Source organism: Rathayibacter sp. PhB127 (genome assembly GCF_003751665.1).
Lineage (GTDB): Bacteria > Actinomycetota > Actinomycetes > Actinomycetales > Microbacteriaceae > Rathayibacter > Rathayibacter festucae.
The window spans coordinates 56,010-112,930 of the sequence record NZ_RKHW01000001.1 but is presented as its reverse complement, the minus strand read 5'-3'; the positions used below and the strand labels follow the sequence as shown (position 1 = coordinate 112,930).

Below are 56,921 nucleotides of genomic sequence, written 5' to 3'. Positions count from 1 at the left end.
CCTACGCGGTGCTCGCCGCGCGGCGCGCACTGCGCCCCGGGACACTGGAGGGCGACCCGGCCGGTGCCTCCACCTCGCTGCGGACGGCGATCGGCACCTGCCTCGCCCTGACGCTGCTCAACCCGCACGTGTACCTCGACACGGTGGTGCTGCTCGGCTCCGTCGCGAACACGCACGGCGACGAGCGCTGGTGGTTCGGCGCGGGCGCGGCGCTGGGCAGCGTGCTGTGGTTCACGGCGCTGGGCTTCGGAGCGCGGGCGCTGCGCCCGCTGTTCCGCAGCCGGACGGCCTGGCGGGTGCTCGACGGTGCGGTCGCGGTCGTGATGGTGGTGCTGGCGGTGTCGCTGGCGCTGTCGTCCTGAGCAGGGTCGTTCGGAGCGGAGTCGTCCCGAGCACTGCCGTCCCGAGGGGCGGCGCGCCGGTCAGCCCGCGCGGGCGATCGAGCGGGCCGCCAGCAGCCAGACGATCCCCGTCGCGAGGACCGACAGCGCTCCGGCGAGCGAGGCGGCGAGCGAGAGGCCGAGCAGCAGCTCCTGCGACGGCGTCGCGGTGACCAGGAGCGGGGCCGACACGGCGTACCCGCCGACCGCGTTGACGGCCACCGCGACGGCGGCGGTCACGATCACCCGCCGCGGGACCGTGCGCGAGCGCGCGAGCGCGACGAGCCCCACCACTCCCGCGGCGAAGGCGAGCACGGCGAGGACGAGCACGAGCGTCGCTGCGGTGATCATCTCCGGTGTCGCGGTCGAGCCGGTCGTGCTCGGCGAGGACCAGTTCACGATCGGCCGCAGCACGATCAGCACCGCGAAGACGATCAGCGCCGTCGCTCCGGTCGGGCGGACCAGCCCGCCCTTCGAGTCGGCACCGCGCGCGAGGACCGAGGCGGCGGCCGCGAGCAGGCCCGCACCGAGGAGGACGACGGCGCGCGCCGCGAGCAGGGAGCCGGAGCCGGTCGGGGCGACGAGGAACACGACGTCCAGCAGTCCGGCCGCCGCGACGAAGAGGCCGGCGAGGCGCAGGGTGGCCGCGCGCCGGGCCGCGGACGGCGCACCGGTGACCGGAGTCGTCATCGGGGTCCCCTCTCCCGTGCTGGACCCTCCACGCTAGCGCGCTCGACGGAACGCGCATTGTTCTACTAATATTGCAAACATGCTGCTGCGCGTCGACCACTCCTCGCCGCGCTCGCTGGCCGATCAGCTCGAGGCACAGGTCCGCGCCGCCGTGGCGGCGGGCGAGCTCTCGGCGGGCGACCGCCTGCCGCCGGCGCGCGAGCTGGCCGACTCCCTCGGCATCAACATGCACACCGTGCTGCGCGCCTACGCCGCGCTCCGCGACGACGGGATCCTGCAGATGCGACAGGGCCGCGGAGCCTGGATCGCGGAGTCGGCCGGCCCCGGCCTCGTGCGCGTCACCGCCCTCGTCGAGCAGCTCGCCGCCGAGGCCCGTCGCAGCGGCATCAGCCGCGCCGACGTCATCCGCCTTCTCGAGAGGACCGCACCGTGACCACCACCGGCACCACCACCGACCGCAGCCCGCGCGCGCTCGTCGCCGCCGCGTCGCTGCTGCTCCCCGCCGCGGCGATCCTCGTCTCCCGGGCCGTCCTCGGCGATCGGCTCCCGCCCGTGCTCGCCTCGCACTGGTCGAGCACCGGCGCCGCGGACGAGTCGCAGCCGGTCGCGGTCCTCCTCGGTGTCGCGCTGCTGCTGGCGGGCGTCCCCGCCGTCGCCGGACTCGTCGCCGCGGTGTTCGGCCGCGCCCCGCGCCTCCTGCTCGGCGGACTCGGCCTCGTCGCCGGTCTCGGTGCCGGCGGCTGGGCGACCTCGGTCGGCACGACGCTCGCCGCGGGGTCGGCGGAGGAGGCCGTGCTCGGCGCCTGGCTTCTCGCACTCCTCGGCGGCGGACTGTTCGCCGTGGCGCCGGCGCTGATCGCGCCGCCCACCCGGCACGCGCCGCGGGTCGCCACCGACCGGCTCCCGCTCGGCGCCGAGGAGACCGGCGCCTGGTCGCACACCGTCACCGGCCGGGTGTTCGCCGTCACGGGAGTGGTGCTGCTGCTCATCGCGGCGGCCGCCGTCCCGGGGCTGCTCGCGACGGGCGACACGGGACCGGCGATCGCGATGGCGATCGTGCTCGGGGCGAGCGCGGTCGTGATGCTCGGCTTCACCCGGCTGCGCGTCACGGCCGACCGCCGCGGGCTGCGCGTGGTGTCGAAGGCGCTCGGGATCCCGCTGCGGCGGATCCCGCTGGCGTCGATGGCCTCGGTGAGCACCGCCGCGCTGCGGCCGTCGGAGTGGGGCGGCTGGGGCTACCGGTGGTCGCCCGGCCGCTCGGCCCTCCTCCTCCACGCCGGGCCCGGGCTCGTGGTGACCACCACCCGCGGGGACGAGTTCGCGATCAGCCTGAGCGACCCGGAGACTCCGGCCGCCCTCCTCGAGACGCTGCGCCGACGCGCCGACGACCGACGCGCGTAGGGTGCGAGCGCGGCCGGTGGTCGCCGCCGGAGTCTTCACGAGGGAGTGGGCATGGACGAGCTGCGCAGCAAGACGGTGAACTGGCACGATCCGATGGCCGGGGCGGCCGCGGCGATGCGGATGAGCGGGCTGGACTACCTGCGGGCGATGAAGGACGGGACGATCCCGCCGCCGCCGATCATCACGCTGATGAACATGGAGCTCGGCGCGGTCGACGAGGGCCGGGTGGAGTTCCGCTGCTCGCCGGACGAATCGCACTACAACCCGATCGGGCGGGTGCACGGCGGCTTCGTCTGCACGGTGCTCGACTCGGCGGCGGGCTGCGCGGTGCAGTCGACGCTGCCGGTCGGCGTCGGCTACACCTCGCTCGACCTCACCGTCAGCTACCTCCGCGGGCTGCACCAGGACAGCGGCGAGCTGCTCGCCGTCGGCACGGTCGTGAAGCCGGGCCGCCGGGTGGCGTTCGCCGAGGCGAGGGTGACCGACGCGCAGGGGCGCCTGGTCGCGACGGCCACGTCGACGCTGCTGGTCTTCCCGCTCGGTGAGGGCGCGTGAGCGCGAGCGTGAGGACGCGAAGGCACGCAGCCCTGCTGGTCGAGTAGCCCCGGAGGGGCGTATCGAGACCCACGCCCTCAGCAGAGCAGGTCTGCAGACTCGCCTTCTGACGCTGGTCGATCTCGATACGCCCGCTGCGCGGGCTACTCGATCAGCATGAGCCTGCTCACAGCGGCATCAGGTCCGGCTCGATGTCGCGGCGCACGTGCTCCTTGAGCCCCTGCTCGGGGACGAGGTCGACGGGAGCGCCGAGGATGTCGCCGAGCTCGCGCTCGAGGCCTGCCAGACCGAGGACGCCGAGACCGGCTGGGATCGTCACGAGGAGATCGAGGTCACTGTCCGGGCGGTCGTCTCCGCGGGCAGTGGATCCGAAGATCCGCGCATCGGCGACGCCGCGACGACGCAGCGCCCGGCGGAGCTCGGCACGGTGGCGCAGGACCTGCCGCCCGACAGGCCCCGAGAGCGCCGAGGCCGATGCGGCGCTCCGCTCGAGCGAGAGGTCGAGGGTGAAGCCTGCAGCCGAGAGGAGACGGCGCAGCGTCGGGAGGGTCGGCTCTCGCGCGCCTCTCTCGTAGGCGCTGATCATGCTCTGAGCAACTCCGGCTCGCTCCGCCATCTCGCTCTGATGCAGTCCGGCCCGCGATCGCGCTTCGATCAGCAGGTCTCCGGTCTCCGTGCGCATGCGGCGAGCATATCAACGATCGCATATGTCGGCGTCGTGGTGCACCACCGTCGCTGGCATGAACGCGGGTCTGCCGCAAGTGGCAACGCGGGTTGCCGCGCTGTGGTCGCATGGAGGCCGGATGCCGCCGCTCGGGCGCCTCCCCGATGCGACAGGACCTGCATGCCCACGACCGCGAGCCGGCCGACGATCTTCGCCCTGCACGGGCTCGGCCTCAGCGGCCGCCTCTTCGATCCGCTCGCCCGCGAGCTCGCCGACGCGGCGGACGTCGTGGCGATCGATCTGCCCGGCTACGGCGACGCGCGCGACGCCGAGGACGTCTCGCTCGAGGCGATGACGACCGCCGTGATCCGCGCGATCCGCGAGCACGGCGCCTCGCGCTGGCTGCTCGTCGGGCACAGCATGGGCGGCAAGGTCGCCTCGCTGGTCGCCGCGCGCACGCTGTCCGGCCGATCCGGGCTGTTCGGGCTCGCCGGAGTCGTGCTGCTGGCCGGCTCGCCGCTCTCGCCCGAGCCGATGCCCGAGGAGAAGCGGAGCGAGATGCTCGGCTGGGTCGCCGACGGCCCCCTCGACGAGGAGCACGCGCGCACCTTCCTCGAGCAGAACATCGGCGCCGCCCTGCCCGCCGCCGAGGACCGGCAGGCGCTCGCCGACCTGCTCCGCTCCTCCCCCGCCGCCTGGCGCGACTGGCTGGAGACCGGCAGCCGCGAGGACCGCACGGACGTCGCCGATCTGCTCTCCGGCCTGCCCGCGCTGCTGATCGCGGGCGGCGAGGACGGCGACCTCGGCGCCGACGGCCAGCGCGCGACCAACGCCCGCAGCTACCCGCGCGCCCGCCTCCTCGAGCTGCCCGGCGCCGGACATCTGCTGCCGATCGAGCGGCCGGTCGAGGTCGCCGCGGCGATCCGCGCCTTCTGGACCGACGAGGCCGGCACCGGACCGGCCGTGCCCGCCGACGTCGCGGAGACGATCCGCTCCAGCCGCACCACCTCCCGGATCCGCGCGCTCTTCGCCGAGCGCCTGCTCGCGGACGACCCGGCGTACGCGCCGAAGGCGCTCACTCCCGCCCAGCTGACGACGCTGCGCGCCGTCGCGGACCGGGTGGTCCCTCAGGACAGCGGGGAGAGCGCCGCCCCCGGCCGGATCGACCTCGCCGCCCGCGTCGACGCCCAGCTCGCAGCCGGCCGCGGCGACGGCTGGCGCAACGCCGACCTGCCGAGCGACCCCGAGGCCTACCGCCTCGGCCTCGACGCGCTCGCCGGGTTCGACCGCCTCTCCCCCGAGGAGCAGGACGCGCGGCTCGAGGCGCTCGGCACCGAGCCGCTCGGCGCGTTCAGCGCGGAGCAGGCGAAGGCGTGGTTCGAGGACTGCCGCAACGACCTGGTCCGGCAGTGGCTCGCGCACCCCGCGAGCCTCGCGCGCATCGGCTTCGACGGCTACGCCACGGGCGGCGACGTCCTCCCGCTCCTGGGCTTCACCGCCCTCGGCGCCGACGCGCACGACACCTGGGAGCCCGGCACCCGGGAGCTCAGCGCCGGCGAGCCCGACACCCCGCAGAACAGCACGAGGACCCCCCGATGAACATCACCGGCATGCGCCGCTACTCCCCCGACGAGGTCGTCGACGCCGTCGTGATCGGCACCGGAGCCGGGGGCGCCCCGATCCTGGCGACCCTCGCCGCGCGCGGCCTCCGGGTCGTCGCGCTGGAGGCCGGACCGTTCTTCGATCCGCTGACCTTCACGGCCGACGAGACCGAGGCGACCGAGATCAACTGGATGGAGGAGCGCCTCAGCGGCGGCAGCACGCCCACCGCCTTCGGTCCGAACAACAGCGGCCGCGGCGTGGGCGGCTCGACCCTGCACTGGGGCGCCTTCACCCCGCGCCCCGACCCGCGCGACCTGCTGCTGCGGACCGAGTCCGGCCTCGGCCGCGACTGGCCCGTGACGCACGCCGAGCTCGTGCCCTACCTGGAGCGGGCGGAGGCGACGATCGGCGTCTCCGGGCCGGCCGACTACCCGTGGGACCCCTCGCGCCGCTACCTTCAGGCACCGGTGGACCGAAACGCCTCCGCCGACATGATGCTGCGCGGCTGCGCGGCCCTCGGCATCCGCGCCACTGACGCCCCCGCGGCCGTCCTCAGTGCCGGGCGCGACCAGGAGGCGCACGGCGAGCGCGCCTCCTGCCGCAACTGCGGGCAGTGCCACCAGGGCTGCCGCACCGGCGCCAAGGGGAGCATGGACACCTCCTACCTGCCGCTCGCGGTGCGCGACGGCGCCGAGATCCGCGCGGAGTCCTTCGTGCACGGGATCGAGCTCGACGCGGCCGGGAAGGTCAGCGCCGTCCTCTACACCGCGGACGGGGTCGAGCACCGGCAGCGCTGCTCCGCCCTGTTCCTCTGCGCGGGCGGGGTCGAGACGCCGCGGCTGCTCCTGCACACCGGCGTCGCGAACAGCAGCGGGCTGGTCGGCCGCAACTTCCTCGCGCACGGCGCCACCCAGGTCTGGGGCACCTTCGACGAGGAGATGCGCGGCTACCGCGGCTACCCCTCCTCCGTCATCACCGAGGACACGGTGCGCCCGGCCGATGCGGACTTCGCCGGCGGCTACCTGATCCAGAGCCTCGGCACCATGCCGCTCACCCAGGCGACCTCGTTCGTGCGCGGCGCCGGGCTGTGGGGGCCGTCGCTGATGCAGGCGCTGGACGACTACCGCTTCCTGGCCGGCGTCGGCATCAACGCGGAGTGCCTGCCCTCGGACGACAACCGGCTCGTGCTGACCGACGAGCTCGACGAGCACGGGGTGCCGAAGGCGCGGATCACCTTCTCGCCGGGCTCGAACGAGGAGGCGATCGACACGCACGCGATCCGGACGATGACCGCGATCGTCGAGGCGGCGGGCGCGCGCAGCACCAGGGTGATCGCCCGCACGGCGCACACGCTCGGCACCTGCCGGATGGGCACCGACCCGTGCGACGCGGTCGTCGACGGCGACGGCCGCAGCTTCGACGTGCCGAACCTGTTCGTCTGCGACAACTCGGTCTTCCCGAGCGCGGTCATCGCCAACCCGGCGCTGCTGACGGTCGCGCTCGCGCTCCGCACGGCGGACCGCTTCCTCGCGGCGTAGGCGGGCGTCCCCTCCCGCGAGATGCCACTTGTGCACGCTTTCGTCGGCGTGTCGCGTGCACAAGTGGCATCTCGCGGAGGGGGACAGAGGGACTTAACACGTCGGAAACTTCTCAGAAATCGCACAGCATCTGGGCGCGGTTGAGTGGGGGGACACCCCTCACCGATGGAGCCCGCATGCCCCTGTCCCGGCCGTCCACCCGCACCGCCCGCCGCGCCCTCGCCCTCGGCGCGGCGCTCGCCGCCACCCTCTCGCTCGTCGCCTGCTCCGGAGCGAGCGACGCCGCCTCGGACGGCGGCGGCGACACGGTCACCGTCACCGTCGGCACCCTCCGCGGCCAGCCGCACTTCTACCAGCCGTTCCTCTACGAGAAGTTCGCCGAGGAGGGCGTCGAGTTCGAGGTGATCACCCTCGACACCACGCCCGCGCTCAGCGACGCGCTGGTCGCCGGGACGATCGACTTCGCGATCTCCGGCGTCACCCCGACCATCGCCTCGATCGCCCAGGACCGGGACCTGAAGATCGTCGCGTCCGCCGCGGACGGCGGCTCGGGCTTCCTCGGCGGCGAGGGCATCTCCTCCGTCGAGGACCTGGCCGGCAAGAAGGTCGGCTACATCCAGGGCAGCGCACAGGAGGTCGCGCTGCGCTACTACCTCGACCAGGCGGAGCTCACCGACGACGACCTCGAGCTGATCACGATCCCGGTGCCCGAGATGGCCTCCGCGTTCACCAGCGGCTCGATCGACGCGTTCTTCGGCGTGGAGATCGGCGTCTCGATCGCGGAGGCGGCCGGCGGCACCGAGATCGCCGACCCCTACGCGACGCCGATCGGCCGGGTGAACATCGGCCTGGTCACCACCGGCGCGATGATCGAGGAGCAGCCTGAGGTCGTGCAGAAGGTCGTCGACACCCACGCCGCGACGACCGCCTACATGGCCGACAGCGTCGACGAGTGGCTGCCGGACATGATCGCCGAGTTCGGCGGCGACCAGGAGGTGCTGGAGTCGGCGCTGGAGAACTTCTGGCTCCGCTCCGACCTCAGCGAGGAGTACCAGGGCCAGCTCGGGGCGCTCGCGACGCAGATGCAGGAGCTGGGCTTCATCGACTCCGCGCCCGCGATCGAGGACGTCGTCGACACGACGTTCGCGCCGGCGGCCTGAGCGGTCGGCCGATGACCACCACGACCCGCCCTGCCGAGGCGGCGACCGCCACCGAGCGGCTGTCGACCGTCCGGCGCCGGCGCCGCCCCGGGCGCAGCGGCTGGACGACCTTCCTGCTGGGCCTGCCCGTCCCGATCCTCTTCCTGCTGCTCTGGCAGTTCGGGCGGGCGGGCGAGTGGGAGCTGCCGTTCGGCATCCGGATGGCGTTCCTGCCCTACCCGGGCGACGTGCTGGTCTCGCTGATCGACTACGCCGTCGCGGGCCTGCGGAACGACGCGTTCAGCGGGCTGCTCTGGACCGACCTGGCGGCGAGCGCCGGCCGCGTCTTCGGCGGCTTCGCGCTCGCGACGGTGCTCGCGGTGCCGCTCGGGGTGCTGATGGGCCGCTACTACACCGTGAACTCGCTGTTCGATCCGTTCATCAACCTGTTCCGGCCGGTGCCGGCGACGGCCTGGGTGCCGCTGGTCGCGCTGCTGATCGGCTACGGCGACCAGGCGTCGATCTTCCTGATCACGCTGTCGGCGTTCTTCCCGATCGTGCTCGGCACGATCAGTGGGGCGCGCCAGGTGCCGCCGCGGCTGATCGAGGCGGCGCGGATGCTGGGCACCTCGCGGGCGGGCGTGCTCGTCCGCGTCGTGCTGCCGGCCTCCGCCGCCGCGATCGTGAACGGCATGCGCATCGGCCTCGGCCTCGCCTGGGTCGTGCTGGTGCTCAGCGAGACGACGGGCGTGAGCACGGGCCTCGGCTCGACGATCTTCCTCGCGCGCGACGTGGTGCGCACCGACCTGATCGTGGTCGGGATGATCTGCATCGCGATCGCGGGCTTCGCCTCCGACCGGCTGCTCCTGCTCCTGTTCCGCGTGCTCTTCGGCCGCCGGCCGCTCGTCAAGTGAGGACCCGATGACGCTCTCCGCCCCCGCCCCCGGCCCCGTCGCTCCGGGCACCGCTCCGGCCCGCACCGCAGGCGTCCACGTGCTCGATCTGGCGAAGCGCTACGACACCGCCGGCGGCGGCGTGCTCGCCATGGCCGACGTCTCGCTCGACGTCCGCTCGGGCGAGTTCGTCGCCGTGGTCGGCGCGAGCGGCTGCGGCAAGTCGACGCTGCTGCGCATCCTCGCCGGCTTCGAGGAGGCGACGGAGGGCGTCGTCGAGGTCGGCGGCCGGGCCGTCTCGGCGCCCGGCCCGGACCGCGGCGTCGTGTTCCAGGACTACGGGTTGTTCCCGTGGCTGAGCGTGCGCGAGAACGTCGCGTACGGTCCGCGGCGCAAGAAGCTGCCGAAGGCCGCGGCCGCCGAGGTGACCGACCGCTTCATCGAGGCGGTGGGGCTCACCCGCTTCGCCGATCGCTTCCCGGGCGAGCTGTCCGGCGGCATGCAGCAGCGGGTCGCGATCGCGCGGGTGCTCGCGAACGAGCCGTCGGTGCTGCTGATGGACGAGCCGTTCGGCGCGCTCGACGCGCTCACCCGCTCCGACCTGCAGGTCGAACTCAAGCGGATCCACCGCGAGACGGGCACCACCGTGCTGTTCGTGACGCACTCGATCGAGGAGGCGGTCTACCTCGCCGACCGCGTCGTGGTGATGACCGGCGGCGCCTCGCACGGCGTGCCCGGGCACATCAGCGAGATCGTGACGGTCGACCTGCCCGGCGAGCGCGACGTGACGGCGCCGGAGTTCAACGCGCGCAAGCGCCGCATCTCGGAGCTGGTGCACGCGCCGGCCTGACCCTTCCCTGGCTCCCGCGAGATGCCACTTGTGCACGCTTTCCACGGCGTGTCGCGTACCCAAGTGGCATCTCGCGGAGGGGGACGGGGGAGGCTTCGGGGACCGTCTGAAGGAGGAGTCGTCGTGACCAGCACCGATCGCGCAGGCCGGATCGCCAGGAGCGCCCTCGCCGGGGTGCTGCTCGTCAACGCGGTGCCGCACGGCGTCGCGGCGCTGCAGGGGCGGAGGTTCCCCTCGCCGTTCGCCACGCCGCCGGGGCGCGGGCTGTCGACGCCGCTCGTGAACGCGGGCTGGAGCGCGGCGAATCTCGTCGCCGGGCTGGCCGCCCTGCCGCGCCGCAGGTCGAGGCGCGCCGCGATCGTCGGCGCGGGCGCCATGGGCGTCTTCCTCGCCGCCTACTTCGGGAGCCTCGACCTCGACTGACGTCCTCGCTCCCCTGCGAGATGCCACTTGTGCACGCTTTCCACGGCGTGTCGCGTGCACAAGTGGCATCTCGCGGCACCGCGCAATGGGCTCCTCCGCCCGGAACGGCGAGGGTCGGGCCAGCGCAATCGGACGGGAACGCGGGGGTCATCGCGGTGAAACGGGCGGCCGCTTGACTGACGGCATGAGCGCAGCGCACCCCGACTCCCCGATCGTCGTCACCGGCGTCGTCGTCCCCGGCGACCAGCGCGGCCGCCTGCTCGGCTTCCCGACGGCGAACCTCCCGCTGGACGTCGGCGGCCTCTCCGACGGCGTCTACGCCGGCACCGTGATCGACGAGACGGACGGCTCGACGCACCTCGCCGCCGTCTCGGTCGGCCGCCGCACGAGCTTCTACGGCCGCGACGGCGAGCGCCTGCTCGAGGCGCACCTGCTCGACTACGCCGGCGATCTCTACGGGCACGCGATCCGGGTGGAGCTGCACGCCAAGCTCCGGCCGCAGCGCCGCTACCGCGGGGCCGAGGCGCTGGTCGAGCAGCTGAGGCGCGACGTCGCGGCGACCCGGACCTGGGCGCGGGAGCGCGAGTCGGCTCCCCCGCACCGCGGCCGCCGGCTCCCGGTGCGCGCGCGGCGGGTCCTCGACTCCCGCGATCTCGAGCGCCGGCAGGCGGAGCGCGAGTCGCTCCGGCTCGCCGCCCTGGCGCGCTCGGTCGGCGAGCTGCTCGAGAGCGGCGCCGAGCGGGAGGCGACGCACGAGCTGGTCGCCGAGCGCAGCCGGATCCCGGTGGCCTACCTCCGCTGGGCGTACCCGACCACGCAGGACCTCCTGGCCGCCGCCTCCTCGGTCCCGCGCTTGTAACCCAGGTTTAACCCCCGCGTGACGGCCCGGGCGAAAGCCGACCTACGTTGGGAATTCGGGGCACTCCGGCCCCCTGAGGAGGCACGCCGTGGACGACGACTTCGAGCTCGCAGAGGCCCTGGGACGCGCTCGCGAGGGCAGCCAGCGCCGCATCCGCGAGCTCCTGCAGAGCAGCCCGCGCCGGGCGCACGCGCTGCTGCGCGCGAGCATCCGCCGCGGCCTGATCACCGAGAAGGACCTCGTCGAGGAGCACGACCTCGTGATGTCGATGATGATGAGCCGCAACTCCATCCGCAGCGCCCTGCAGCAGCTCGGCTCCGAGGGCCTGATCCGCCGCCGACAGCGGATCGGCACCAACGTCGTCGGCAGCATCTGGGAGCTGCCGCTGCTCTCGCTGCTGCCCACCGGCGGCTGGGCGATGGGCGCCGACTCGGTGCAGCACCCGGGCGGCCTCGAGATGGTCTGCGAGGTGACCGACGTCAGCGAGGTGATCGCGCACCGGCACATCCGCGAGCGCCTCGAGCTCGACGGCGACCGGGTGGTGATGGCCGAGCAGCTGGTCTCGATCGAGGGCGTTCCGGCGGGCATCATCGTCGGCTACCACCCGATCGCCGACGCGACGGGACCGCGCTCGGACCGGGAGGCGCTGGACGAGGCCGTCCGCGTGTTCATCGACACCGTCCGCTCCTCCCCCGGCAACCAGGTCGAGGCCACCGTGGAGGCGGTCAACGCCGACGAGCGCACCGCCCGCATCCTGGGCCTGAAGGAGGGCGCGGCGATCCTCACCCGCGAGACCCTCGTGCGCGACGCCGCCGGGGTGCCGCAGTTCCTCGCCTACGGCCACTACCGTGGCGACCGCGTGGCGCTCTGGGCCGAGGACCCGGAGGTGGCGGCGATGCGCTTCACCGCCGCGCCGGCACCGGCGAATTGACGACCCTCCTCCGGAGAAGAGCCGGTCAGCCGCCGTTTCCACCATGCTGGACCGACGCGCAATGCAGTGTTGACGGTGACGACGCCGTGCCGAAATACCGGCCCGCTGTACTGAGGTCGACCCCGTGATCACCCCTCCCGGAAAGGAGACCGCATGCTCCGCTTCGTCTCGCGCCGCCTCGTGCAGTGCCTCGTCACGGTCTTCGGAGTCGTGACGGTCGCCTTCTTCCTCGTCCGCCTCTCCGGGAACCCGGCGGCGCTGCTGCTCGGCCCGGAGGCGTCCCAGGCGGACGTCGCGCGGCTCTCGGCCTCGCTCGGCTTCGACCAGCCGCTGCTGTTCCAGTACACCGGCTTCCTCGCCGGCGCCCTCACCGGTGATTTCGGCGACTCGCTGCGCCAGGGCACGCCCTCGCTCGAGCTGGTCCTGCAGCGCCTCCCCGCGACGCTCCAGCTCGCGCTGACCAGCTTCGTGCTGGGGCTCGTGCTGGCCTTCGTCGTGGTGCTGATCCTGCAGCTGTCCGACTCGTCGCGGCTGCGCAACGCGGTGCTCTGGTTCGCCAGCGCCCGCCAGGCGATCCCGTCCTTCTGGTTCGGCATCCTGCTGGTGATGGTGTTCGCGGTGAGCCTCGGGCTGCTGCCGGCGCTCGGCAACAACTCGCCGCTGTCGATCGTCCTGCCCGCGGTGACCATCGCGACCCTCGAGCTCGCGCTCTACATCCGCCTGCTCGACACCGGCTTCGCCGAGCAGTATCGGATGGACTACGTCCGCACCGCCTACGCCAAGGGACAGCGGCGCAGCGTCGTGATCCTCCGGCACATGCTGCCCAACGCGCTGCTGCCCGTGATCACCGTCGCCGGGCTCAACCTCGGCGCGCTGCTGGGAGGCACGGTCGTCGTGGAGCTGGTCTTCAACTGGCCGGGCGTCGGGCAGCTGCTGATGCAGTCGATCTCCAACCGCGACTACACCGTGGTGCAGTCGGCGATCCTCGTCATCGCGCTCTTCTTCGTGGTCGTCAACGTCCTCGTCGATCTCGTCTACGCCGCCCTCGACCCGAGAGTGAGACTCCAGTGAGCCCGGCCCCCGCCAGCAGGCCCGACACGAGGCCCGTCACGACTCCCGCCACCACTGTCACGCCGACCCAGATCCTCGCGATCCAGCGGGTGCGCCGGCTGTTCCGGCGGCCGCAGCCCGGCACCGGCGGTCGCGCACCGCTCAGCGCTTCGTTCTTCGTCGCGACCGGACTGGTCGTGATCGTGGTGCTGACCATCGTGCTGGTGCCGCTGCTGCCGTTCTTCGACCCGGACACGCAGGACCTGCGCGCCCGCTTCCTCCTGCCGCTCGCCGACCCGGCGCACCTGCTGGGCACCGATGCGCTGGGCCGCGACATGCTCTCCCGCCTGGCCGTCGCCGGCCGCGTCTCGCTGTCGATCGCGGTGCCGGCCGTGGCCCTCAACCTGCTGATCGGGGTGACGCTCGGGCTGATCGCGGGCTACTTCGGCGGGAGGCTCGACAACGTCATCTCGGCGCTCTCGGACATCCAGCTCGCCATCCCGATCATGCTGCTGCTGATCGCGATCGTCTCGGCGATCGGCCCGAGCGTGCTGACGCTGATCGTGGTGATCGGCGTCGCCAACTGGGTCGGCTACGCCCGCGTCGCCCGCGCCACGGCCTGGTCGCTGCGCGAGCGCGAGTTCATCTGGGCACCGAAGACTCACGGGGCCACCCACGGCTGGATCCTGCGCAAGCACCTCGTGCCGAACGTGATCCCGGCCCTCGCGGTGCTGGTGCCGTTCGACCTCGGCGTGATCGTGCTGCTGGAGGCGGCGCTGTCGTTCCTGGGCCTGGGCATCCAGGCACCCACCCCGAGCTGGGGCGGGATGATCGAGGAGGGCCAGACCTACCTCCGCGACAGCCCGATGATCACGATCCTCCCCGGCCTGATGCTCTTCATGCTCGTGGCCGGGCTCCAGTTCATGAGCCAGCGCCTCACCGGCGTCCAGTCGCAGAAGGCGGAGTAGACCATGACCAGCACCCTCCCCGGCATCCCCGGCGCCCCCGGCGTCCCCGTCCTCAGCGTCCGCGACCTCGTGATCGAGGCCGGCCCGAAGGAGGCGCCCGTGCGCCTGGTCGACGGCATCGGCTTCGACGTGCTGCCCGGCGAGGTGGTCGCGATCGTCGGCGAGTCCGGCTCGGGCAAGTCGATGACGATGCTCTCGACCATGGGCCTGCTGCCCCGGGGCGTCCGGGTTGCCGGCGGCGAGATCCTGCTCGGCGGCGTCGACCTGCGCACGATCGATCAGGCGGCGCTGCGCTCGATCCGCGGCCGCTCGCTGTCGATGATCTTCCAGGACCCGATGACCTCGCTGAATCCGGTGATGCGGATCGGCACGCAGATCGCCGAGATGATCACTCTGCACGAGAAGGGCCTGACCCGCGCGCAGGTCCGCGACAAGGCGCTCCGCCTGCTCGAGCTGGTCCACCTGCCCGACCCGGAGCGCCGGCTGCGCGCCTACCCGCACGAGCTCTCGGGCGGCCAGCGCCAGCGGGTGATGATCGCGATGGCGATCGCCCACGAGCCGGGGATGCTGATCGCCGACGAGCCGACGACGGCGCTCGACGTGACCGTGCAGGCGCAGGTGATGAGCGTGCTGCAGGAGGTGCGCGAGCGGCTGAGCTCCTCGCTCGTCCTGGTCACCCACGACCTCGGCCTGGTCGCCGAGAACGCCGACCGGGTGCTGGTGATGCACCAGGGCCGGATCGTGGAGAGCGGCACGACTCTCGACGTCTTCCGCGACCCGCAGGACGACTACACCAAGCGGCTGCTCGCGAGCATCCTGCCGGTCACCGGCCGCGAGGCGCGCGCCGTCGAGCCGGTGGTGCACGCCGTGGAGCACCCGCACGCCGAGCCGGTCGTCGAGGTGTCGGACGTCCGCGTGCACTTCCCGCAGCGCGGCGCCTGGGGCCGCTCGGCAGAGCCGTTCCGCGCGGTCGACGGCGTCTCCTTCCGCCTCGAGGCGGGCCGCACGCTCGGGCTGGTCGGCGAGTCCGGCTGCGGCAAGTCGACCCTCGTGCGCACGATCCTGGGCATGCAGAAGCCGACCTCCGGCTCGGTCTCCTACCGCGGCACCGTCGTCTCCGAGCTGAGCGACCGGGCCCGCCGACCGCTGAGGGCCTCGATCCAGGCCGTCTTCCAGGACCCGTACTCATCGCTGGATCCGCGGCTGACCGTGCACGAGATCGTCGCCGAGCCGCTGCGGATCAACCGGGTCTACTCGGCCGCCCGCGTCGCCGAGGTGCTCGAGCAGGTGGGGCTGACCCGCGAATCGGCGTCGCGGCGGCCGGCCGACTTCTCCGGCGGCCAGCGCCAGCGGGTGGGCATCGCCCGCGCCCTGGCGCTCAAGCCCGACGTGCTCGTGCTCGACGAGCCGACCTCGGCGCTGGACGTCTCGATCCAGGCGCAGGTGATGGCGCTGCTCACGGACCTGCAGTCCGAGCTCAGGCTGGCCTACCTCTTCGTCTCGCACGACCTGTCGGTCGTCCGGGCGCTCGCGGACGACGTCGCGGTGATGCACCGCGGCCTGCTCGTCGAGACCGGGCCGACCGCCGCGGTCTTCGACGATCCGCAGCACGCCTACACCCGCTCGCTGCTCGCCTCCGCCCCCGTGCCCGACCCGACCCGCCGGCGGCGCTCCCTGCCCGCCGCCGCCTGACGCACCGGCCGGCACCGCCGCTCGTCCGCAGCGCACCGTCCCACCGGACCGCACCGTCCCATCAGCCAGCACCGCCCGCACCGTCGCTCCGCCCGCACCGCCGCACTGCACGCCTGCGCCTCCGCAGCGCCGCAGCCCTCCGACGAAAGGCCCTCCTCCATGCCCCGAAGCACGCAGCCCCGCCGCACCCGCCGCCGCAGCGCCCGCCGCCGGCTCGTCGCCGCCGCGGCCCCCGCCGCCGCGCTCGCCCTGCTGCTCAGCGCCTGCAGCGGCCCGGCCTCCTCGAGCGACGCCGGCGCGGCGAAGGACTCGATCGTCGTCGCCCAGCCCAGCGACCTCGCGAACGCCGACCCCGTGATCGACAACGGCCTCTACTCGACGAACATCTTCCACGCCGTCTACGACCAGCTCACGAGCGTCGACGGCGAGGGCGCCCTCCAGCCGCGCCTCGCGACGGAGTGGACCGCGAGCGAGGACGCGAAGACCTGGACGTTCACCCTCCGCGACGACGCGACCTTCAGCGACGGCACCCCGGTCACCGCCGAGGACGTGCGCTTCAGCTTCCAGGCGGTCATCGACGCCCCGGATTCGCTGAACAAGATCTACACGAACAACATCGCGAGCATGACGGTGGTCGACGACACCCACCTCACCTTCGAGCTGACCGCCGGCGACGCCGCCTTCACCCGCCGGGTCTACTACATCTCGATCGTGCCGGAGGAGTACTACACCTCGGTCGGCTCGGCCGGCTTCGCCGAGGCGCCGATCGGCTCCGGCCCGTACACCTTCGAGAGCTGGACCCCGGGCGTCTCGACCGTGCTCGCCGCGTACCCGGACTACTGGGGCGGCGAGCCGGCGATCGCGAACGTCACCGTCGAGCCGATCGCCGACGCCGACGCTCGGCTGAACGGCCTGCTCTCCGGCGACATCGACCTCACCGCGATCACCCCCGCGCAGGTCGCCTCGGTCGAGGGCTCGGGCTACACCGTGGCCGAGGGCCAGTCGAACCAGCTCGTCTACCTCGGCTTCAACGAGACCTCCGGCGGGCCGCTCGCGGACGCCGATCTGCGCAGCGCCATCAGCCTCGCGATCGACCGCGAGACGATCATCGAGACGATCCACGACGGCTACGCGACGGTCGCGAACGCGTCCTCCGTCGCTCCGAACGTCAACGGCTTCGACGCCGAGCTGCCCGATCTCGCCTACGACCCGGCGGCGGCGGAGGAGCTCGTCGCGTCCTCCGGCTACGACGGCAGCGCGATCACCTTCCAGTACCCGACCGGCGGCAACGTGCCCAACTCGGCCGAGGTCGCGCAGGCCATCGCCTCGCAGCTCGCGGAGGTGGGCATCACGGTCGAGCTGGAGGGCGTGGAGTACTCCTCCTACGTTCTGCTGACCTCGTCGAAGTCGCACCCGGGGATGTACATCACCCAGTTCTCACCGTCGATGATGGACGCCTCCACCACGCTGAACTACCTCTACGGCCCGACCGGCTACGCGATCTTCTCCGACCCGGACGTCGACGCGCTGATCGTCGAGGCCAACGCGACGGTCGACGTCGACGCCCGCAACGCCGTCATCGCCGAGATCTGGGCGCTGAACGCCGAGCGGACCCACCTCGCGAACATCGACTACACCGTCGGCACCTACGGGGTCGCCCCGGGCCTGGACTGGATTCCGCGCGCCGACGGCCACGTCGACTGGCGCGAGGCGAGCTGGCAGTAGCCGTCGGCCGATCCGAGAGACGAGCAGAGAAGAGGAGCCCGCATGTACCTCGCCGACGACACCGGCAGCAGCCACGACTTCACCTGGATGGTCAAGAACGCGGTGGTGCCGCGGCCGATCGCCTGGATCGGCACCGAGAGCGCGGACGGCGTCGGCAACCTCGCCCCGTTCTCGTACTTCACCCTCGTGACGATGGACCCGCCGACGCTGATGATCTCGTTCACCGGGGAGAAGGACTCGCACGAGAACATCCGCGCCACCGGCGAGTTCGTGGTCAACCTGGTCACCGAGGGCCAGGCGGAGGTGCAGACCGCGACGGCGGCGATCACCCCGCCGTCCGTCGACGAGGCGGCGCTGCTGGGCCTGGAGCTCGTCGACTCGGTGCGGATCGCGCCGAAGCGCCTGGCGATGGCGAAGGTCGCGCTCGAGTGCGTGCTGCTGCGCGAGACCGAGGTCTACGACGCGCACGTGGTCTTCGGTCAGGTGCTCGCCGTGCACGCGGACGACTCGGTCCTCGACGAGCGCGGGCGGATCGACGTGGCGAAGTACCGGCCGGTCGCCCGCCTCGGCGGCTCGCTCTACACGACCGTGACGAGCGACTACAAGCACCCGGTGCCGGTCGCGACCTCGGAGTGGCTCGCCGCCCAGCCCGGCGGCGCCGCGGCCGCGCCCGTCGACCCCGACGAGCTCGCGGCGGCGGCCGCCTGGTCCACCGAGCAGGCCGCCGCCGCCGTCTGAGCGCCCACACTCCCCTGCACCCCTTCCCCCGGATCGATCGGTCAGGAACGGTCGTCCGCCCACTCCCCGGGCAGCCGTTCGTGACGGATCGATCCGGGCGCCGCGAGGGACGGGGCGGCGGATAGGGCTGCGAGGGCCGCGCGAGCGCCTCGGACGGCGAGGCCCGGGCCCGCGTATTGGCGGCAGCCGACAGCGAGAAGCCCTGATCAGAGCCCGATCGCGAGCCCGGAGCCGCGCGCAATCAGATCGGCACCCCGCCGCTCCCGCGGCGAAATCTCCGCCCTGTGGACTGACGGCAGAAGCCCAGAAGCCCAGAAGCCCAGAACCTCAGAAGCCCAGAACCGCGGCACTCCGGCAGCACCGCATCCACCCACGACCTCGAAGGAGACCGCCCGATGGTCACACCGTTCCACCTCGCCTGGTTCACCCCGTTCAAGACGCCCGCGTGGAAGAGCCCGTGGGCGGCCGACACCCCGATGACGTGGCTGAACGGCGACTACTACATCGACATGGCGCGCCAGCTCGAGCGGGCCGGCTTCGACTTCATGATGTTCGAGGACTCGACGCTCGTCTCGGACACCTACGGCGGCTCGACCGAGAACGACCTCAAGCACGGCCTGCACTCGCCCAAGGGCGACCCGGTGCCGCTGCTGCCGGTGCTCGCGCAGCACACCTCGAAGATGGGTTTCATCGCGACGATGTCGACCAGCTTCTACCCGCCCTTCATCCTCGCCCGCACGATGGCGACGATGGACCACCTCACCCGCGGCCGCGTCGGCTGGAACGTGGTCACCTCCTCCGAGGACCTCGCCGGGCAGAACTACGGCCTCGACCACCTGCTGCCGCACGACGAGCGCTACGCGATGGCCGAGGAGTACGTCACGGTTGTCAAGGCGCTCTGGGACTCGTGGGAGCCCGGCGCGATCGTCGCCGACCGCGAGACCGGCGTGCTCGCGGACCACACCAAGGTCCACCCCATCCACCACGAGGGCAAGTACTTCAAGGTCCGCGGCCCGCTCAACCTGCCGGCCGGCCCGCAGGGCCATCCGGTGCTCTGCCAGGCGGGCGGCTCCCCCGCCGGCCGCGACTTCGCCGCCAAGCACTCCAACGTGCTGCTCTCGCAGCCCAGCGGCGTGGACGGGATGAAGGAGTACCGCGACGACATCCGCGCCCGCGCCGCCGGGCACGGCCGGAACCCGGACGACGTGAAGGTGATGTACATCATCCAGCCGGTCCTCGGCGAGACGCAGGCCGACGCCGAGGAGCTCGCCCGCCGCCGCTACGAGCTGAGCCAGGACCAGATCGAGACCCTGCTGGGCATCATGTCGATCACCACCGAGGTCGACTTCAAGCAGTTCGACCTCGACCAGCCGCTGCCCGACGACGTGTCGACCAACGGCCACCAGTCGGGGCTCGCGGCGTTCAAGAAGCGCGCGGCGGGCAAGACGATCCGCGAGGCGCTCACCGGCCAGTCCTCGGAGTCGGTGAAGCTCGTCGGCACGCCCGACTCGGTCGCCGAGCAGATGGAGGAGGTCGTCGACGCGGTCGGCGGCGACGGGTTCCTCGTCCGCGGCGAGCCGGTGCGCACGCACTCGCGCCGCTACATCGACGAGATCGCGAGCGGACTCGCGCCGGCCCTGCGCCGCCGCGGCCTGATCCGCACCTCGTACGACGAGCCCACCTTCAAGGCGAACCTGGCGGCGTTCTGATGGTCGCGCCGTTCCACCTCGGCTGGTTCCTCAACGGCACCTCCGTCCCCGCCTGGGGGCAGGACTTCTCCGGCGCGATCGGCACGCAGTGGCAGCAGGCCGAGATCTTCGTCGACCTCGCGCGGGCGATGGAGCGGGCCCGCTTCGACTACGTGCTGATCGAGGACAACACCTTCGTCGGCGACCGCTACGGCGACTCGATGGAGCTCTACCTCAAGCACGCCTTCCAGACCCCGCGGCAGGATCCGATGGTCACCGCGACCCTGCTGGCGCAGGCCACCGAGAAGCTCGGGATCATCGCGACGGCCGGCACCTTCGCCTACCACCCGTACATGCTGGCCCGGCTGTCGGCCTCGATCGACCAGATCTCCGGCGGGCGGATGGGCGTGAACGTGGTGACCGGCACCTCCGACCGCGCGCTGCAGAACTACGGATTCGACGGCATGGGCGAGCACGACTCGCGCTACGACGTCGCCGAGGACTTCCTGAAGGCCGCGATCGCGCTCTGGGACACCTGGGAGCCGGACGCCGTGGTCGCCGATCCCGCCACCGGCTACTGGGCCGATCACACCAAGGTCCGCCGGGCGGACTACCGCGGCAGCCACTACTCGACCCGCGGACCGCTGAACACCGGCCCGCTGCCGCAGGGCCGTCCGGTGATCTCGCAGGCCGGCGGCTCGCCCCGCGGCATCGCCTTCGCCGCGAAGTACGCCGACACCATCGTCGCGATCCACGCGACGGCCGAGGGCATGAAGGCCTACCGCGACAAGGTGCGCGCCGCGGCGCTCTCCTTCGGGCGGGACCCGGACGACATCAAGGTGCTCTTCGGGGTCGGGCCGATCGTCGGGTCGACCGAGGCGGAGGCGCAGGAGCGGGTGCGCCTGCGCCGCGACGACATCGCCGAGAACATCGAGGTGCACCTGGCCGCGATGGCGAAGTCGACCGACATCGACTTCGCGCAGGTGCCGCTGGACGTGCCGCTCGGCTCGCTCGATCTGCGCACCAACGGCACGCAGCAGCTCACCGATTTCGTCAACCGCAACGCGACGCGGACGCTCCGCGAGGCGGTCGTCTCGCGCGGGGTCGGCAACGGGCCGGTGATCGCGGGCACCCCCGAGTCGGTCGCCGATCAGCTCGAGGAGATGATGCGCGTCGCCGGCGGCGACGGCTTCCTGATCTCGACCAGCGGCGTCACCCGGCGCTTCATCGCCGAGATCTGCGACGGCCTGGTGCCCGAGCTGCAGCGCCGCGGGCTGACCCGGCGCGAGTACTCGTTCGACCAGCTGCGCGACAACCTGCTCGAGTTCTGAAGCCCCCGTCCTTCCTTCCCATCCCTGTTCCGAGGAGAACCACCATGCGCGGATACGTCGACACCGACTGGGGTCAGCTGCACTACCGCAGGAGCGGCTCGGGCGGACCGGCGATCGTGCTGCTGCACGAGTCGCCGCGCACCTCCGCCGTCTACGAGCCGGTGCTGGACGCGCTCGGCGCGCACGCCACGACGATCGCCTTCGACACCCCCGGCTTCGGCCAGAGCGACTCGGCGCCCGCCGACCAGCCGCTCGCCGAGTACGCCCGGATCCTGGTGCAGGGCCTGGATGCGCTGGGGGTCGGCGAGTTCGTCCCCGTCGGGATGAAGACGGGCAGCTCGCTCGCGACGGCGATCGCGATCGCGCTGCTCGGCACCGGCCGGGTCCGGCGGGCGGTGCTCTACGCCCTCGAGGAGCCGGAGCCCGCGGCGATGGAGCACTGGGCGCAGAACTGGGCGCCCGAGCTGCCGGTCACGGCCGACGGCGCCGTGCTGCGCTACCTCTGGGACAAGAACGTCGGCCTCTACGGCACCGACGACCCGCGCGCGCTGGCCGGTTGCGTCGCGGACACCCTCGGCAACCTCGAGCGCTACAACTCGATCTACCCGGCGGTGTTCCGCGGCCGCGCGAAGACGTGGGCGGACAACCTGGCGCTGGTCGAGGCGGGCGTCGAGCTCACCGTGCTGCAGCCGCCGTGGGCGCGGATGACGCTCGACGTGCCGATCGAGTTCAGCCGGATGCCGGGGACCCGGGTCGTCGAGATGCCGGTGAGCGGGCAGTTCCCGGCGCGGGCGCCTCGGGAGTTCACCGCGGCCGTGCTCGCCGCGGCGGGCGCTCCGGTGCCGGCGTGACGGCGTGACCGGCGTGACCGGCGTGAGGTCGTGACGGGCGGTGTCCGCTGGCCGCTGACCGGCCTGATGCTGTCGCAGTTCGTCGCCGGGCTCTCCGCGACCATCGTCGCCACGAGCGTCCCCACCGTGATGCGCTCGCTGGAGGGCGCGGCCGGGCTCTCGACCTGGCTGGTCGCGGCCACGATCCTCGGCAACACCGCGACCACTCCGCTCTGGGGCCGGCTCGCGGATCTCGTCGCGCCGAAGCGGATCCTCCAGGCCGCGATCGGCGTCTTCGTCGCCGGCTCGGTCCTCGCCGCGCTCGCCCCCTCGACGGCGGTGCTGCTCGCCGCGCGGGCGCTGCAGGGCGTCGGCCTCGGCGGGACCGCCGCGGTGTCGATGGCCGCCGTCGCCCTGCTGGTGCCGCTGCGCGAGCGGGGCCGGGTGAACGGCTCGCTCCAGGCCCTGCAGACCTCGGCGACCATCCTCGGCCCGATCGTCGGCGGGGTCGTCGTGCAGGCCCTCGGCTGGCGCTGGTGCTTCGTGGTGGCGCTGCCGTTGGCCGTCGCCTCGTTCGTGGTGCTGACCGCCTCGCTGCACGTGCGGCTGCCGGTCACGCCACGCGGCGGACGCACGGACTACGCCGGGGCGCTGCTGATCGCGACCGGAGTTCCCGCGGCGCTGATCGCGCTGACGCTGCTGGGCGAGGGATCGGGCGGCGGGGGCTCGAGGGCGGTCGCGCTGCTGGGCTTCGGCGGCTTCGGCGCGCTCGCGCTGGTCGCGCTCGTGCTCGTCGAGCTGCGGGTGGCCGCTCCGATCATCCCGCTGCGGCTGCTCGTGGCGCGGGTCCCCCTGGTCTGCGCGGTCGCCGCCTTCCTGCTCGGCTCGACGCTCTTCGGCGGCTCGGTCTTCGTCACCCAGTACCTGCAGCTCGGGCTCGGGATGGATCCCGCGCCCGCCGGTCTGCTGCTCGCTCCGATGGCGGTCGGCGCGGTGATCGCGTCGTTCACCGCCGGCCGCGCCGTCACGCGCCGCGGCCGGGTGAAGGGCGTGCTGCTGCTGGCCGCGGGCGCGATGCTGCTCGGCAACGTCGCCCTCGCCCTCGCGCCGCTCGCCCCGCTGCCGCTCGCGCTCACCGGGGCTCTGCTGCTCTCGGCCGGCCTCGGCACGACGCTGCAGAACCTCGTGCTCGCGGCGCAGACCGTCGCGCCCGCCGGCCGGACCGGCTCGCTGAGCGCCGCGATCGTCTTCTTCTTCACCCTCGGCGGCACCGTCGGGCTGGTGGGCTACGGCGCGGCGCTGTCCGCGCGGCTCACGGCACTCGTCTCGGCCGGCGCGGCCGAGGTGGAGGCATACGCGCTCGCCCTGCCGCTGGTCTTCGCCCTTTCGGCGGCGGCCTGCGCGGCGGCGGTCGGCGCACTGGCCGCGCTGCCCACGGTGCGACTCCGCCCGGCGGGGTGAGCCCGACGTTCCGCGCCGACGCCGAGGAGCCCGCCGCTCCCTGACAGGATCTCTTGCCGGTGGATCTGCCGATTGCTCAAACCCGCTGACGACGCAGACCCTGCAGCGGCTCAGACCGGTCAGCGGCACGGATCCGCTAGCGGCACAGACCCGCTGACGGCACAGACCCGTTAACGGCACAGACCCGTCAACGGCAGAACCCCGTTAACGGCAGAACCCCGGTCGTGTGATCGGCTCTCCGGGGAGAGCTACAGGGACGGCTCCGGGGTGTTCGATAAGAGTGTAGAGGGCGAGGTGATCCCGGTCAACGCGAGCGAGTGGCCCTTCTACGAGCAGCACTTCTCCTCCGCCAGACTCCGGCACTACCTGGCCGAGACCGAGGGGGATCTCAATCGGGCTCGCGCACTGTACGAGTGGAACGTGACCACGTCGGCCGCGTTCTGGGAATCGCTGGGGCACCTCGAGGTCGGGCTGCGCAACGCGATCGATGCACGGATGGCCCTCCTCCACCGCCGAAGAGATCGGACCGGCCACTGGGTCTTCGACGATGCGCGAGAGCTCGGGCGAGACGCACGCGGACCCGGATGCCACCGCCAGCCCTACACCGATGTCAGCATCGCCATCGGTCGCGTTCGACGAAATGGCAAGCCCATCGACCCAGGCCAGGTCATCTCCGAGGTGTCCTTCGGGTTCTGGCACCAGATGGTGTCCAAGGCCCGCATCGCGCTGTGGCCCGACCTCGCTGCTGCCTTCCCCTCCGCGCCGAATCGGAGTCAAGCGACTGTTCGCGAGCCGGTCGCTCGACTGCGCGGCCTCCGCAATCGCATCGGGCACCACCACCGGATCTGGTCGCTGGACCTTCCGGCGCGGTACGACGATCTCATCGACGTGACCGGCTACATCGACCCCGAGCTGCGGAACTGGATCCATGAGCGGAGCAGGGTGCCGTCCGCCCTCTCCGCTCGACCCTGAGATCCGCGGCCGCCGATGGCGAGCCCACCCAGGCGGGTGACCGTCCCGACGGTTCCCGCAGAAGGGGGGTCCGCGGATCGCTGAGAACGGGCGCAGGGGTGTGACCGGTCCTGGCACGCTGGGCACAGGCTCCGTTCACGTCATCCCGAAGGGAAGCGATGCCCGTTCTCCAGCTGGTGCTCTACCTGGTCGACGATCCCGAGCAGAGGGCGCACGCCTGCACGTTCCACGGTGATCGCCACAAGCTCGCCCACGACCTGGAGACGCGGCAGTTCCTGCCGGTCGCGCGCGGGCCCGAGCAGTACAGCGTGGTCGCGGTGAACCGCATCCAGCGCGTCGAGTTCGAGCGTGTCGACGCGGACGCGCAGCCGCTCTCGGACACCGTCGCCTGCTAGCTCCGGCGCAGGAGAGCGCATCGTTACCCGGTCGCCGGCTCCCGCGCGGGAGGATGGGCGGTGGGGGACGATCCGCGACCCCCGTCGTCCGCTTCTCCGGGGGTCCGCCATGCCCGTCCCGTCCCGCTCGCTCCTGCGCACCGCTGTCGCCGGCACCGCCCTCGCCCTCGGCGTCGGGACGGTCCTGAGCGGCTGCGTCTCCTCCGACGAGCCCGTCGCGCAGCCGGCCGCGACGGTGACCGCCACCGCGACGGCGACCGTCACCGCGACGCCGGCCCCCACCGCGACCCCCGCGCCGACCGCGACGCCCGCGGCCGCCGCGAGCCTGCTGATCGGGCCGACCTCGTTCTCCCTGGTGGACGCCACCGGCGCTCAGCTGGGCAGCTGGGCCTACCGCGACGGCACCGGCGCGGTCGCGGCGCTCACCGAGGCGTTCGGCAGCGAGCCGACCGAGTCCGACGACATCCCCTACGAGGGCTACCGCAGCCGCGCCTACACCTGGCCGGGCTTCGTCCTCCGGGACACCGACGTCTACGACGCCGGCGGGCCGGAGCTCACCTACCCCGAGCCGGACATCCTGCTCGAGGCGACCGCGCCCGCCGTCGACGGTGTCGCGATCAGCACGCTGGGCGGAGTCGCGGTCGGCGACGCCGCCGCGGAGGTCGCGGCCGAGCACCCGGAGAGCACGACCGACGGCTCGCTCAGCTTCTTCTCCTTCGACACGACGACCGTCGGCACCACCGAGGACTTCGAGCTGACCAACTGGGTGGCGGCGCTCGCGGAGGATCAGGTCACCGTCTCGAGCCTGCGCGCGCCGTTCATGAACTGGGGCGTCTGACCCCCACCGCTCCCGGCCCCGGTCAGGCGACCGAGCGGAGGTGCCGGAAGGCCGAGCCGTGGAAGACGAGCGGCTCGATCGTCGCGTCGTTGTGCAGGGCGGTGACCTCGAGCAGGACGACGTGGTGGTCGCCGGCGGGGATCTCGCCGTGGATCGAGCACTCGAGCCAGAGCGGTGAGCCGTGCACGAAGACGGCGCCGGCCTCGCTCCGCTCGATCTCGAGGCCCTCGAAGCGGCCGGCCTTGTTGCGGGAGGCGAGCTGGCGCGCGGCGACGCTGTGACCGGCTCCCATCACCGAGACGCCGATGCGGCCGGCCCCGCGCAGCACCGGCCAGGTGGTCGACGAGTTCTGGATGGCGAACATCACCAGCGGCGGGTCCATCGAGACGCCGACGCTGAACGAGGAGGCGACCATGCCCTCGAGCGTGCCGTCCACCTCCGCGGCGAAGGCGGCGACGCCGGAGGGGAAGTGCGAGAAGGCCTGCCGGAGCAGTTGCGGATCCGGCGAGTAGGTCTCGAGGGTCATGGCGCGGGTGTCCTTCCGGAGGGAGCGGGCAGGGCGGAGACCCGCCGTCGAGGCACGATCCTGACAGCCGATTGTTGAATCCCGATTGCGCCGGTCGACCCGATCCCGATCCGCGCACCGACGCCGATCCGCCCCGCATTCCGCCACTCCTCCCCCTCCGCGAGAGGCCACTTGTGCTCGCTTCCACCGGCGTGTCGCGTGCACAAGTGGCATCTCGCGGGAGGGGAACGGCGAGTGGCGGACAGGGCGCCGATCCCTGCGGTGGCGCGGGCGGCGGTCGCGCAATCCAAGCTTCACGCCCCCGCAATCAGCGCGGACCGGAGCGGCTCCTACGCTCCTGACTCACCGGCGATCCGTCCGGGTTGAGCAGGAGGACAGGGGGTGACGGCATGGTCCGCTTCCTCGGCCGGCGCGCGTTCCGGGCGGTCGTGACGGTGCTCGCGGTGCTGACGTTCGCGTTCGTCCTGGCCCGGATGACCGGCGACCCGGTGCGGCTGATGCTGCCCGACCAGGCGACCGCCGAGGACGTCGCGGACGTGCGGCGGGCCCTCGGACTCGACCGGCCGCTGCTCGCGCAGTACTTCGGCTTCCTCGGCGACGTGGTGCGCGGCGATCTGGGCGAGTCGATCCGGCAGGGGCAGCCCGCCCTCGCCCTGGTGCTCGACCGGCTGCCGGCGACGCTCGAGCTCGCGATCACCTCGTTCGTGATCGGGATCGTGCTGGCGACCGGGCTCGCCGTGCTCGCCGAGGTCACAGGCGACCGCCGCCTGCGCACCGTGATGCTCTGGGCGGCGACGCTCCGGCAGGCGATCCCGCCGTACCTGTTCGGGATCCTGATGATCCTGGTCTTCTCGGTCGGGCTCGGGCTGCTGCCCGCCCTCGGCCGCACCTCCTACGCGAGCTACGTCATCCCGGTGATCACCATCGCGACCTTCGAGGTGGCGCTCTACCTCCGCCTCTTCAACGCCTCCTTCGACGAGAGCCGCTCGCTCGACTTCGTCCGCACCGCGCGGGCGAAGGGCGTGCCGCGGTCGCGGATCGTGCTGCGGCACATGCTCCCGAACGCGATGCTGCCGATCATCACGGTCGCCGGCATCAACCTCGGCGTGCTCGTCGGCGGGCTGGTCGTGCTGGAGACGGTCTTCAACTGGCCGGGTCTCGGCCGTCTGATCGTGCAGGGGGTCACCCAGCGCGACTATCCGATCGTCCAGGCGGGGGTCGTCGTCATCGCCCTGCTCTTCATCGTGATCAACCTGGTCGTCGATCTGCTCTACGCCGTGCTCGACCCGAGAGTGCGGCTGTCGTGAGGGGCGCCGCCGTCAGTTGCATCGTCGCGAACCGCGGCGTCGTGAAGGGCACTGTCGTGAAGGGAGCACTGTCGTGACCACCGAGATCATCCGCACCCGCACCCGGTGGCAGCTCGCCGCCGCCCGTCTGCCGGGGCCCTCGGTCGCCGTCGCCGTCGTGATGCTCGCCGTCGTGGCGCTCGTCGTGATCGTGGTGCCCTTCCTCCCCGCCTTCGACCCGTCCTCGCAGGACCTCGCGGGCAGCCTCGCCGCGCCGTTCGCCGACCCGGCGCACCTGCTCGGGACCGACGCGCTCGGCCGCGACACCCTCAGCCGCCTGGCGGTCGCGACGCGCGTCTCGCTGCTGGTCGCGCTCGGGGCCGTCGCGATCAGCGCGGCCGTCGGTCTCGCGGTCGGGCTGCTGGCCGGCTGGCGGCGCGGCCGCCTCGACGGCTTCCTGATGGCCGTCGGCGATGTGCAGCTGGCGATCCCCGTCGTGCTGCTGCTGATCGTCCTCGTCGCGGCGCTCGGCTCGAGTCCGCTGCTGCTGGTGACCCTCCTGGGCCTGACCAACTGGGTCGGCTACGGACGGGTGACCCGCTCCCTCACGGTGTCGCTGCGCGAGCGGGAGTTCGTCTCGTCGGTGACGGCCGCGGGCGGCAGCGGCTGGTGGATCGTGCGCAAGCACCTGCTGCCGAACGTGCTGCCGCAGGTGCTGATCCTCGCGGCGTTCGAGATCGGCGTCGTGATCACCATCGAGTCGTCGCTGAGCTTCCTCGGCCTCGGCATCCAGCCGCCCACGCCGAGCCTCGGTCTGATGATCAACGAGGGCCAGAAGTACCTGCAGACCGACGCCGCGCTCACCCTCCTGCCCGCGCTGATGATCCTCTTCGTCATCGGCGGGATCCAGTTCGTCTCCCAGGGCGCGCGCCCGCGCCGCTGAGCGCCCGCTCCCCCTCCTCCCCCGCTTCCCCCCTCCCGAAAGGCCTCCCCGTGACCCCTTCCTCCTCCCGCCGCCTCGGCCGATCCCCCCTCGGCCGTCGCACCGTCGGCGCCGTCGCGCTCGTCGGCGCCGCGACGCTCGCCCTCGGCGGCTGCGCGAGCTTCGACGACGGCTCCGCCTCGGCCGCCGACACCACGAGCATCACCGTCGCGCTGACCGGCGAGCCGTCCTCGCTCGATCCGCTCTACGACACCCAGCTGCCGGCGCTGAACATCTTCTACAACGTCTTCGACCAGCTCGCCCAGGTGGACGCCGACGGCAGCGTCTCGCCGCGGCTCGCCTCGGGCTGGACCCACGACGACTCGCTGACCAGCTGGGTCTTCACCCTGCGCGACGACGCCGCCTGGCAGGACGGCACCGACGTCACGGCCGAGGACGTGGTCTTCACCTACGAGACGGCCATGAGCGATCCGGCGTCGAACCTCGGCGGCTACCTCTCGGCGGTCGAGTCGGTCGTGGCGACCGGCGAGGACGAGGTCACCTTCACGCTGAACACGCCGTTCGCGCCCTTCGACCGCCAGGTCACGCTCGTCCCGATCATCCCCCAGGCGGTCTACGAGGCCGAAGGACCGGCCGCGTTCGCGAAGGCGCCGGTCGGCTCGGGCCCGTACTCCGTCGCCTCCTGGGTGAACGGCGACTCGATCACGCTCGAGCGCAACGACGACTACTGGGGCGAGAAGGGCGCCTACGAGGAGGTCGTCTTCCAGCCGGTGCCCGACGAGACGACCCGCGCCAACTCGGTCCAGTCCGGTGATCTCGACCTGGCGCTGCTCGGCCCCTCGAACGTCGCGGCGGTCGAGGGCTCCGGCACGGTCGACGTCGTCGAGCAGGAGTCGAACCGCGTGCTCTACACCGGCTTCAACGCGACGGCCCCCTGGCTGTCCGACCCCTCGGTGCGCGAGGCCGTTGACCTCGCGATCGACCGCACCGCGATCAGCGAGGACCTGCTGGGCGGAGCGGTCACCCCGACCGGCCAGCTGATCGCCCCGGTCTCCTTCGGCTACGACGAGGCGCTCCCCGCGACCGAGACGGACGCCGACGCGGCCCGCGAGCTGATCACGGCCTCCGGCTACGACGGCAGCCCGATCACGCTGTCCTACCCGACCAACGGCCTGCCGCAGATCGACCAGATCGCGCAGGCGGTCGCGAGCCAGCTCGAGGCCGTCGGCCTCACGATCGAGCTCGACGGCCAGGAGGCGAACACCTTCAGCGGGACCTGGTTCTCGGCCTCGCTGCCCGGCCTCTACCTCTACGCCTTCGCCCCCTCGGTGATGGACGCCGACCTGCCGCTGACGATGCTGCTCAAGACCGGCGGTCAGGGCTACGTCTCCGACCCCGCGATCGACGGGCTGCTCGCTGCCGAGACCGGCGAGGCCGACGAGACCGCGCGCGCCGACGACTTCGCGCAGATCTCGGCGCTCGTCGCCGAGAACACCTACTACGCCCCGCTCTTCACCGACACCTACACCTACGGCGTCGCGCAGGGCCTCGACTGGAGCCCGCGACCCGACGGGATGCTCGTCTTCAACTGAACCGCTCTCTCTCCACCTCTACCGATCAGGAGCACCGCCATGACCACCATCCCCCGCGAGAACACCGCGCTCATCGTCGTCGACATGCAGCGCGCCTTCTTCGACAACGACGACTCGCTCGGCCGCTCGGGCATCGACGTCACGCCGCTGCGCGACGCCATTCCGGGCACCCTCCGCCTGGTGCGCGACGCCCGCGCCGCCGGCGTGCCGGTGATCTTCACCCGCTACGTCTACATGCCCGGCATGGTCGACTTCGGCCCGGTCCGCGGTGCGAAGGCCGCCGAGCGCATCGCCTCCAACTCGCTCGGCGCCGGCACCGACGAGATCGAGCTGATCCCGGAGCTGGAGGCGCGGCCCGACGAGATCGTGATCGACAAGTCCCGGCCGAGTGCGTTCTACGGCACCCGCCTCGAGCCGGTGCTGAACGGCATGGGCGTCCGCAACGTCGTGATCTGCGGAGTGACGACCAACATCTGCGTGGAATCCACGGCGCGGGACGCGGGCCAGCGCGACTACGGCACCTACGTGGTGCGCGACGCCGTCGCCGAGTTCACGGCCGAGCGGAACCACTTCGCGCTGTTCGGGATCGCCTGGTCGTTCGGCGAGGTCGTCGACCTGGCCGAGATCGAGGCGTCCTGGTCGCTCGAGGCGCCCGCGACCGAGGCGCCCGTGGCCGAGGCTCCCGCGCTCGAGACCGCCGCGGTCTGAGGCCGCTCCCGTGACCGATCCGCTGCTCTCCCTGCGCGACGTCTCGATCTCGTTCGCCACTCCGGCCGGCGAGATCGAGGCGGTGCGCCACCTCGACCTGGATCTGCGCGCGGGTGAGACGATCGCCGTCGTCGGCGAGTCGGGCTCGGGGAAGTCGACGACCGCCGCGAGCATCAACCGGCTGCTCCCGGAGAACGGCCGGATCTCCTCCGGCACGATCCTCTTCGAGGGCGAGGACCTCGCGCAGGCGACGGAGAAGCGGATGACCGCGATCCGCGGCGCCGGCATCGGGCTGGTGCCTCAGGATCCGATGTCGAATCTGAATCCGCTGCAGCGGGTGGGCGCGCAGATCGCGGAGGCGCTGCTGGTGCACGGCCGCCTCCGGGGTGCCGCCGCGCGCGACCGGGTCGTCGAGCTGCTCGAGATGGTGGGCATCCCCGAGCCGGCCCGGCGCGCGCGGCAGTACCCGCACGAGCTGTCCGGCGGCATGCGCCAGCGAGTGCTGATCGCGATCGGCCTCGCCTGCCGCCCGCGGCTGCTCATCGCCGACGAGCCGACCAGCGCGCTGGACGTCACCGTGCAGCGCGGGATCCTCGATCAGCTCGCCCGCCTCACCGCCGAGATGGGGACGGCGGTGATCCTGATCACGCACGACCTCGCCCTCGCCGCCGAGCGCGCCGACCGGGTGCTGGTGCTGTTCCGCGGCGAGGTGGTCGAGCAGGGCGAGGCGGCGGCCGTCCTGCGCGCTCCGCAGCACGAGTACACCCGGCGGCTGCTGGCCGCGGCGCCGACCCTGTCGTCGACCCGGCTGGTCGAGGACGCGCCCGCGTCCGAGGGCGTCGAGCCGCTGGTGAGGCTCCGCGAGGTCGGGAAGCAGTACCCGGTGCGCTCGGGCCTCGGCCGGAAGTCGCCGTTCACCGCCGTCGAGTCCTCCTCGTTCGACATCCCGCGCGGCCGGACCGTCGCGGTCGTCGGCGAGTCCGGCTCGGGCAAGTCGACGACGGCGAAGCTCGTGCTGCGACTCGAGGAGCCGACGACCGGCGCGATCGAGTTCCGCGGCCGGAGCGTCGCGCACCTGCGCGGGAAGGAGCTGATGGACTTCCGCCGGCACGTGCAGCCGGTGTTCCAGAACCCGTACAGCTCGTTCGACGCCCGCTACACCGTGGCCCGCAGCATCGAGGAGCCGCTGCTGCTGCACCGGGTCGGCGACGGTGAGAGCCGGCGGCGGCGGGTCGCCGAGCTGCTCGCGCAGGTCGCCCTGCCGCCCGAGGTGGCGGAGAAGCTGCCCCGCGAGCTCTCGGGCGGGCAGCTCCAGCGGGTGGCGATCGCCCGTGCGCTCGCCCTCTCGCCCGAGCTGGTCGTGCTGGACGAGGCGGTGTCGGCGCTCGACGTCCTCGTGCAGGAGCAGATCCTCGCGCTCCTGGCCGAATTGCAGCGCGAGCTCGGGCTGAGCTACCTCTTCATCAGCCACGACCTCGCCGTGGTGCGGATGCTCGCGCACACCGTGCACGTGATGCAGAAGGGCCGGATCGTCGAGTCGGGCACGCCCGCGCAGATCTTCGAGGCGCCGCAGCATCCGTACACGCGGGCGCTGCTCACGGCGATCCCCGATCCCGAGGCGGCCGCGGTCGGCTGACGGCTGCTCCCTGAGCCGGGAGGGGCGCCCGCGGGGAGTGGCCCGCCTCCGCTGACGCCGCGGTGCTCAGCAGTCGCCGGCGCGGAAGCGCAGCGCGGTCAGCGCTGTCGAGTGCCAACCCTGCTGACCGTCGTGCTGGCTCAGGGTCAGCGTGCTCCCCGAGGGGAGGACGTCGAACGCGAAGGTGTCGAAGCGGGGGTCGTTGACGAGGACGGGCTCGAAGGAGGTGCTGCGCCGGAACGGGTCGGCGACCGTGCCCGTGCCGACTCCCGGGTCGGAGCCCTGGGCGGAGATCGAGGTGGGCGCGAGGCTGAAGCCGACGGTGGTCCACCAGCCCGCCACCCAGGGGAGGGAGGAGTCCGAGAGCGACGTGATGTTCTGGAAGGTGAGCCGGACGTCGAGCGGGTCGAACGGCCGCCCGTCCGCTCCGAAGAAGCGGAAGGTCAGGGTCTGCGAGTCGGGCCCGGGCGACGGGGTCTGCGTGAGTACCCCGGCTCGACGCTGGTTCAGCAGGAGCGTCCCGGGACCGAACGCGCCGGGCTCCCCGGCGCGCGCGACCGTCTCGCTCAGCGGCGGACCGGTCTCCTCCCCGATCCACACGGAGCCCTCCCCGGTCAGATTGAAGCTCCGGCCCTGCGACTCGGTCGTGGTGCCCGGCGCGAGGACGGACGTGATCCGCACCGTCGACACCGCTCCCCCCGGCGAGATCGCGGTGAGCACGGTGGGGTCGCTCGCGACGCTCGCCGGCGGGAACACCGTCGTGCTGAAGCACGGGGCGGGCGAGGCGGCGGCGAGCGGGGCTGCCACCGCCGCGCTGACGACGGGGACGCCCCACACGGCGCTCGCGGCGACGCTGCGCCGGGTGGGGCCGTGCTGGTCGGGGCGGTGCTGCGACATGCGGGATCCGTTCCGTGAGACCAGGAGTGCGGCCGGAATCCGACCGGGCACCCCGGCAGCGTAGGAGCAGCGGTCGCCCGAGTGCGGCGTTCCCCCCACCGCTGGCGTGGAACGAGCGCTCAGCAGTCGCTGGAGCGGAAGCCGAGGCCCGTGATCGCGCTGCTGTGCCAGCCCTGGAAGCCGCCGAACTGGCTGTAGACGAGCGAGCTGCCGGACGGGAAGGAGCGGAACGTGAAGGTGTCGTAGCGCGGCGCGAGCGGTACAGCCCGCTCCCCGGCGGTGGCGCGCCGGAAGGGATCGGCGATCGTGCCGGCGCCGACTCCCGCCGCGCCGCCGCGCGAGGAGATCGACGTGGGCGCGACGCTGAAGCCGACGGTCGACCAGGACTTCAGAGCCCAGTAGAGCCCCAGGCTGGTCGCGTCCGACGAGATGTTCAGGACGGTGAGCTGGACGTCCGTCGGGTCGAACGGCTTCCCGTCGGCGTCGAAGAACTCGAAGATCAGCGTCTGCGAGTCGGACCCCGGCGTCGGCACCTCCGGAACGTTCTCGGTCGTCGTCGAGACCCGCCCGGCGCGACGCTGGTTCAGGAGGAGCAGCCCGGGCTCGTAGAAGCTCAGCGGCAACTCGTTCGCGAACTGGAACGTTCCGCCGGCGTACCACACCGTACCGTCCTGGGTCAGGTTGAAGCTCCTGGGGTCGGTCGTGGGCGTGGTCGTGGTGTCAGCCGCCAGGACCGAGGTGATGCGGACCGAGGTCGACGTGCCGGTTGGCGAGGTCGCGGTGAGGGTCAGCGGATTCAACGACATGCTCGACTGCGTGAACAGCGTCGTGCTGGTGCAGGGCAGCGTCGAGGCCGCGGCCAGCGGAGCAGAGACCGCCGCGCTGACGACGGGGATGCTCCACATCGCGCCCGCGGTCACGGAGCGGCGCGAGGGACCGGAGGAATCGGAGGGGTGAGTGGACATGGCGGATCCGTTCTGAGAGTGGGTGAGGACGAGCTGGAGCGACTCGTCAAGAATCGAGACAGGTGCGCGGTGGTAACGCTGTCATCACTGCAGGAAGCCTCAGTGAATCGCAGTCGCACCGCCCGGCGCACGCCCCCCGTCCGCGCCACACGCGTCCGGCGCCGCCCCCACCGCTCCGGGAAACCCGGGAGAGGACCTGGTGGCGGATCCGTTCAGCGAGGGCACGAACCGGCGAGGAGCGGCTGACCGACACGGCAGCTTAGGCCGGTCGGCTTGAGAAGGCGAAACTGCCTCACTTCTGGCGCGGGACGTCGGTTCGAGCAGGGCGATCAGCACGGCGGTCGACGGGCCCGCGCCGCGACCAGTGCGCACGGGGCTGCCCGCGCGAGGATCTCGATACGCCCGCTCCGCGGGCTACTCGATCAGCATGATCGGGCCCCGCTGCCGGCTCGCAGCCGCGAGCAGGGCGATCGGCATGCTGGCCGAGCAGCCCCGCAGGGGCGCCGGCATGCTGGTCGAGCAGCCCCGAGGGGGAGCCTGCATGCTGGTCGAGTAGCCCCGCAGGGGCGTATCGAGACCCACCCACCCCGAGGACGCCGGGCCCTCTCCCGGGCGGCGGGCACGGGCGCGCCCGCCCCGCGGGTCAGCGACCGCGCGTGGACGCGCGTTCGACGAGCTCCGGCGCGAAGACCCGGCGCCGGTCGACGACGCCGTCGCCCTCGGCGGACACCACCTCCTGCAGCAGGTCGACCGCCGACGCGCCGAACGACTCCTGCGGCGCCCGGATCGAGCTCAGCGGCACGATCGAGGCCTCCGCGTACTCGATGTCGTCGTAGCCGATGAGGGCGATGTCCTCGGGCACGCGGATCCCCCGGCCGATCAGGACCTGCTCGAGGCCGATGGCCAGCAGGTCGTTGACGGCGAAGATCGCATCGGGGCGCGCGGCGGGCTCCCGGTCGGCGATCGCCTCGCCGACCTCGTGCCCCTCCGCGATCACGCGGTGCTGCACGTCGATCATCTCGAGGGTCGCGCCGGGCACCGCGGCGACCGCGCGGCTGGCGCCCGACAGGCGCTCGCCGACCTGCTGGATCGAGAGCGGGCCGCCGACGAAGGCCAGGCGGCGGCGGCCGAGCGCGAGCAGGTGCTCGGCCGCGAGCCGCCCGCCGAGCACCTCGTCGATCGACACCGACGGCTGGGTCTCGGAGGCGGCGTGCCGGCCGACGAGCACGGTCGGCGTCCCGCGCGAGCGGACCGAGGCGAGGCGGTCCTCGATCGAGCCGTGCGACGCGACCAGCATCCCGCGGACCCCGTGCTCCTCGAACAGCTCGAGGTAGGCGTCCTCGCGGGAGGTCTCGCCGCCGGAGTTCGCCAGGAACAGCGACAGCCCGAGCTCGGCCGCGCGCCGCTCCGCGCCCTCCGCGATCATCGCGAAGAAGGGGTTGGACACGTCGGGAGCGATGTAGGCGATGGTGGAGCTCTGCCCCAGCCGGAGCTGACGGCCCGCGTTGTTGCGCACGAAGCCCAGCGCCTCGATCGCCTCCTGGATCCGCTTCGCCTTCGTGTCGGAGACGCGAGCGGGGTGGTTGAGGAAGTGCGAGACCGTCCCCATCGAGACGCCGGCGGCGGCGGCGACGTCGCGGATGCCGACCCTGGTCATCGCTGTCTCCTCGTGCTGGCGGGCGCCGCGACGGGGCGTCGGACGGGCTTCGATGCTCTCACGCGCCGCTCCCTACTCGCGGAGCGGCGACTCCGGCGGCGACTCCGGCAGCGGCGACTCCGGCAGCAGCGGCTCCGGCAGCGCGACGCCGTGCGCCTCCAGCGCCTCCGACACCACCTTCACCGCGTTGAGCGCGCGGGGGAAGCCGACGTACTGCACCGTGTGGATGACCGCCTCGACGATCTCCTCCGCCGTCGCCCCGGTGTTGACGGCCGCGCGGGTGTGCCCCCGGAGCTGCGCGTCCACCCCGCCGAGCGCGGTGAGGACGCCGAGGGTGATCAGCTCGCGCTCGCGCAGGGTGAGGCCGGGGCGCGAGTTGACGTCGCCGAAGTTGAACTCGAGGCCGTAGCGGGCGAGGTCCTGGGCGCGGCCGCGCTGCAGCGCGATCAGGCCGTCGGCCTTGCCCTCGCCGTAGACGGCGTCGAAGGCGGCCCGGCCGCGGGCGAGGCGCTCGGGGTCGGGGGTGGGCTGCGTCATGGCGGAGTCTCCGGGATCCACTAGATCGAGTGTCCGCCGTCGAGCGGCAGGATCACTCCGGTGATGTTGACGGCCGCCGGCGACGCGAGGAACACGATCGTCCGGGCGAGGTGCTCGGGCTCGCCGAGCAGGCGCGACGGGATCTGGTCGAGCAGCGCCGCGCGCCGCTCGGGGGTGTCGTTGTCCCGGCCGGGCGTGCGCTGCGCGCCGGGCGCGAGCGCGTTGACGGTGACGCCCTGGTCGGCGACCTCGATCGCGAGGGCCTTGGTGAGGCCGACGACCCCGGCCTTGGCGGCGGCGTAGGCGGTCGCCCCGCGGACGAGCCGCCCCCCGGCGACGGCCGCGACCGAGGCGATGTTCACGATCCGGCCGGAGCGCCGCTCGAGCATGGCGGGCAGCACGGCGCGGGTGACCGCGAAGACGGTGTCGAGGTTCCGCGACATCTGGGTGCGCCAGGTCTGCTCCGTCATCTCATGGAAGAACGAGACCGCGCCGCCGCCGGCGCCGTTGACCAGCACGTCGATCGCGCCGTCCTCCTCGATCACGGCGCCGAGGGCGCGCTGCACGGCGTCGAAGTCGGTCAGGTCGACCGCGACGGCGCGAGCGGCCCTGCCCTCCTCGCGCACGCTCCGGGCGACCTCCTCCGCTCCCGCCGCGTCGAGATCGACGACGACCACGTCGGCTCCCGCACGGGCGAGCTCGCGGCAGACGACTCGTCCGAGCGCTCCCGCGCCACCGGTGACCAGGGCGCGCTGCCCGTCGAGTTCCATGCGATGTCTCTCCGATCCTCGTCGTGCGCCGCCGAGCGGCCATCGGGCTCCAGCGCCCGGACGACGGCTTCATCGTTCCGCAGCTTTTGAAACGTGTCAAGACAGTCTTGACAGCTCTCACGCCCGTCGGTAGCCTCCTGAATTGTAACGTTTCAAACAATGCCCGCCCGGCATCGTCCGTTCGAAACGCCGTTGCACCTTTCAAGGAGGAAATGTGTCCCGCTCTGCAGAATCCCGCGGACGTCGCTCCCGCTCGACCCTCACCGGGCTCGTCGCCGGTACCGGAGCCGCCGTGCTGCTGCTCACCGGCTGCGCCTCGGGCGACGGCGGCGGCTCGTCCGAGTCCGGCGCCGCCGGCTCCTTCTCGGTCCTCACCCCGGCCGAGAACTCGATCATCCGCGACGAGCTCGCCACCCTCGGCGAGGGCGCCTGCTCCGCCGAGAACGAGGCGATGCCGCTCGACAGCCAGACGGTCGCCCAGGCCGACGTGGTGCAGAAGATCACGCTGCTCGCGAGCCAGGACGCGCTGCCCACCAGCTTCGTCGCCGGCACCGCGCAGGTCCGCCCCGACGGCGACCTCGGCAAGAACGACCTCATCGTCGACTACGAGGAGAAGCTCACCGAGCTCGGCGTCTGGGACGACGTCCTCCCCGCCGCCCGCTCGACGATCACCTCGGTCTACGGCGGCATGGTCTCGCTGCCGTTCCAGTACAACGTCGAGGGCATCTGGTACAACAAGCAGATCCTGGCGGCCAACGGCATCGCCGAGCCGCAGACCTGGGACGAGCTCGTCGCCGCCCTCGAGACGCTGAAGGCCGCCGGAGTCGTCCCGCTCACCGAGGCCGGCAGCCAGGGCTGGCCGCTCACCCGCCTGATCGGCAACTACCTCTTCCGCTCGATCGGCCCGGACGCCATGAAGGACATCCAGTCCGGCGATGCGAAGCTCACCGACGCCGAGTACATCGAGGGCGCTCAGGCCGTCGCCGATCTCGGCAGCGCGGGCCTGTTCGGCGAGGGCGTCACCTCGCGCGACACCGATACCGCGAACGCCCAGTTCCTCACCGGCGAGGCCGCGATGACCTACAACGGCTCCTGGTTCCTGGCGAATCTCAACGACCCCGCTCAGAACCAGATCGGCGAGGAGAACGTCGGCTTCCTGCCGTTCCCGAACGTCACGGGCGGCGCGGGCGACAGCAGCCAGTGGCCGGCCAACGCCGGAGCGGCGACCGCGACCTCGACGAAGGCCTACGACGACGGGGTCGGCGACTGGCTGACCTGCATCGCCGAGAACTACGGCTCGAGCGTGCTGCAGAACCAGGGCGTCATCTCGGGCTTCGCGCTGAACGAGGAGGTCACCGACGTCCCGCCGCTGACCACCACGGTCCAGGAGTACGTGAACGAGGCCGACGAGACCGTGCTCTGGTTCGAGGCCCTCTTCGACGCGAAGACCACCTCGGACGCGCAGACCAACGTCTCGCTGCTGGTCTCGGGCGGCATGAGCGCCGAGGACTACATGTCGGCCCTCCAGGCCGATCTCGACCAGGCGCAGTGATCCCGAGCGGGCCGGCGGCTCCTTCCGCCGCCGGCCCGCGTCCTCTCTCCTCACCCTCCCCCGCGTGCACGCCCTGCGCGCACGTCGAAAGGACAGCGCTTCCGTGAACAGCGTCCTCGGAGACAAGAAGGCGATCCTGATCCTTCTCGGACCGGCTCTCGCCGTCTACACGCTCATCAAGCTCGTCCCGGTGCTCTGGTCGCTCGGACTCACCTTCTTCACCGGCAATCCGCTCAGCGGCTTCGAGTTCTCCGGCGGCGAGAACTTCCTGCGCTTCCTGCAGGATCCGCAGGCGCTCGAGGCGCTCTGGTTCACCGTCCGCTACTCGCTCGTGATCACCGCGGGGCAGGTCGTGCTCGGCTACGCGCTCGCCCTGCTCTACGTCTTCGTGCTGAAGAACGCGTCCTCCTTCGTCCGCACCGTGGTGTTCTTCCCGACCGTGCTGCCCACGGTCGCCGTCGCGCTGCTCTTCAAGAGCATGTTCGCCGTCGGCGGCCAGGAGGGCCCGGTCAACGCGGGACTCGGGTTCCTCGGTCTCGGCAGCATCGACTGGTTCGCGACCGCCGAGGGCACCTTCGCCGTCGCCGTGATCATGGAGCTCTGGCGCTCGATGGGCTTCTTCGCGATCCTGCTCTACGCCGGCCTCGTCGACATCCCGGAGGAGACGCTCGAGTCGGCCCGCCTCGACGGGGCGACCGGCTGGCGCCTGGTCTCCTCGATCGTGCTGCCGCTGTCGCTGCCGGTGCTGCTGTCGTCGGTGATCTTCAGCTTCAACAGCACGCTCAAGGTCTTCGACACCCTGCTCGCGCTGAACAACGGCGGACCGGGCAGCTCGACGACACCGCTGACGCTCTACATGTACCGCACCGTCTTCAGCTACTCGGACTACGGCTACGGCTCGACGATCGCGCTGGTGCTGACGATCATGTGCTTCCTCGTCACCCTCTTCATCTTCCGCTCGTCGCGCCGCGACAACACGAAGGAGGCCTGAGGTGTCCACCGGAACCCTCTCCCGCCCGGCACCCCGCACCCGCCCCTCGGTGCCGGCCGGCCCGCACCGCCGGGTCCGCAGCCTCGGCCGCGGCACGCGGCGCTGGATCGGGCGCGTCCTGATCGGCCTCCTCGTCGTCGTCGAGGCGTATCCGATCTTCTGGATCGTGATGGGCTCGTTCAAGACGCAGAACGAGTTCTTCGCCAATCCGACCTGGGCGCTGCCGCAGAGCCTCGACTTCTCGAACTACGTCTCGGCGCTGACGGAGGGCGACCTGGCGACGAACCTGCGCAACAGCGTCCTCGTCACCGTGCCCTCGCTCGCCCTGATGATCGTGCTCGGCGTCGCCGCCGCGTTCGCGCTCGAGGTCCTGGTCTGGCGCGGCCGCAACACGGTGCTGCTGCTGTTCATCGCGGGCATCATGATCCCCGGCCAGATGATCCTGGTCCCGCTGTTCACCGTGTACTTCCGGACCGGGCTGACGAACTCGCTCTGGCCGCTGATCATCACCTACACGGTGATGGGGCTGCCGCTGACGGTGTTCCTGATGACGGCCTACTTCCGCGCGATCCCCCGCGAGATCTTCGAGGCCGCCGCGATCGACGGCGCGAGCATGATCACCGCCTTCTGGCGGGTCGGCGTGCCGATGATGCGCAACGCGATCATCACGATCGCGCTGGTCGAGTTCTTCGCGGTCTGGAACGACCTGCTGATCGCGCTGACCTTCACGACGAACGACGAGCTGGCCACGGTGCAGGTCGGGCTGCTGAACTTCAGCGACGAGTACGGCTCGACGCAGTACGGACCGCTGTTCGCCTCGATCAGCATCAACATCCTCGGGATGCTCGTGCTCTACCTCTTCCTCAACAAGCAGATCATGGCGGGCCTCGCCGCCGGCTCCGTGAAGGGCTGACGGATGCGCGCCCCCTCCCCCTCCCCGCGAGATGCCACTTGTGCGGGCGACACGCCGTGAAAGCCGTGCACAAGTGGCATCTCGCGGAGGAGGCGTACTGGGAGGATCCCCGGCCGGGTGAGGGGCGGCGGCGGCCGCGGGCGGACGTGCTCAGCGACGCGCCGCGGCTGCGGCTCGACGGGGACTGGCGCTTCCGGCTCGCGCCGACCGCGCACGGGACCGGGCCGGGGTTCGCGGATCCGCTGCTCGACGATGCGGACTGGGACCTGCTGCGCATCCCGTCGCACTGGGTGCTCGAGGGCCACGGCGACCCGCTCTACACGAACACCGCGTTCCCCTTCCCGCTCGATCCCCCGCATCTGCCGGAGGAGAACCCGACCGGCGACCACCGCCTGCGCTTCGAGCTACCCGCGGACTGGCCGGAGGGCGGCCGGACCGTGCTGCGCTTCCAGGGCGTCGACTCCTGCGGCGCCGCCTGGCTGAACGGCGAGCCGCTGGGCTGGTCGACGGGCAGCCGGCTGCCCTTCGAGTTCGACGTCACGACGCCGCTGCGGCGCGGCGAGAACCTGCTCGCCGTCCGCGTGCAGCGCTGGTCGGCGGGGAGCTACCTCGAGGACCAGGACATGTGGTGGCTGCCCGGCATCTTCCGCGAGGTCGAGCTGCTCTGGCGACCGGACGGCGCGGCCGACGACGTGCTCGTCAGCGCCGATTACGAGGACGGCACGGGCACCCTGCTGGTGCGCGCGCTGGACGAGGCGGGCGGCGAGCTGCCCGGCGTGGTCCGGCTGCCCGAGCTCGGCCTCGAGGCCTCGGCGGGCGAGAGCGTCCTGCTGCCGGTCGAGCCGTGGAGCGCCGAGTCGCCGCGCCTGTACCACGGCACGCTCGAGGTCGCCGGCGAGCGGATCGAGCTCGCCGTCGGCTTCCGCACGGTGCGGATCCGCGACGGCGTCTTCACCGTCAACGGCTCCCCCGTCCGCCTGCGCGGCGTGAACCGGCACGAGCACGACCCCGATCGCGGCCGCGCCCTCGACGAGGCGACCATGCGCCGGGACATCGAGCTGATGAAGCGGGCGAACGTCACGGCGGTGCGCACCTCGCACTATCCGCCGCACCCCGCCTTCCTCCGCCTCTGCGACGAGCTCGGGCTCTGGGTGCTGGAGGAGTGCGACATCGAGACGCACGGCTTCATCTACGCGGGCTGGCAGGGCAACCCGCCGACCGAGCCGCAGTGGCGCGAGGCCTTGGTCGACCGCGTCACCCGGATGGTCGCGCGCGACCGCAGCCATCCGAGCATCGTCATCTGGTCGCTCGCGAACGAGAGCATGGTCGGCGAGTCGTTCGACGTGCTCGAGCGGGTCGTGCGCCGGCTCGATCCGAGCCGGCCGATCCACTACGAGCGCGATCCGAGCTTCCGCAACTCCGACTTCTCCTCGGCGATGTACCCCGCGCTGGAGGAACTCCAGGCGATCGCCGAGCGGCGGGAGCCGACCCCCGAGGGCGTGGTGGCCGGCTCGCCCGACGACGTCCGCCGCCGGCGCCTGCCCTTCGTGCTCTGCGAGTACGGGCACGCGATGGGCAACGGCCCGGGCTCGCTCGACGAGTACCAGCGGATCCTCGAGTCGTCCGACCGGATGGCCGGCGGCTTCGTCTGGGAGTGGATCGACCACGGCTTCCGCGCGACCGCCGCCGACGGGTCGGAGCACTTCCGGCACGGCGGCGACATCGACTTCCACCCGAACGGCGGCAGCTACTGCATCGACGGGCTGCTCTTCCCCGACCGCACGCCCTCGCCCGGCCTCGCGTCGCTCGCGCGGGCGATCGCGCCCGTGGTGATCGACGTGGCGGAGGGGGCGATCGCGATCCGCAGCCGGCAGGACGTCGTCGACACGGCGGCACTGCGCTGGCGCTGGCGGGTCGAGGACGACGGGGCGCTGCTCGCGGAGGGCCTGCTCGACGTCCCTGTTGTGCCGGCCCGCGGGAGCGTCGTCGTGCCGTTCACGGCACCGGTCGCGGGTGTCCTCACCGTCTCGGCCGAGCTGGCCGAGGCGGCACCCTGGGCGCCCGTCGGCCACGAGGTGGCCTGGGGGCAGCGGATCGACGCGCCGACCCCCGCCGTCCGCCGCCGCTCAGCACGGGTCGCCGACGAGAACGGCGTGCTGCGCCTCGGCGACGCCCTGCTCGACCCGCGCACCGGGCGGCTCCTCTCCCTCGGCGGCGTGCCCGTCGACGGGCCCCTCGTCGACCTCTGGCGCGCGCCGACCGAGAACGACCGCGGGCAGGGGACGCTGAACGCGCTCGCCGCGAGCTGGTCGGCCGTCGGCCTCGACCGCGTCCTGCACCGCACCGTCTCGGTCGAGCGCGATGAGCACTCCGTCACCGTGACCACCCGGAGCGGACCGGCGACCCAGACGCTCGCCGTGCTCAGCCGCCTGGTCTGGACGGCGGAGGAGGGCGCGCTGCACCTCGCCGCGCAGTTCGCGTTCACCGGCGCCTGGCAGGACACTCCGCACGGCCACCACTCGGTGACCCCGCCGCGCCTCGGCCTCCGCCTGACGCTCCCGGGCGGCTACGCGGACGCCGACTGGCTCGGCCGCGGCCCCGGCGAGTCCTACGCCGACACCCTCGACGCCGTCCGCTTCGGCCGCTTCGCCGCGAGCATCGACGCCCTGCAGACGCCGTACGTCGTGCCGCAGGAGAACGGCAACCACGTCGGCACCCGGCGCCTCTCGCTCAGCGGTCCGGGGCTGCCGCCGCTCGTCGTCACCGGAGACGGCTTCGACTTCTCCGCCCGCCGCTGGACGAGCGAGGCCCTCGCCGTCGCCGCGCATCCCCACGAGCTGCGCGACTCCGGCCACGTCGTGCTCAACCTCGACGTCCGCCAGCAGGGCGTCGGCAGCGCCTCCTGCGGCCCGGCGCTCCCGGAGCGCTACCGCGTCCCACTCGAGGACGCGTCTCTGGAGCTGACCTTCCGCCTCGGCTGACGATTGGCGCTCTCGGGCGACTCGCGCCTTCCGACGTCCTACGCCGACGCACGCCCCGGTCAGATATCTGATCATGATCAGATGTATCCTGAGCAGATGAGCACCGCGACCTTCACCGAACTCCTCCGCAAGCCGAAGGACGTCCTCGCGCACATCGACGAGGGCCAGGTCCGGATCACCCGTCGCGACGGCGACGACCTCGTCATCCTCCGCGGTCACGATCTCGCCGTCCTGGAGAACGGGATCGCGCTCTCGAGCCGCCTCCTCCGCGCCATCGGCCGCCATCGCGGCGACGTCCCCGCCGCCCTGACCGACCTCTTCGCCTGGACGAGCGAGTTCACCGCCGGCGAGCTCGCCGCCTACGCCGCGGAGATCGAGAAGCTCGTCTACAGCGCCGGCGAGCTCGGCACGTTCGATCTCCTGCTCCGGGCGCAGCGCGAGTGGGAGGAGACGGCCCGCGCGTACGCCAGCGGGATGACGGCCGTCGCCCCGATCGAACTCCTCGAGGTACCGGTCCGCGCGACCCGACCCTGATGTCCGGCAAGCGAAGCGATCCGGTCCCCCGGCCGATCAAAGGCACCGAGTACGAGATCGTCTTCGGCGACAAGGCCGCCGAGCGGGGCTGGAACGATCTCCGGGCGACCGCGAGGAACGCGCTTGCCGACGCCTGGGACCACCGCACCGCCCGTCCGACGCAGTTCGACTCGAACCGCTGCTACCGGCTCCGAGGCGATCTGAGCGAGGTGACCGTCGACGGCGCCGTGCTGCCGCAGTGGCAGTACAAGGTGACCAACGGCGGCCGGCTCTGGTACGCGGTCGTCGAACCCGACCCGAAGGCGAAGAGAGTGGGGCGCGTCATCATCACCAACGCGGCACATGGGCACCCCAACGAGACGGACTCCGGCAAGAACTTCCGCTGAGGCGGGTGCCGCTCAGGCGCGGCGCTCGAGCTCCGCCTCGGCGCGCCAGAGGTGCGCGGGCTCCCAGCCGAGGGCATCGCGGGCGCGGTCGATCGAGACGACCGTCTCGAAGCCCTCGAGGGGGCGGGTCAGCGGTACGTCGGGGAAGGCTCCGGCGACCAGCTCGGCCGAGGGGATCGTCAGGCCGGTGTCGGAGGCGGCGATGTCGTAGACGGCGAAGCCGGGCTCGCCGACCTCCAGGGCGCGCGCGATCGCGCTCGCGCCGTCGCGGGCGTCGACGTAGCTCCACAGCAGTTCGCGGCGGTAGGCCGGGTCGCCGGCGCGCTCGACGAAGCGGGAGTACTCGCCGGCCCGGGTGATGTTGGTGAAGCGCAGCGCGGTGATCGAGCAGTCCCGGTCCCAGCGGACGAGCTGCCGGGCCATCGCCTCCTCGAGGACCTTGACCAGGCCGTAGGTGCTGTTCGCGCGGTCGCCGTCCTCCTCCGTGAGCGGGAGGGAGGCGGGCGGCTCGGCGAAGGGGAAGCCCATCGCGGTGATGCTGGAGGCGTGCACGATCCGCGTCACTCCGGCCCGCAGCGCGGAGTGGAACAGGTTGAACGAGACGGTCATGTTGGCGTGGAAGGTCGCCGCGTCCGGGACCAGGCCGTTCACCGGGATCGCCGCGAGGTGGACGATCGCGTCGACTCCGCTGTGCCGCGCGGTGATGCCGAGCACGGCGTCGAGCGCCTGGCCGTAGTCGGTGAAGTCGACGCGGGTGAAGGGCACCGCGACCGTCGGCGGCGTCAGATCGAGGCCGATCGGCTCGTGGCCGTCGGCGAGCAGCCGCTCCAGGGTCGCGGTGCCGAGCGTGCCGGAGCAGCCGGTGACGGCGATGCGCATGGGGGTCCTCTCGCGGGGTCGGGCGGGGGTCGAGCGGAGTGGGGCGGGGTCGGGCGTCAGCGTACGGGGAAGTCCGCGGGCAGCGGGAGGGCCGGGACCTCGTGCCCGGCGGCGTCCGACTCGTCGGCGTGCAGGTGCCCGGTGCGCCCGCCCGCCGGCAGGCCGGTCTCGGTGAAGAACCCGCGGAGCGGCTCATAGACCGCGACGATGTCGTGCACGTCGCCCGCGCGGGTGAGCACGATGTCGCCGGCCTGGACGTAGCGCTCGGCGCCGTCGACGAGGATCCGGCCCTTCCCCTCCGCGAAGAACCACACCTCGTGGTCGTCGTGGTGGTGCCGGTCGAACCGCCCGCCCTCCAGCGGCACGGCGAAGCGGCCGAGGGTGCCGACGGCGCACCACTCCGGCCGGTCGCCGGGGTGCAGCCAGGTGCCGGGCTCGTAGACCGGCATCAGGCCTGCGCCCAGCGCGGCGCGGTGCCGGGCTCGAGGATCCGCGCGCCGGGCAGCTCGTCGAGTCCGGTCTCGGCGCCGCCGGGCGTGTAGACGACGAGCAGGCGCAGCGGCCGCCAGGTGGTGTTGTAGGTCGAGTGCACCGTGTCGCGCGGGATGTGCAGGGCGTCGCCCTCGCGGATCGCGAAGGCCGGGCTGTCGCCGACGGTCTGCTCGCCCTCGCCCGAGACGACGTAGATGACCTCCTCCTCACCGGGGTGGCTGTGCGGGTCGTGGCCCTGACCGGGGTAGATGATCACCTCGCCGGTGGTCAGGCCGACGGGTCCGTCGAGGTGCGGGGTGACGAGCCACTTGATGGTGCCCCAGTCGAAGACGCGGGTGGGCACGTCGTCGGGGCGGCGGCCGGACTGCGCGGACGGGACGGACGGCGCGGACGGGGTGGCGGGCGGTGTCGTGGTCACGGGGTCTCCTTCGAGGTGAGCGGGATGCTGGTGAAGTCGACGAGCTGCTGGCGGATCGCCCGCTCGGTCGGCAGGCGCTCGACGGAGGAGGCTCCGAAGAAGCCGGCGACCCCCGTCGTGTGCTGGAGGACGTACGCGGCGTCGGCGGGCTCGGCGATCGGGCCGCCGTGGCAGAGCACGATGACGTCGGGATTGACGGCGACCGCCGCGTCGCGCAGCTCCTGCACGCGCGCGGCCGACTCCTCGAGCGAGAGCGCCGTCTGCGCGCCGATGCTGCCGCTGGTGGTGAGGCCCATGTGCGGGACGAGGACGTCGGCGCCGGCCTCCGTCATCGCCACGGTCGACGCGACGTCGAAGACGTACGGGGCGGTGAGCAGGTCGCGCTCGGCGGCGAGCCGGATCATCTCGACCTCGAGGTCGAAGCCCATGCCGGTCTCCTCGAGGTTCTGCCGGAAGACGCCGTCGAAGAGCCCGACCGTCGGGAAGTTCTGCACCCCCGTGAAGCCGAGCCGCGCCAGCTCGTCGAGGAAGACCTCCATCCTCCGGAAGGGATCGGTGCCGCAGACCCCGGCGAGGACCGGGGTGTCGCGGATGATCGGCAGCACCTCCCGGCTCATCTCGACGACGATCTGGTTGGCGTCGCCGTAGGGCAGCAGCCCCGAGAGCGAGCCGCGGCCCGCCATCCGGAAGCGGCCGGAGTTGTAGATGATCAGCAGGTCGGCTCCGCCGGCCTCGGCGGCCTTCGCCGAGATGCCGGTGCCGGCCCCCGCGCCGATGACGGGTCGCCCCGCGGCGATCGTGCGGCGGAGGCGGGCGAGTGCGGTCGCGCGGTCCATGTCAGCTCCTGTCCTGGCCGGCGGCGTGGGCCGCGGAATGGTCGGCGGCGGGATTCGCGGCGTGACGGATCAGCCGGTCCAGCGCGTCCGCGGCGGCGCGGGCGAACTCCGGATCGTTCACGTCGAGCGGGGAGTCGAGGACCTCGACCGCGGAGCCGGCCACTGCGGCGAGCACAGCGTCGACCAGCGCGGCATCGGCCTCGGCGTCGGCGAAGACGGCGCCCGGCACCCCGATCGCCGAGAGCCCGCCCCTCGGCACGGCCAGGACGGTCGGCCCCTCGGCCGCGGCGAGCTTCCGGCCGATCAGCCCGCCCAGCTCGGCGCTCTCGTCGGCGGTGGTGCGCATCAGCGTCACCGTCGGGTTGTGCACGAAGAACCGCCGCTGCGCGAAGCGCTCCGGGACGCCGTCCCGCGGGCCGAAGTTGACCATGTCCAGCGCTCCGAGGCTGACGACCTGCGGGACGCCTGCGCGCCCGGCCGCCTCGAGCCGGTCGGGGCCGGCCGTGAGAACGCCGCCGACCAGCTCGTCCGCGAGCTCGGTGGTGGTGAGGTCGAGCACCCCCGCGAGGTGCCCCGAGCGGGCCAGTGCCTCTACGGCCTGGCCGCCGGAGCCGGTGGCGTGGAAGACGAGGACCTCGTAGCCGAGCTCGTCGAGGCGGGCGCGGGCGACGTCGACGGCGGCGGTCGTCACTCCGAACATGGTGGCCGCGACGAGCGGACGGCCGGACTCCTCCGCGGGCTGCTCGCGCCGGGCGGCGTGCGCGGCGGCCATCCCCGCGATGCCGCCGGCGGCGTTGTCGAGGACCTCGCGGGAGAGGCTGTTGATGCCCGCGATGTCGACGACGCTGTAGGTCATCGTCACGTCGCTCGCGCCGACGTAGGGGGCGACGTCGCCCGACGCCATCGTCGAGACGAGCATCTTCGGCAGCCCGATGGGCAGGTCGCGCACGGCGCGGGCCGCGATGGACGAGCCGCCGCTGCCGGCCAGGGCCAGGACGCCGTCGAGACCGCCGTCGCTCCGGAGGCGCTCGAGGACCACGGCGGCGCCCTCTCCCATCGCGGTCATCGCGGCTCCGCGATCGCCGCGGGAGCGCAGCTCCTCGAGCTCGGCGCCCGCGGCGCGGGCCGTCTCGGCGGCGGTGACGTCGGGAGCGGCGGCCGCTCCGGAGTGCGCGCCGACGCCCACGTCGACGAGCAGCACGTCGACGCCGAGGTCGCGCAGACGGGCGGCCGTCCAGGCGTACTCGGCGCCCTTGGTGTCGAGGGTGCCCACGAGGGCCACCCGGGGTGCCGGTGTCCGGGCCGGTCCTGGGGGTGCTGGCGTCATCGCGGCTCTCCTCCTCCTGGCCGGATCACTCCGGTCCACGTCGTCGTGGTGCGCCGGGCCCGCCCAGCAGCTACCCCCATGATGACTCGCATTTTGAAACGTGTCAAACAGCATTTCCGGGGCTATGCTGGCGCTCGATTGAAACGTGTCAGAGTCGAGACGCTCACGCAGAGGAGTGCTCGCCCAGCAGGAACGAGGCACCCCGGTGGCCATCCCCTCCTCCCCCCGCATCGAGCACCACCGTGCGGCGCTCGGCATCGGCGAGCGCCGACCCCGCCTCTCCTGGACGAGCCTCGCCGGCGACGACTGGCGCCAGGAGTCGTACGAGCTCGAGCGCGTCGACGCCGCCGGCGACGTGCAGCGCCGGCACGTCGGCTCCGCCGAGTCGGTCCTCGTGCCGTGGCCGTTCGCTCCGCTGACGAGCCGGGAGCGGGTCGAGATCCGGGTGCGCGTCTTCGGCCGCGGCGAGGACGACGCCCCCTGGGGCCGCCCGACCGCCGTCGAGGCCGGCCTGCTCGAGCCGCAGGACTGGAGCGCGGTGCCGGTCGGCGCCGCCTGGCCGGAGGACCCGGAGTCCGACCGGCGGCCCCCACTGGTGCGCCGCTCCTTCACGGTCGGCGGCGAGGTCGCCTCCGCGCGCCTCTACCTCAGCGCGCACGGCCTGTACGAGGTCGAGCTCAACGGCGCCCGCGTCGGCGACGACACCCTCGCGCCCGGCTGGACGGCCTACGCCGACCGCCTCCGCTACGCCACCCACGACGTCACCGACGCCCTCGTCCCCGGCGAGAACGCGCTCGGCTCCTGGCTCGGCGACGGCTGGTACCGCGGCCGGCTGGGCTGGCGCGGCGGCTTCCGGAACCTCTACGGCACCGACCTCTCGCTGATCGCGCAGCTGGAGATCGTCTACGCCGACGGCCGGCGCGAGACCGTCGCGACCGACCCGTCCTGGCGGGCCGCGCCCGGCCCGATCCTCTTCTCCGGCAACTACGACGGCGAGGTGCACGACGCGCGCGAGGAGCGGGACGGCTGGTCCTCCCCCGGCTTCGACGACGCCGGCTGGACGCCGGTCGCGGTGGCGGAGCGCGATCCAGCGACCCTCGTCGCTCCGCAGGGCCCGCCGGTCCGCTGCACCGAGGAGGTGCGCCCCGTCGCCGTGCTGCGCACCCCGAGCGGCCGGAGCGTGCTCGACCTGGGGCAGAACCTCGTCGGGCGGATGCGGATCCGGCTGAGCGGGCCGCGCGGGGCGACCGTCACCCTCCGCACCGCCGAGATCATGCAGGAGGGCGAGCTCTACACCCGGCCGCTGCGCGACGCCCGCTCCACGGACGTCTACACGCTGGCGGGCCGCGCCGAGGAGGAGTGGGAGCCGCGATTCACCTTCCACGGCTTCCGCTTCGTCGAGGTCGAGGGCTGGCCGGGGGACCTCGAGGCGGCGGTGGCCGCGGGGGACGTCGTCGCCCGGGTCCTGCACACCGACTTCGAGCGCACCGGCTGGTTCGCCTGCTCCGACCCGCTGGTCGAGCGGCTGCACGAGAACGTGCTGTGGAGCATGCGCGGCAACATGGTGGACATCCCCACCGACTGCCCGCAGCGCGACGAGCGGGTCGGCTGGACCGGCGACATCCAGGTCTTCGCGCCGACCGCGTCGTTCCTCTTCGACGTCTCCGGGATGCTCTCGTCCTGGCTCCGCGATGTGGCGGCCGAGCAGCTGCCCGACGGCACGGTGCCCTGGTACGTCCCGGTGATCCCCGCGCACGCGATGTGGACGCCGATCCGCCCCGGCGCGGCCTGGGGCGACGCCGCGGTCCTCGTGCCCTGGACCCTGTACGAGCGCTTCGGCGACGCGGGGGTGCTGGCGGCGCAGTACGACAGCGCGAAGGCCTGGGTCGAGCTCGTCGAACGGCTCGCCGGGCCGTCGCGGCTCTGGGACGAGGGCTTCCAGCTGGGCGACTGGCTCGATCCGGACGCTCCTCCCCAGGACCCGGCGGACGCGAAGACCGACCGCTACCTGGTCGCCACGGCCTACTTCGCGCAGTCCGCTCGGCGGCTCGGGCAGACCGCCCGCGTGCTCGGCCGCGAGCAGGACGCCGAGCGCTTCCTCGCGCTGGCCGCCGAGGTCCGGGCCGCCTTCGTCGATCGCTACGTCGAGCCGGACGGCCGGATGGCCAGCGACGCGCAGACCGCGTACGCGCTCGCCCTCGAATTCGAGCTGCTGCCGGAGTCGCTGCGCGCCGCCGCGGGGGCCCGCCTGGCCGAGCTGGTCGCGTCCGCCGGGAACCGCATCTCGACCGGCTTCGTCGGCACGCCGATCGTCTCGGACGCGCTCTCGGGCACGGGCGGGATCGACCGCGCCTACGCGCTGCTGCTCGAGCGCGAGTGCCCGTCCTGGCTGTACCCGGTGACCCAGGGCGCGACGACGATCTGGGAGCGCTGGGACAGCCAGCTCCCCGACGGCACGGTGAATCCGGGGACGATGACCTCGTTCAACCACTACGCGCTCGGGGCGGTCGCCGACTGGCTGCACCGGGTGGTCGCGGGTCTCGCGCCGGCCGAGCCGGGCTACCGCTCGATCCTGTTCCGGCCGCGCCCGGGCGGCGGGCTCACCTCGGCGAGCGCCGCCCACCTCACGCCCTACGGCCGCGCCTCCATCGCGTGGACCCTCGCCGACGGCGAGCTGCGCGTCGAGGTCGAGGTGCCCGTGGGGGCCACCGCGGTGCTCGACCTCGAGGGAGCGGAGCCGCGCGCCCTCGGGCCGGGCCGGCACACGGCCGTGGTGGTGGCCGGGGCGGGAGTCTCGAGACCCGGCGTGCGCGAGCGGATGATCGGCTGACCGGTGTCCTGACCGGGGTGGATCTCGATACGCCCGCTCCGCGGGCTACTCGATCAGCAGGGATCCGACCGGGGCGGGGCGCGGGATCCACGAGGAAGAGACGCCCGCACACATGCTGGTCGAGTAGCCCCGCAGGGGCGTATCGAGACCCGCCACCACCAGCAGGGCGGGTCTGCAGACCCGCGTTCCGACGGTGGCGGATCTCGATACGCCCACTCCGCGGGCTACTCGATCAGCATGATTCTCCGCAGACGTACGAGGTGATCTCGCGCCGGGGCTGCCCTGCGTACCGGCTGGAGGTGAGCGTGCTCCCCGACGGGAAGGTGCGGAACGTGAAGGTGTCGACGAGACCCCGCCCCATCGCCGCCCCGGCCCGTCACTCCTCGTCGGCGAAGTCCGTGCTGCGACTGAGCGGCTCCCACGCGTCGACGTCGGAGCGGAGGGCGTCGAGCACCGCGCGGAAGGCGTCCGAGGCGTCATTGCCCAGCAGCAGGATCGAGGGCGGCGCGTCCGACTCCACGGCCTCGATCAGGGCGGTCGCCGCCTTCGCCGGGTCGCCCTTCTGGGTGCCGTGCCCGGTGTCGTGCTCCTTGCGGCGCTTGCCCGCCGTCTCGGCGTAGTCGGCGATCGGCTGCGACGACTGGGTGAGCGACCGGCCGGCGAAATCGGTGCGGAATCCGCCCGGCTCGACCGAGAACGCGCGGATGCCCAGCGGCGCGACCTCCTTGCGCAGCGACTCGGTCAGCGCCTCGATCGCGGCCTTGACCGCCGCGTAGTAGCCGGAGCCCTCGGGCGAGATCCGGGCGCCGATCGAGGACAGGTTGACGATCACCCCGGAGCGGCGCTCGCGCATCCCGGGCAGCACCGCCTTGATCGTGCGCACCGTGCCGAAGAGCTGCGTGTCGAAGAGCTGCTGCACCGCCTCCGCCTCGCCCTCCTCGACGGCCGCGCGATAGCCGTAGCCCGCGTTGTTGACGAGCACGTCGATCCCGCCGAAGCGCTCCTCGGCGGCGTCGACGGCGGCGGCCACCTGCGCGTCGTCGGTGACGTCCAGCGCGAGGGCGAGCGCGGAGTCCGGGTGCGCCTCGGCGAGGTCGCGGACGGAGTCGACGTCGCGCGCGGTGACGACGACGCGGTCGCCGTGGGCGAGGACGGCGGTCGCGAGCGCGCGGCCGAGTCCGGTGGAGCAGCCGGTGATGAGCCAGGTGGTCATGGCGGTCCTTCTTCCTCGAGGGCGCCCGCGGCAGGTGCGATCCGTGCGATCGGCGCGGGCCGGACTCCATTCCACCGCCGCCCGGGCTCCCCGGGACAGGGGTGGACGCGGATCAGGGCTGGACGCGTGAGAGGGTGGTCCGGTGTCCACAGTGAGCGTGCCGACGCCGCGCTCGGGGGTGCGGACGCGGCGATTCCGGCGCCTCGCGCGCCTCGGCTTCGCCGTCAACGGCGTCGTGCACCTGCTGATCGGCGGCCTCTCGCTGCGGGTGGCGTTCGGCGACGAGACGACGCAGGAGGCGGATCCGTCGGGTGCGATCGCGCGCCTGGCCGAGTCGCCGGCCGGCCTCGTCGTCGTCTGGGCGGCACTGGTCGCGCTCGTCGCCCTCGGGCTGTGGCAGTTCACCTTCCAGAGCCGCTCGAGCGATCCGAGCCGCGCGAAGCGCTGGGGGCGGCGGATCGTCGAGTCGGGCAAGGGCTTCGCCTCGCTCGCGCTGGCCGGGACGACGCTGGTGTTCGCGCTCGGCGGGTCGACGAGCTCCTCCGCGACCATCCGCGCGATCAGCACCGACCTGCTGGCCCGCCCGGCCGGGTCGATCGTGCTGACGATCGTCGGCGGGATCGTCCTCGGCAGCGGGATCGGCTTCCTCGCCATCGGCGTGCGGCGCGGCTTCCGCAAGCTGGTGCGCATCCCGGCGGGGCGCCGCGGCCTGGCCGTGCTGATCCTGGGCGCCGCCGGCTACGTCTCGAAGGGGATCGCCCTCGGCATCGCCGGCGGTCTCTTCGTCGTCGCGGCGATCACCGGCGACGCCCGGCGGGCGACCGGGCTCGACGGCGCTCTGCGCTTCCTCGACGTCCCGCCCTACGGCACCATCGCGCTGACCGCGATCGGCGCCGGCCTCGTGATGTACGGCGCCTTCCTGATCGCCCGCGCGAAGCTCGCCAAGCTCTGAGGTCCGGGCTCAGCCCATGACCGCGGCGGGACCGAGCCGCTTCGCGTAGCAGCGGGTCGCCGGCTCGTCGCCCCAGTAGCCGAAGCCGGGGATCGGGTCGTAGCCCGAGCTGCTGTAGAGCGCCATCGCCTCGGGCTGCTCGATGCCGGTGACCAGGCGGAGCAGCGTCACGCCGTGACGGACGGCCAGCTCCTCGACTCCCGCGAGGAGGAGGCGGCTGTAGCCGCGGCCGCGCGCCGACCCGGCCACGAACATCCGCTTGATCTCGCCGATCTCCCCGTCGGCGGCGAGCGCGACGCAGCCGACGACCTCGGGCCCGACCTGCAGCAGCAGCGTCGGTGCGTCCGAGTGCGGCCGCGGGCCCGGGTCGTCGCCGCCGTAGCGCCTCATGATCTCGGCCTCCTGCACGGCGAACAGCCGCCCCGCCACCGCATCCGCCGCCGTCGTCTCGACCATCCGCGCCTCGTTCGCAGTCACGCCCCCACCCTCGCACGCTCCCATCGCTCCCCGCGAGATGCCACTTGTGCACGCGACACGCCGAGGAAAGCGTGCACAAGTGGCATCCCGCGGAGGGTCAGCAGACGGCGGAGCGGAACCGGAGGTCGGTGAGGAAGACCCCGTGCCAGCCCTGTCTGCCCTCGTGCTGGGTGTAGGTGAGCGTGCTCCCGGAGGGGAAGACGTCGAAGACGAAGACGTCGTTCTTGAAGTACGCGATGGTCGAGACGTCTCCCTCGACGCGACGGTACGGGTCGGCGAGCGTGCCGGCACCGGTCCCCGCGAAGAGGCCGTCCTGGACGATCGTCGTCGGCGCGACACTGAAGCCCATCGCGTCCCAGTGATCCGGCTGCCAGGCCTGCCGGTCCTGCGAGGTGAAGTCGTAGAACTCGAACTGGAGGTCGACCGGATCGAACAGCCGCCCCTGCGGATCGAAGAACTGGAAGGTCAGGGTCTGCGAGTCGGATCCCGGACTGGGGAGGGTCGTGGCCGGACCCTCGCGCCGCTGATTCAGAACCAGAGCTCTTCTCGGCGCGGTGCCCGAGTACTGCACCTCGGTGCTCTCGAGGTCGGTCTCCCCGGTGACCGCGCCCCATCCGAGTCCGCTCTGAGTCAGGTTGAAGCTCTGACCCTGCGTCGTCGTCGTGGTTCCGGGAGCGAGCACCGAGGTGATCCGCACGGTGGACACCGCACCGGAGGAGCTGGGCGCCAGGAGCACCGCGGTGTCACCGCCGGTGTTGCTGGTCCGCCTGAAGGCGACCGCGCTGTCGCAGAGGGCGGCGGTGGAGGCGGCAGCGAGAGGCGCCGCGATCACCGCGGCGGCGACCGGAGCGCTCCACACCGCCGCTGCGCTCACGGTTCGGCGGGACGGTCCGGGCGTGGGGGTGGAGGACGAGGACACGGCGGTCCTTTCGATCATGAGGCGGAGTGCGCCTCGATCCGGCGGAGTGGTAGCGCTGTCATGGCACTGTGCGGCCAGCCAAGCGCACCTCCTCCGCCACGAGCAGTCCCCCGTCCGCGCCACACCCCCCGATGAGCACCTCCGCGAGATGCCACTTGTGCACGCGACACGCCGGGAAAGGCGTGCACAAGTGGCATCTCGCGGGAGGGACGGAGGGGACGCGCGGGTCAGGCGTAGTGGGCGGCGACCTCGGCGAGGCACTCGCGGAAGACGCGGACGGCGGGCGAGGCGAGCTGGGCCTCGCGCTGCGCCGTGAAGATGGTGCGGCGGGGGCGGCCGGGCAGCTCGAGCAGGCGGCAGTCGGGCTCGCCGCCGGCCCAGACCAGGTCGGGCATCAGCGCGACCGCGTTGCCCGAGGCGGCGAGGCGGATCTGCGCCTGGAGGTCCGCGGTCTCGAAGCGCACGTCGGGCTCGAAGCCGGCGACCCGGCAGGTCTGCTCGGCGAAGTGCCGGCTCGCGGTGCCGCGCGGCTCCATCACCCAGGCGGCGTCGCGCGCGCTCTGCAGATCGCGCACCTCGGAGTCGCGGCGGACCGCGAGCCGGATCGCGTCGGTCGTGAGGTCGCTGCGCACCAGGCCCGGCAGCCAGGACACGGAGTGGCCCGGGTACTGCTCGGCGACGACCAGGTCGAACTCGCGCGCCCAGGAGGTCTCGTGCAGCGCCCCCTCCGGCTCGCGCTGCACCATCTCGACCCGCACCTCGGGCGCCCGCTCGGCGATCGAGCGCAGCGCGCCCGGCATCAGCGCCAGGGCCGCGGACTGGAAGACCGCGACCCGCACCCGACCGGTGACCGACTCCCCCGACGCGGCGAGCGCCGCCTCCGCCCGCTCGAGCAGCGCCAGCACCTCGCCGGCCGCCGCGACCAGGATCTCGGCCTGCGGGGTGAGCTGCACCCGCCGCCCGACCTTGCGCAGCAGCTCGACACCGGTCTCGCGCTCGAGCACGGTGAGCTGCTGCGAGACGGCGGAGGGACTGTAGGCGAGGGCCTCCGCGGCGGCGGCCAGGGTTCCCCGGATGGCGACCTCGCGCAGCAGCACCAGGCGGCGGACGTCGAGCACGGGCGACCTCGATTCGGCAGAGCTGATCAGTAAGGAGGAGTGACCGGTACCGGTAAGGAACGGTCGCTTCTGCTCAACGGTACCCCGGTCGGATACTGACGTCATGACGGATCTCGCCGCGCCCGCCCGCTCCACCGGTCCCTCCTCCGACGACGCCGCCGGTCACGCCGGTCCCGCCCCGGACAGCGTCGACCCCGGCCTCGTCGACGTGAGCGTCGCGCTGGTGCGCCAGTGGCTGCGCGACGCCGCCGACATCCCGGTCGACGCCTCCGGCGCCCAGCTCGCCGGCGTGCTGAAGGACCCGACCGGCCTCGACTTCACCGTCGGCTTCGTCGACGGCGTCGTCCGCCCCGAGGACACGAAGGTCGCCGCCGCGGCGCTGCGCTCCATCGCCGGCGGCGTCCCGCGCTTCCTGCCCGCCCCGATGCGCGGTGCGGTCGCCCTCGGCGGCGCGGTGGCCCCGCTGCTCCCGGACGTCGTCGTGCCGATCGCGCGCCGGGTGCTGCGGCAGATGGTCGGCCACCTCATCATCGACGCGACCGACTCGCGCCTCGGCCCGGCGATCGCGAAGATCCGCCGCGACGGCGTCCGGCTCAACATGAACCTGCTGGGCGAGGCGGTCCTCGGCCGCAAGGAGGCGCAGCGCCGCCTCGAGGGCACCCACCGACTGCTCGCGCGCGACGACGTCGACTACGTCTCGATCAAGGTCTCCTCCACCGTCGCCCCGCACAACCCGTGGGCGTTCGACGCCGCGGTCGACGACATCGTCGAGGAGCTCGCTCCGCTCTTCACCCGCGCCGCGGCCGCGACGCCGCAGAAGTTCGTGAACCTCGACATGGAGGAGTACAAGGACCTCGACCTCACCATCGCGGTCTTCACCCGCCTGCTCGACCGGCCCGAGTTCCTCGGCCTCGAGGCGGGCATCGTGCTGCAGGCCTACCTGCCCGACGCGCTCTCCGCGATGATCCGGCTG

At 72.7% G+C, this 56,921-nt stretch carries 55 protein-coding genes (2 of these 55 cut by a window edge); 38 read left to right on the top strand and 17 right to left on the bottom strand.

Annotated features, from left to right (window positions below; translation table 11 throughout):
• Positions 1-362 carry the 3' portion of a LysE/ArgO family amino acid transporter gene (locus tag EDF22_RS00545; RefSeq protein WP_208323005.1) on the top strand. 250 nt of this gene lie to the left of the window's left edge, so only the last 362 of its 612 coding nucleotides appear in the window; the start codon falls outside the window, past its left edge; the stop codon is at positions 360-362.
• Positions 363-422: 60 nt separating this feature from the next.
• Here the strand turns inward: EDF22_RS00545 and EDF22_RS00540 are convergent, their stop codons facing one another.
• The gene (locus EDF22_RS00540; RefSeq protein ID WP_123701584.1) at positions 423-1,070 is read right to left on the bottom strand and encodes a hypothetical protein; all 648 of its coding nucleotides are present in this window, start codon (positions 1,068-1,070) and stop codon (positions 423-425) included.
• A 79-nt stretch (positions 1,071-1,149) separates the two neighbouring features.
• Between EDF22_RS00540 and EDF22_RS00535 the strand changes: the two genes are divergently transcribed.
• From EDF22_RS00535 to EDF22_RS00525, 3 genes are read left to right on the top strand one after another with little or no spacing between them, the layout of a single operon-like run.
• Entirely contained in the window at positions 1,150-1,503 is a 354-nt protein-coding gene (locus EDF22_RS00535; RefSeq protein WP_123701582.1) for a GntR family transcriptional regulator, read from the top strand.
• On the top strand, positions 1,500-2,471 hold the full coding sequence (locus tag EDF22_RS00530; RefSeq protein ID WP_123701580.1) for a hypothetical protein: 972 nt from the start codon (positions 1,500-1,502) through the stop codon (positions 2,469-2,471). Before EDF22_RS00535 ends, EDF22_RS00530 begins: the two co-directional genes overlap by 4 nt.
• A gap of 51 nt (positions 2,472-2,522) precedes the next feature.
• On the top strand, positions 2,523-3,026 hold the full coding sequence (locus EDF22_RS00525; protein ID WP_123701578.1) for a PaaI family thioesterase: 504 nt from the start codon (positions 2,523-2,525) through the stop codon (positions 3,024-3,026).
• 166 nt (positions 3,027-3,192) lie between these two features.
• Here EDF22_RS00525 and EDF22_RS20360 read toward each other — a convergent pair whose 3' ends face one another.
• On the bottom strand, positions 3,193-3,708 hold the full coding sequence (locus EDF22_RS20360; protein ID WP_148059068.1) for an XRE family transcriptional regulator: 516 nt from the start codon (positions 3,706-3,708) through the stop codon (positions 3,193-3,195).
• 162 nt (positions 3,709-3,870) lie between these two features.
• On the opposite strand from EDF22_RS20360, the gene EDF22_RS00520 reads away from it, so the two are divergent.
• The 20 genes from EDF22_RS00520 (at position 3,871) to EDF22_RS20610 (ending at position 25,613) form a co-directional block, all read left to right on the top strand.
• Positions 3,871-5,289: an alpha/beta hydrolase gene (locus tag EDF22_RS00520; protein ID WP_185038639.1), complete on the top strand. Its 1,419-nt coding sequence runs from the start codon at positions 3,871-3,873 to the stop codon at positions 5,287-5,289.
• Positions 5,286-6,830: a GMC family oxidoreductase gene (locus EDF22_RS00515; protein ID WP_123701575.1), complete on the top strand. Its 1,545-nt coding sequence runs from the start codon at positions 5,286-5,288 to the stop codon at positions 6,828-6,830. Before EDF22_RS00520 ends, EDF22_RS00515 begins: the two co-directional genes overlap by 4 nt.
• Positions 6,831-7,006: 176 nt before the next feature.
• A complete protein-coding gene (locus EDF22_RS00510; protein ID WP_123701573.1) occupies positions 7,007-7,990 on the top strand; it encodes an ABC transporter substrate-binding protein in 984 nt (327 codons plus the stop codon).
• 11 nt (positions 7,991-8,001) lie between these two features.
• The gene (locus EDF22_RS00505) at positions 8,002-8,883 is read left to right on the top strand and encodes an ABC transporter permease (RefSeq protein ID WP_123701571.1); all 882 of its coding nucleotides are present in this window, start codon (positions 8,002-8,004) and stop codon (positions 8,881-8,883) included.
• 7 nt (positions 8,884-8,890) lie between these two features.
• A complete protein-coding gene (locus EDF22_RS00500) occupies positions 8,891-9,712 on the top strand; it encodes an ABC transporter ATP-binding protein (protein ID WP_123701569.1) in 822 nt (273 codons plus the stop codon).
• 123 nt (positions 9,713-9,835) lie between these two features.
• Entirely contained in the window at positions 9,836-10,135 is a 300-nt protein-coding gene (locus EDF22_RS00495) for a hypothetical protein (RefSeq protein WP_221180873.1), read from the top strand.
• 184 nt (positions 10,136-10,319) lie between these two features.
• Positions 10,320-10,994 (top strand): riboflavin kinase, encoded by a 675-nt coding sequence (locus EDF22_RS00490; protein ID WP_221180872.1) that lies wholly within the window; start codon positions 10,320-10,322, stop codon positions 10,992-10,994.
• 88 nt (positions 10,995-11,082) lie between these two features.
• The gene (locus tag EDF22_RS00485) at positions 11,083-11,925 is read left to right on the top strand and encodes a GntR family transcriptional regulator (RefSeq protein WP_123701565.1); all 843 of its coding nucleotides are present in this window, start codon (positions 11,083-11,085) and stop codon (positions 11,923-11,925) included.
• 153 nt (positions 11,926-12,078) lie between these two features.
• Positions 12,079-12,996 carry an ABC transporter permease gene (locus EDF22_RS00480; protein ID WP_123701563.1) on the top strand — a complete coding sequence of 306 codons (918 nt, stop codon included), beginning with the start codon at positions 12,079-12,081 and terminating at the stop codon, positions 12,994-12,996.
• Positions 12,993-13,943: an ABC transporter permease gene (locus tag EDF22_RS00470; protein ID WP_166649570.1), complete on the top strand. Its 951-nt coding sequence runs from the start codon at positions 12,993-12,995 to the stop codon at positions 13,941-13,943. The genes EDF22_RS00480 and EDF22_RS00470 overlap by 4 nt, the downstream gene beginning before the upstream one ends.
• Before the next feature lie 3 nt (positions 13,944-13,946).
• Positions 13,947-15,635, top strand: coding sequence for an ABC transporter ATP-binding protein (locus tag EDF22_RS00465; protein WP_123701559.1), 1,689 nt, complete (start codon positions 13,947-13,949; stop codon positions 15,633-15,635).
• 159 nt (positions 15,636-15,794) lie between these two features.
• Positions 15,795-17,360, top strand: coding sequence for an ABC transporter substrate-binding protein (locus EDF22_RS00460; RefSeq protein WP_123701557.1), 1,566 nt, complete (start codon positions 15,795-15,797; stop codon positions 17,358-17,360).
• 42 nt (positions 17,361-17,402) lie between these two features.
• Positions 17,403-18,098 carry a flavin reductase family protein gene (locus EDF22_RS00455; RefSeq protein WP_123444754.1) on the top strand — a complete coding sequence of 232 codons (696 nt, stop codon included), beginning with the start codon at positions 17,403-17,405 and terminating at the stop codon, positions 18,096-18,098.
• A gap of 395 nt (positions 18,099-18,493) precedes the next feature.
• Complete coding sequence (locus EDF22_RS00450) at positions 18,494-19,807, top strand: NtaA/DmoA family FMN-dependent monooxygenase (RefSeq protein WP_123444751.1); 1,314 nt, start codon at positions 18,494-18,496, stop codon at positions 19,805-19,807.
• Positions 19,807-21,117 (top strand): NtaA/DmoA family FMN-dependent monooxygenase, encoded by a 1,311-nt coding sequence (locus tag EDF22_RS00445; RefSeq protein ID WP_123701555.1) that lies wholly within the window; start codon positions 19,807-19,809, stop codon positions 21,115-21,117. Before EDF22_RS00450 ends, EDF22_RS00445 begins: the two co-directional genes overlap by 1 nt.
• A gap of 44 nt (positions 21,118-21,161) precedes the next feature.
• The gene (locus EDF22_RS00440) at positions 21,162-21,968 is read left to right on the top strand and encodes an alpha/beta fold hydrolase (RefSeq protein ID WP_123701553.1); all 807 of its coding nucleotides are present in this window, start codon (positions 21,162-21,164) and stop codon (positions 21,966-21,968) included.
• Positions 21,969-21,998: 30 nt separating this feature from the next.
• Entirely contained in the window at positions 21,999-23,408 is a 1,410-nt protein-coding gene (locus EDF22_RS00435; RefSeq protein ID WP_123701552.1) for an MFS transporter, read from the top strand.
• Positions 23,409-23,675: 267 nt separating this feature from the next.
• Positions 23,676-24,380, top strand: a complete 705-nt coding sequence (locus EDF22_RS00430) for a hypothetical protein (RefSeq protein ID WP_123701550.1) — start codon at positions 23,676-23,678, stop codon at positions 24,378-24,380.
• Between the two features lie 158 nt (positions 24,381-24,538).
• Positions 24,539-24,775 carry a hypothetical protein gene (locus EDF22_RS00425; protein WP_123444746.1) on the top strand — a complete coding sequence of 79 codons (237 nt, stop codon included), beginning with the start codon at positions 24,539-24,541 and terminating at the stop codon, positions 24,773-24,775.
• A 109-nt stretch (positions 24,776-24,884) separates the two neighbouring features.
• Complete coding sequence (locus EDF22_RS20610) at positions 24,885-25,613, top strand: hypothetical protein (protein ID WP_185038638.1); 729 nt, start codon at positions 24,885-24,887, stop codon at positions 25,611-25,613.
• Between the two features lie 22 nt (positions 25,614-25,635).
• Here the strand turns inward: EDF22_RS20610 and EDF22_RS00415 are convergent, their stop codons facing one another.
• The gene (locus EDF22_RS00415; RefSeq protein ID WP_123444745.1) at positions 25,636-26,139 is read right to left on the bottom strand and encodes a flavin reductase family protein; all 504 of its coding nucleotides are present in this window, start codon (positions 26,137-26,139) and stop codon (positions 25,636-25,638) included.
• Between the two features lie 389 nt (positions 26,140-26,528).
• Between EDF22_RS00415 and EDF22_RS00410 the strand changes: the two genes are divergently transcribed.
• The 5 genes from EDF22_RS00410 to EDF22_RS00390 all read left to right on the top strand — a co-directional run bounded on the left by EDF22_RS00410 (position 26,529) and on the right by EDF22_RS00390 (position 32,304).
• Positions 26,529-27,446 carry an ABC transporter permease gene (locus tag EDF22_RS00410; protein WP_123701547.1) on the top strand — a complete coding sequence of 306 codons (918 nt, stop codon included), beginning with the start codon at positions 26,529-26,531 and terminating at the stop codon, positions 27,444-27,446.
• A gap of 73 nt (positions 27,447-27,519) precedes the next feature.
• Positions 27,520-28,368, top strand: coding sequence for an ABC transporter permease (locus tag EDF22_RS00405; protein WP_123701545.1), 849 nt, complete (start codon positions 27,520-27,522; stop codon positions 28,366-28,368).
• Positions 28,369-28,418: 50 nt separating this feature from the next.
• Positions 28,419-29,960 carry an ABC transporter substrate-binding protein gene (locus tag EDF22_RS00400; protein WP_123701543.1) on the top strand — a complete coding sequence of 514 codons (1,542 nt, stop codon included), beginning with the start codon at positions 28,419-28,421 and terminating at the stop codon, positions 29,958-29,960.
• 39 nt (positions 29,961-29,999) lie between these two features.
• Entirely contained in the window at positions 30,000-30,668 is a 669-nt protein-coding gene (locus tag EDF22_RS00395; RefSeq protein WP_123701541.1) for a cysteine hydrolase family protein, read from the top strand.
• 10 nt (positions 30,669-30,678) lie between these two features.
• On the top strand, positions 30,679-32,304 hold the full coding sequence (locus EDF22_RS00390; protein ID WP_123701539.1) for an ABC transporter ATP-binding protein: 1,626 nt from the start codon (positions 30,679-30,681) through the stop codon (positions 32,302-32,304).
• A gap of 66 nt (positions 32,305-32,370) precedes the next feature.
• On the opposite strand, the gene EDF22_RS00385 is transcribed toward EDF22_RS00390, so the two are convergent.
• The 5 genes from EDF22_RS00385 to EDF22_RS00360 form a co-directional block, all read right to left on the bottom strand.
• Positions 32,371-33,201 (bottom strand): hypothetical protein, encoded by an 831-nt coding sequence (locus tag EDF22_RS00385; protein ID WP_123701537.1) that lies wholly within the window; start codon positions 33,199-33,201, stop codon positions 32,371-32,373.
• Between the two features lie 119 nt (positions 33,202-33,320).
• Complete coding sequence (locus EDF22_RS20355; RefSeq protein WP_148059066.1) at positions 33,321-34,166, bottom strand: hypothetical protein; 846 nt, start codon at positions 34,164-34,166, stop codon at positions 33,321-33,323.
• 643 nt (positions 34,167-34,809) lie between these two features.
• Complete coding sequence (locus EDF22_RS00370) at positions 34,810-35,823, bottom strand: LacI family DNA-binding transcriptional regulator (protein ID WP_123701531.1); 1,014 nt, start codon at positions 35,821-35,823, stop codon at positions 34,810-34,812.
• A gap of 72 nt (positions 35,824-35,895) precedes the next feature.
• Complete coding sequence (locus EDF22_RS00365; protein WP_123701529.1) at positions 35,896-36,360, bottom strand: carboxymuconolactone decarboxylase family protein; 465 nt, start codon at positions 36,358-36,360, stop codon at positions 35,896-35,898.
• A gap of 20 nt (positions 36,361-36,380) precedes the next feature.
• Positions 36,381-37,130, bottom strand: a complete 750-nt coding sequence (locus EDF22_RS00360; protein WP_123701526.1) for an SDR family NAD(P)-dependent oxidoreductase — start codon at positions 37,128-37,130, stop codon at positions 36,381-36,383.
• Positions 37,131-37,344: 214 nt separating this feature from the next.
• Here EDF22_RS00360 and EDF22_RS00355 point away from each other — a divergent pair, with 214 nt between their 5' ends.
• The 6 genes from EDF22_RS00355 to EDF22_RS00330 all read left to right on the top strand — a co-directional run bounded on the left by EDF22_RS00355 (position 37,345) and on the right by EDF22_RS00330 (position 44,487).
• On the top strand, positions 37,345-38,682 hold the full coding sequence (locus tag EDF22_RS00355) for an ABC transporter substrate-binding protein (RefSeq protein ID WP_123701524.1): 1,338 nt from the start codon (positions 37,345-37,347) through the stop codon (positions 38,680-38,682).
• A gap of 103 nt (positions 38,683-38,785) precedes the next feature.
• Positions 38,786-39,673: a carbohydrate ABC transporter permease gene (locus EDF22_RS00350; RefSeq protein ID WP_123444732.1), complete on the top strand. Its 888-nt coding sequence runs from the start codon at positions 38,786-38,788 to the stop codon at positions 39,671-39,673.
• Between the two features lies 1 nt (position 39,674).
• Positions 39,675-40,586, top strand: a complete 912-nt coding sequence (locus EDF22_RS00345; RefSeq protein ID WP_243581075.1) for a carbohydrate ABC transporter permease — start codon at positions 39,675-39,677, stop codon at positions 40,584-40,586.
• A gap of 56 nt (positions 40,587-40,642) precedes the next feature.
• A complete protein-coding gene (locus tag EDF22_RS00340; RefSeq protein ID WP_260301842.1) occupies positions 40,643-43,567 on the top strand; it encodes a glycoside hydrolase family 2 TIM barrel-domain containing protein in 2,925 nt (974 codons plus the stop codon).
• 96 nt (positions 43,568-43,663) lie between these two features.
• A complete protein-coding gene (locus EDF22_RS00335) occupies positions 43,664-44,101 on the top strand; it encodes a hypothetical protein (protein WP_123701520.1) in 438 nt (145 codons plus the stop codon).
• On the top strand, positions 44,101-44,487 hold the full coding sequence (locus EDF22_RS00330) for a hypothetical protein (RefSeq protein WP_185038636.1): 387 nt from the start codon (positions 44,101-44,103) through the stop codon (positions 44,485-44,487). Before EDF22_RS00335 ends, EDF22_RS00330 begins: the two co-directional genes overlap by 1 nt.
• Positions 44,488-44,499: 12 nt before the next feature.
• Here the strand turns inward: EDF22_RS00330 and EDF22_RS00325 are convergent, their stop codons facing one another.
• Genes EDF22_RS00325 through EDF22_RS00305 form a run of 5 tightly spaced genes read right to left on the bottom strand, consistent with a single transcriptional unit; the run spans position 44,500 to position 48,439 of the window.
• Complete coding sequence (locus tag EDF22_RS00325; protein ID WP_123701518.1) at positions 44,500-45,366, bottom strand: NAD(P)-dependent oxidoreductase; 867 nt, start codon at positions 45,364-45,366, stop codon at positions 44,500-44,502.
• Between the two features lie 56 nt (positions 45,367-45,422).
• Positions 45,423-45,815 (bottom strand): AraC family ligand binding domain-containing protein, encoded by a 393-nt coding sequence (locus tag EDF22_RS00320; protein ID WP_123444728.1) that lies wholly within the window; start codon positions 45,813-45,815, stop codon positions 45,423-45,425.
• Positions 45,815-46,276, bottom strand: coding sequence for a cupin domain-containing protein (locus EDF22_RS00315; protein ID WP_123701516.1), 462 nt, complete (start codon positions 46,274-46,276; stop codon positions 45,815-45,817). Before EDF22_RS00315 ends, EDF22_RS00320 begins: the two co-directional genes overlap by 1 nt.
• Complete coding sequence (locus EDF22_RS00310) at positions 46,273-47,112, bottom strand: phosphoenolpyruvate hydrolase family protein (RefSeq protein WP_123701514.1); 840 nt, start codon at positions 47,110-47,112, stop codon at positions 46,273-46,275. Before EDF22_RS00310 ends, EDF22_RS00315 begins: the two co-directional genes overlap by 4 nt.
• 1 nt (position 47,113) lies before the next feature.
• Positions 47,114-48,439: a Tm-1-like ATP-binding domain-containing protein gene (locus tag EDF22_RS00305; RefSeq protein ID WP_123701512.1), complete on the bottom strand. Its 1,326-nt coding sequence runs from the start codon at positions 48,437-48,439 to the stop codon at positions 47,114-47,116.
• Positions 48,440-48,644: 205 nt separating this feature from the next.
• Between EDF22_RS00305 and EDF22_RS00300 the strand changes: the two genes are divergently transcribed.
• Positions 48,645-51,269 (top strand): alpha-L-rhamnosidase, encoded by a 2,625-nt coding sequence (locus tag EDF22_RS00300; protein ID WP_123701510.1) that lies wholly within the window; start codon positions 48,645-48,647, stop codon positions 51,267-51,269.
• Between the two features lie 376 nt (positions 51,270-51,645).
• Here EDF22_RS00300 and EDF22_RS00295 read toward each other — a convergent pair whose 3' ends face one another.
• Positions 51,646-52,482, bottom strand: coding sequence for an oxidoreductase (locus EDF22_RS00295; protein ID WP_123701508.1), 837 nt, complete (start codon positions 52,480-52,482; stop codon positions 51,646-51,648).
• A 142-nt stretch (positions 52,483-52,624) separates the two neighbouring features.
• Between EDF22_RS00295 and EDF22_RS00290 the strand changes: the two genes are divergently transcribed.
• On the top strand, positions 52,625-53,434 hold the full coding sequence (locus tag EDF22_RS00290; RefSeq protein ID WP_123701506.1) for a DUF1206 domain-containing protein: 810 nt from the start codon (positions 52,625-52,627) through the stop codon (positions 53,432-53,434).
• Positions 53,435-53,443: 9 nt separating this feature from the next.
• Here the strand turns inward: EDF22_RS00290 and EDF22_RS00285 are convergent, their stop codons facing one another.
• The 3 genes from EDF22_RS00285 to EDF22_RS00275 all read right to left on the bottom strand — a co-directional run bounded on the left by EDF22_RS00285 (position 53,444) and on the right by EDF22_RS00275 (position 55,948).
• Positions 53,444-53,911, bottom strand: coding sequence for a GNAT family N-acetyltransferase (locus tag EDF22_RS00285; protein ID WP_185038634.1), 468 nt, complete (start codon positions 53,909-53,911; stop codon positions 53,444-53,446).
• A gap of 97 nt (positions 53,912-54,008) precedes the next feature.
• Positions 54,009-54,830, bottom strand: coding sequence for a hypothetical protein (locus EDF22_RS00280; protein WP_185038632.1), 822 nt, complete (start codon positions 54,828-54,830; stop codon positions 54,009-54,011).
• 227 nt (positions 54,831-55,057) lie between these two features.
• On the bottom strand, positions 55,058-55,948 hold the full coding sequence (locus EDF22_RS00275; protein ID WP_123701500.1) for a LysR substrate-binding domain-containing protein: 891 nt from the start codon (positions 55,946-55,948) through the stop codon (positions 55,058-55,060).
• A 103-nt stretch (positions 55,949-56,051) separates the two neighbouring features.
• Here EDF22_RS00275 and EDF22_RS00270 point away from each other — a divergent pair, with 103 nt between their 5' ends.
• Positions 56,052-56,921, top strand: partial view of a bifunctional proline dehydrogenase/L-glutamate gamma-semialdehyde dehydrogenase gene (locus tag EDF22_RS00270; RefSeq protein WP_123701498.1) — the 5' portion only. Its footprint extends 2,619 nt past the window's final position; the window shows 870 of its 3,489 coding nt (coding positions 1-870); the start codon lies at positions 56,052-56,054; the stop codon falls past the right edge of the window.

Bases quoted from the DNA above. Each gene is read 5' to 3' on its own strand.
- EDF22_RS00525 (WP_123701578.1), top strand. From the start codon at position 2,523: ATGGACGAGCTGCGCAGCAAGACGGTGAACTGGCACGATCCGATGGCC.
- EDF22_RS00450 (WP_123444751.1), top strand. From the start codon at position 18,494: ATGGTCACACCGTTCCACCTCGCCTGGTTCACCCCGTTCAAGACGCCC.
- EDF22_RS00510 (WP_123701573.1), top strand. From the start codon at position 7,007: ATGCCCCTGTCCCGGCCGTCCACCCGCACCGCCCGCCGCGCCCTCGCC.
- EDF22_RS00320 (WP_123444728.1), bottom strand. From the start codon at position 45,815: ATGCCGGTCTACGAGCCCGGCACCTGGCTGCACCCCGGCGACCGGCCG.
- EDF22_RS00500 (WP_123701569.1), top strand. From the start codon at position 8,891: ATGACGCTCTCCGCCCCCGCCCCCGGCCCCGTCGCTCCGGGCACCGCT.
- EDF22_RS00460 (WP_123701557.1), top strand. From the start codon at position 15,795: ATGCCCCGAAGCACGCAGCCCCGCCGCACCCGCCGCCGCAGCGCCCGC.
- EDF22_RS20360 (WP_148059068.1), bottom strand. From the start codon at position 3,708: ATGCGCACGGAGACCGGAGACCTGCTGATCGAAGCGCGATCGCGGGCC.
- EDF22_RS00540 (WP_123701584.1), bottom strand. From the start codon at position 1,070: ATGACGACTCCGGTCACCGGTGCGCCGTCCGCGGCCCGGCGCGCGGCC.
- EDF22_RS00335 (WP_123701520.1), top strand. From the start codon at position 43,664: ATGAGCACCGCGACCTTCACCGAACTCCTCCGCAAGCCGAAGGACGTC.
- EDF22_RS00465 (WP_123701559.1), top strand. From the start codon at position 13,947: ATGACCAGCACCCTCCCCGGCATCCCCGGCGCCCCCGGCGTCCCCGTC.
- EDF22_RS00360 (WP_123701526.1), bottom strand. From the start codon at position 37,130: ATGGAACTCGACGGGCAGCGCGCCCTGGTCACCGGTGGCGCGGGAGCG.
- EDF22_RS00425 (WP_123444746.1), top strand. From the start codon at position 24,539: ATGCCCGTTCTCCAGCTGGTGCTCTACCTGGTCGACGATCCCGAGCAG.
- EDF22_RS00520 (WP_185038639.1), top strand. From the start codon at position 3,871: ATGCCCACGACCGCGAGCCGGCCGACGATCTTCGCCCTGCACGGGCTC.
- EDF22_RS00410 (WP_123701547.1), top strand. From the start codon at position 26,529: ATGGTCCGCTTCCTCGGCCGGCGCGCGTTCCGGGCGGTCGTGACGGTG.
- EDF22_RS00370 (WP_123701531.1), bottom strand. From the start codon at position 35,823: ATGACCAGGGTCGGCATCCGCGACGTCGCCGCCGCCGCCGGCGTCTCG.
- EDF22_RS00365 (WP_123701529.1), bottom strand. From the start codon at position 36,360: ATGACGCAGCCCACCCCCGACCCCGAGCGCCTCGCCCGCGGCCGGGCC.
- EDF22_RS00505 (WP_123701571.1), top strand. From the start codon at position 8,002: ATGACCACCACGACCCGCCCTGCCGAGGCGGCGACCGCCACCGAGCGG.
- EDF22_RS20610 (WP_185038638.1), top strand. From the start codon at position 24,885: ATGCCCGTCCCGTCCCGCTCGCTCCTGCGCACCGCTGTCGCCGGCACC.
- EDF22_RS00385 (WP_123701537.1), bottom strand. From the start codon at position 33,201: ATGTCGCAGCACCGCCCCGACCAGCACGGCCCCACCCGGCGCAGCGTC.
- EDF22_RS00330 (WP_185038636.1), top strand. From the start codon at position 44,101: ATGTCCGGCAAGCGAAGCGATCCGGTCCCCCGGCCGATCAAAGGCACC.
- EDF22_RS00415 (WP_123444745.1), bottom strand. From the start codon at position 26,139: ATGACCCTCGAGACCTACTCGCCGGATCCGCAACTGCTCCGGCAGGCC.
- EDF22_RS00455 (WP_123444754.1), top strand. From the start codon at position 17,403: ATGTACCTCGCCGACGACACCGGCAGCAGCCACGACTTCACCTGGATG.
- EDF22_RS00310 (WP_123701514.1), bottom strand. From the start codon at position 47,112: ATGGACCGCGCGACCGCACTCGCCCGCCTCCGCCGCACGATCGCCGCG.
- EDF22_RS00325 (WP_123701518.1), bottom strand. From the start codon at position 45,366: ATGCGCATCGCCGTCACCGGCTGCTCCGGCACGCTCGGCACCGCGACC.
- EDF22_RS00305 (WP_123701512.1), bottom strand. From the start codon at position 48,439: ATGACGCCAGCACCCCCAGGACCGGCCCGGACACCGGCACCCCGGGTG.
- EDF22_RS00395 (WP_123701541.1), top strand. From the start codon at position 30,000: ATGACCACCATCCCCCGCGAGAACACCGCGCTCATCGTCGTCGACATG.
- EDF22_RS00535 (WP_123701582.1), top strand. From the start codon at position 1,150: ATGCTGCTGCGCGTCGACCACTCCTCGCCGCGCTCGCTGGCCGATCAG.
- EDF22_RS00295 (WP_123701508.1), bottom strand. From the start codon at position 52,482: ATGACCACCTGGCTCATCACCGGCTGCTCCACCGGACTCGGCCGCGCG.
- EDF22_RS00440 (WP_123701553.1), top strand. From the start codon at position 21,162: ATGCGCGGATACGTCGACACCGACTGGGGTCAGCTGCACTACCGCAGG.
- EDF22_RS00490 (WP_221180872.1), top strand. From the start codon at position 10,320: ATGAGCGCAGCGCACCCCGACTCCCCGATCGTCGTCACCGGCGTCGTC.
- EDF22_RS00445 (WP_123701555.1), top strand. From the start codon at position 19,807: ATGGTCGCGCCGTTCCACCTCGGCTGGTTCCTCAACGGCACCTCCGTC.
- EDF22_RS00515 (WP_123701575.1), top strand. From the start codon at position 5,286: ATGAACATCACCGGCATGCGCCGCTACTCCCCCGACGAGGTCGTCGAC.
- EDF22_RS00480 (WP_123701563.1), top strand. From the start codon at position 12,079: ATGCTCCGCTTCGTCTCGCGCCGCCTCGTGCAGTGCCTCGTCACGGTC.
- EDF22_RS20355 (WP_148059066.1), bottom strand. From the start codon at position 34,166: ATGTCCACTCACCCCTCCGATTCCTCCGGTCCCTCGCGCCGCTCCGTG.